The following is a 56,418-nucleotide window of genomic DNA, read 5'->3' as shown; positions in this document are numbered from 1 at the left end:
CAGGATAATGACATTGTGTTCAATAAGGGCTTCCCCATCCGGGTCAACCATGGCTACCGTTCAGCGGGGTATAGTGCCAGTGATGAAATATTGAAAGGTCTGGCTAATCAGGGGCTGCTTGATGTTTCTCAACAAGCTAATGGTTTCAGTAGTGTCGATGTTCTGGAAGTAACAGACAAAGGCCAAGCGGTTGAGTTTTGGGATCGTAAAGATGGTGCCTGTGTTGGTCATCGTGCGGTTGCTGAGATAAAGGAATGGACTGAACCGGGAAACGGTAATCAGAAAGTTGTTCGCGTGTCTTATACATGGAAGTTGGCGGATGTTCCTTCATGGGTAGACAAAAAAGTGTTCTCAAGTGTCAAGGGTATGAATGAACCTGAAGAGAGCATGATTAATCTTGTTAAAACCAGCAATGGCTGGAAAGCGATCTAAGGGGGCATCATGGAAAACAACACAATTAAATGCCCTTTCTGCCTGAAAGAAAGCCAAAGGGGTGTTCATGTCTGCACCGGCTGCATGGCGACGGTTCTGTATGGAACCTTCCCCGGCTGGTATGCTTTCGTGGTTATATTATTGACCTTCGGCCTGTCTATACTGATCGGAATGTCTACAGGTATGGCGGGAGCTACTATCAGCCTACCAATCATTGCTGCTGTTGGGTTTATAGCTGGTAAGGCGATATTCTCTGATAATGTTGTGTTCAGGCGAAGGATGTAGTGACAGTAGTTGGTTTGGGGCCAAAGGCCCCAAACTATAATAAGTTAAACTGAACTATTTTCAATTGCGGAGATAATATTATTTACAATTGAATTTGAGTTCCAGCCTACAATAACATCAGCATTCTCTTGAATTATTACAGGGATGCGTTCTGCCCCCCTAGGTTTCACAGCGATTACAGGAATGTTATTCTTTTTAGCTGTTTCAATTTCCCACTTCATCCAATCACTGTATGACGTATACATTCCAGCCATAACCAGAAAAACATCGGAAGAAATAATTCTTTTCTTCAGGACGCCTCGGATATAATCTCTTTGCTCTGAATTAATGCGATTATCTACGGTAACTTCAGAGTAATCGATAGTAATTGTACTATTTTTTTCAATGAGACTTTTCAAATTTTTCAATTGCTTATCATAATCCCATGAGTGACTAACAAATGCGGTGTAGTTTTTCGTTGTCATATTATTGTTTCCTTAATTTGTTTTTACAGAAGGTTTCAATATCCCATGAATTGTCACAGAATGCTTTAAATCTATCAAAGTAGGTTGAGGATTTATCTGAATCTCCAATATAGTTAGCGGCTTGACATGCTGATGCGAAGACCCATTTTTGGTCACTTCGCTCATCAAAATAATTGGAGTTAATTATTTCCTCTGTTATACCAAGCACTGAGTTGAAGATCATTTCAGCACTTACTTCGTGGTATGCAATTTCCTTGTTTAAATTAGCAGATGTTGCATTTAAGTTTTTGAGGTATTCCATCTTTTCATGATGGCAAATCGCAAGGTTCTCACCATTATAATAATCTTTTTTAATCGTATAACCACGTTCATATAAAAGAATGGCTTTATCTAAAAAAGAAATGTCTTTGATTTCTCGCCAAATATTTTTGCTAATAGCTCCAGCTAAACCAGTAGTTTCAGGATCGTTACTGGTATCAGGAGAAAGAGCAGAAAGAATGGACATAGCATCGAAGCAAGCCATAACGGGGCTGATATTATCCGATACGTCCTTATAAGTGCAAAGGGTCAGTCGTTGCAAGAGGTAATCATCATTTGGTCTTAATTCGATAGCCTGACTATAATATTTTTTTGCCTCAGTGAAATTACCTTCCTTTAAAAGTTTTTCTGCATTATTGAAAACATCAACCCACTCTTTTTCTGATTCATTCGATTCTTCAACAATTTCTTCTATTTCTTTTTCACTGAATGTTGGTGTTTTTAAATCAGGTAGAAATGTATAAATTGGGCTATCCGTTTTGCTTTCTTGTAAAGCAGTAGATATCAATTTTTGTAGCTCTGACCTTTTCTTTCTTGCCTCAGAACAACCAATATCATCGCCTAAATGTTCATATATTAGGGTTGCGGTATGATTGAGATCGAAATGAAGAACCCCACTTTTTTCTGACATTATAATGGTTGTTCCCTTCTTGAGGGCATGTCGTACGCCAAGTTCATAGAGTGCATTTGCATTGTTGGTAGATATGTCGGCAATTACAACATCTGCAAGAAGCAATTTCCTGTACATCTCCCTGTCAATAGAACCAGAATGACAAACCTCATCGGCTCTTATGCACTCTATACCACACTCTTCTGCAGCTGGCTTAATAATTTCATAATAAGTTGCGTCTAAATTTAAGGTTTTACCTGATTTGTAATCTGTTTTTTTTCCAAATCCCATAATGACGAAGCATAATTTCTTTTTGGCTGAGGAAGGGGACTTTTTCATTTAATATCCGTTTCATTAAACGTTAAAGCGATAAATTTATCATATAGTAAGTTATTTCACAATGTTTTTTATATGGATAATTGGAGTGTATCATTTTTTGGCAGTTTAGCGTGTTCATTGACAATAATTTGGTGTTTTAATTCGTTTACTTGATTTAACCAAATGTAATCAGGAACGGCCAGAGTCATAGTCAGCCTACCAAATATGATGGTTTGGTAAAAGATAATATTTTGCATGATTTCTCGTTTAGGTGAGTTACATAAGACGAATGTTATGCATTTGTCCTAACGCCATTGTTTGTAACTTTGCATTTATTTGACATTGAGTCTTATTTTGTTAATTAATGATAAAAAGGAGAAAATATGAAAGTATTAATTAAATTGAGTAATGACTGGCCTGAACATGTGAGTGGCAATCCAGTCCTTGATAAGTGGGTTCACAAGATTCCTTGGTCCGGCATCGAATGCTTTTTATTATGTGAAGATGGTAATGTTTATCAGTCATATATAAAAATGCCTTTTTCTGTAGAGATAAAAGAATTTCAACTTTTCAGGCATACACACATAGATGAAACTTCATTTATGATTGAAGAAATCAATGAATGGCCTGAAGGCGTTAACACAAGAAAAGGTTTTATATCAAAAATAGATAAAAGACATCCATATAATAAAAAAGAAAATGGCTGCTGGTATGTATCACCTGAAGGGAATGATGCAGTAATTATTTTTGATGCCCCTGAAATTCAGGAGCATAAAAATAGATATAAAGAGATGCCAATTATCTCATGCGAGGTCTTAAAGTAGACTTTAATTTTTCTTCAAGCTCGGCCTTTTTTAGCTGGGCTTCTTCTAAAGAACCATAAATCCCAACAATTTCCTGAGAAATAATATCGAACACGATATAAAGAGGGATTTCCTGAGTGATTTCCTCTCCTTCCCCGATTCTGTAAGTAAGTGTGGTGCTATGTGGAGTAATCAAGAAACGGTCTGTCATTTTTAAACCCTCTGATTTTATAAGACAAGGATTATGTCAGGGGGGCATCTGTTTTTCAAGTTCAATGAACGAGGTCAGTGCGGTAAAAACCATCTTATTTTGGGGGGAAACCCGGCGGTCTTAATTTTGGCCCATTGCGCTTACCAGATGAGAGTGTAGGTATGTAGTCTGGTGTGTTACTGGGTTGTTCAGATTTTTTCACACGACTTGGGAAACGATAAATTTCACCTGCCGCTGGTTTCGTGGCGCAGATCTCAGTTTGTTTTTGTTTTTCATCATTATTGAATTTAGCACGTTGTTCATATTCATTACGTGAAACATGACGGCCTAATACCTCATCAAAGACATAGTTTTCAGCAATACGTTTATCATGTTCTTCACTGATAAGATCATTTTGGGATTTGTTTGCTTTAGCCCATACAAACTTCTGCTTGAAAAAATCTATGACAAGAGTTGTGAAGCGTTTAAAAATATTATCCTGACGTGGAGTAGTCTGTTTCCTCTTAACACGTTCAGGGGCGCTTCTGGATGCCCTGTTTTGGTTTTGAGAGGAGGATATTTTCAGGATAGTATTTGTTCCAGAACCAGAAATACTGACTGATGGTTTCTTACCTGCAACGACCTTACTGACTTTTGTTTTATCACGGTAAGATTTGACTCCACGCATACGAGTATGAGGAGTTGGTGCTACCAGTAAAGGTTTTTGTTTTTCTGACGAAATCTCGGAGAGATTACGTTTTTCTTGATTTTGTTCTTCATTGGTGGAAGAGCTGGATCGCGTTTCTGGTAAAACAATTTCTTCTGGTTCAGCAAGAACAGACACGGTGAAGCTTCTGACATCAACAACAATTTCAAGGTCAAGTTCACTGAATGTTTTGTAGACTTCAACAGCTTCTTGTTTAGCAGCGTCACGAACAGCCTGTTCTGCGGCTCTTTGCTTCTGAGCAGCCTTACTACGCCATTTGGCACTGTGGATACGTTTCATCGCAGGGCGATTTGTTTCAGCGGCCTTGGCAAGCCATAACGCTTTTTCTTCATTATCTAAAGCTACTGCTGCATTTTCTAACGCTTCCTCATGCTGGGCCTGAAGAGAACGATGATCAATACGTTCTGATGAACCAGCAGCAGCAAGGTAGCTGTTAGCCATAGATGCCCATGACTCACGCCAAAGGACAGACATTTTTCTGTCGTTCCAGCTTCTTTCTTTTTTACCGAACCCATTTTTATCTATTGTCTTTAATGTCAACATAACGTGAGCATGAGGGTTATCGCTATCGAGATCGTGGAAAGCAATATCGGCAATCATGCCTTTATCAACGAAATTTTTCTGACAATATTCAAGAACAAGTTTTTTCTTGTCATCATTATTTAACTCAGCAGGAATAGCAACATCGAAATAACGGGCTGTTTGACCATTTTGCTGACGCTCGACCCGTTCTACTTCATTCCACAATGCTGTAGAGTCTTTTACGATATGTTCTGGAGCATTAACAGGTGCTAATATGAAATGCCCGCATAAATCAGTACGGCGGCTATAATCATAGGTATCACCTGTTCTTTCATCTGTGATTCTGCAACGAGCATGATAGGCAGCTTTCGCAACGGAAGATCTGCCCTCACTTCGTTTCACAATTTTAAAATCAAGATGAAAAATAGCCACTATATAATATAACCTCAATATAAATTTTAATATCAGACCAAAATATAAACCCTCAAATATAACTAAGCTGGTTTTAGTTTTTCGTAAGAAAAACTCTGGTGTTGACGTTGACCTTGTTTCCGAAGGAAACGGTGTTAGCCTGCGGCAGGCAACCGTCGGTAGACCCCACACGCTGCGTAGCAGTGTATAGGTGGGCATTGCTTTATTTTTATATCTCCTAAAGGAGCTAAAAATAACGACAATGTTTTAAGTTTTTCTGTAGTTAAATAATAACGCTAGTTTTAATGTCTGTGAAATTAACAGGGTAGGAATCGGATGAAAGGTTGAGGTAGGGGGATAATATTGAATATTTGGCTTTAGAGAACGCCCGCAAGGGCAAAAGTAGTATTTTTCCACCCGCCGTAAGGCGGGAAAGTGGAATTGAGATAAAATAGTGAAAATAACAGATGCTTTTATGTGTTGCACAATTCACAGGTTAAGGCCAAAAATTAGAGTTTAAAAACAACAGGTAAAATGTTTTTCATTGTTCTGATAAAATAAGTAACGGGGAGAGTATCAGGTATTTAACGTTAGTAGTTGCACTGGTCTGTGTTGCATAATTTATTTTGAGCTTACTGGCATCATATTTTTAAAACCACAACACCATTTTTTGTTGGGATAAATCCCATCATTAGCAGGGCAAGCCTGTCAGCAGGTTGATTGTTTGAAACAATCATACAGTGCTGCTTCAATATATATAACATAACGTTACCATATTATTTGACCTTTTCATTTTTTAATTGTATTGCAAGGAGTAATCATTAAATAACAAAAGGAAAAACAAATGACACATAAATACATTAACTTCATGGGGTTGGATTTCAATAAGGTAGCGGAGATGAAAAAATCGTTTACTGGGTTTGAGAAACGAATACAAATCAACAATGATAACTTTGACGATGAACTATTTTATTTTTGCTGTTTTATGGATTACTTTCTTGAGCGCCATGACAACGTATCTTTCCCTGCTTATTATAAATTTTGCGTTTCTCTGGATGCTTACCTGTATTCACTCATGTATCTCGAAGAAAACATCTCAATGACGAACTTAATCGGTTTCTTCCCCGGCAAACTGTTCTGGCATACTGTTGATAATGGAAATGATGATGTTTTTTATATACTTCTTTCATTTTATATGAATGAATGGAAAAAGGAGAAGAGTTCTGATGAGTAAACAGGGAGATGTTCATGAAGGTAATGATAAAAGCAGAAAGCCAAGATCAGAAAAAACCATTAAGCAAAAAATAGCATCAGCGCAGATGCGTTTGAATCGTCTCAAGACTAAAGAGAAATCTTTGTCCAAGAGTGCTGAGACACGCCTGAAGATCATTCTTGGGGCAGAGGTGGCTAAAGCTGTTGGCTGTAAAGTAGAAGATGTTGATAAGGAGTTTGTATTAGGCGTATTAATTCATTTTAAAAACCTTGGTGCTGATGATAAGGCAAGGCTCAAATTGCGAGGAAAAAGGTTTCTTGATGAATTGATTGGCAGGCAATAATAAATGCCTATATTCACAGTTATATCACCTTTATATATTCAATGGTGTTTAATTAATAAATTTATTTTGAATGTTTATTTGCGCCATGCTTAGTAGTCTCTTAAAGATTAATTCTGCCATATATTCTTTAAAAAAATAACTTGAAATGCCTATGTCACATAGGTAACATAGGTGTGAATGAATTTAAGAGATATATATATGGCTATCGGAAGATCTGGAAGGATCGTGTTACAAGTAGACCCTGAGTTAAAAAAGAAGCTTTACTCTATCTTAGCTATGGAGTCTATAACCCTTAAAGATTGGTTTACTTTAAAAGCGAAAGAGCAAATTGAAAATAAGAATAAAGAGAATGCGAAATGAAATTTAAAGCAGATCAGACAGCTCAAAAACTACGTGGTGGTTATTATACACCACAAAACATCGCTGACTTTACAACCAAATGGGTTCTTAATAACAAACCTAAAAGTATTCTAGAACCGAGTTGCGGTGATGGTGTATTCTTTCAGTCTCTATACAATAATAAATTTGACAAAAACACTAAAGTACAAGGTTATGAACTTTTCGATATAGAAGCTAAAAAATCTATGGAGTTGTGCAAATCCTTAGGTTTTTCAGACGTTGAAATCACAGAAGGTGATTTTCTGGAATGGGCAAAAGTTGCAATTCAGAAAAAAAATACTTCTTTCGATGCTATTATTGGCAACCCTCCCTTTATACGTTATCAATTCTTAGAGAAGGATTTCCAAGAAAATACTGAAGCAATTTTCAAATTGCTTGACTTAAAGTTTACTAAACATACAAATGCATGGGTGCCTTTTATTTTGTCTGGCGTTTCGCTCCTCAATCCCGGAGGACGTCTTGGCATGGTAATTCCATCAGAAATTATAAATGTAATGCATGCACAATCCTTGAGGACATTCTTGGGTGAGCATTGCTCTAAAATTGTAATTATTGATCCAAAAGAAATATGGTTCAGTGAAACCTTACAAGGCGCGGTCATTCTATTAGTTGAAAAGAAAATTAATCTGGATTGTGCATCACAAGGTGTCGGAATTAAAGGGGTCAGTGGCTTCGATTTTTTACAAAAAAATCCCGAAGATATATTCAACGAAACAAATACAATCAATGGTGATACCGTAAAAGGTAAGTGGACAAAAGCCGTCCTAGATAAAAATGAAGTTAACCTTCTTAATGAGATTATTAAACATCCAAACGTACACTCTTTTGATACTATAGCAAATGTTGAAGTGGGAATGGTCACAGGTGCCAATGAGTTTTTCCTCGTAAATAAAGATGTAGTTGACGCATTTGATTTAAGTGAGTTCACCCATCCAATGTTTGGAAGAAGTCAACATTGCCAAGGTGTTATATACGATGAGGTTCAACATTTAGCTAATATAGAGAATAAGCTTCCAGTTTATTTTTTATATTTTGATAAAGAATTTCATGAACTACCTAAAAAAACGCAAGAATACATTTTCAATGGTGAATTACAGGGCTTTCACAAGCGATATAAGTGCAGAATTCGAAAACCTTGGTATAAGGTTCCCTCTGTATTTAGCACAAAATTAGCTATGCTTAAACGATCTCATGATGCTCCAAGATTAATTTATAATCAATATCAAGCTTATACAACCGATACAGCCTATAGAATTAAACCTAAATCTAATATTAATGAGGAAAAATTGTCCTATTGTTTCCTCAATCCTTTAACTGCTATATTCGCAGAACTAGAGGGTCGTTCTTATGGTGGTGGCGTAATGGAGCTTGTCCCTTCTGAGATAAGGAAGCTGTTTATCCCTCTACCGGAAAAAATTGAGTTCGATTTATCTGAGTTAAATAACTCTATGATGAACAGATCCATGGAGCAAATTCTTGCAGAGCAAGGGAAGAAAATATTCTCTCACATGGGATATGATGACGAAGTAGTTGAAAAGTTAATACATGTTTGGAATAAGTTAAAAAATAGAAGGCAGCGAAGTTAGAAGTTTTAAAAGTGGCCCTATCATTAAATCAAAATTGATAGGGCTTCGATAATTACTCAACAGAAATTTGATATTTATTACCACCAATATGATATAAAATCATTGTTTTTCCTAGTAATTCTTCTCTTGAAATATAATTTTTAGCTTCTCCCCAATGGATCTGAGTAACACTATTATTTTGTTTATATGTTTTACTATCCGTTCTGCTGTCATGTGTTAACTTTAATTTAAAATCACCATAAGAAATCCCATTGACTATTATTTCAAAAATGGCTTCGGCTCTTTCCAAATGTTTTTTATTAGGATTGGTATCTATAACCCATGTTAGTTCGCTAAATAATTCATTTCTGAAATAATGTCGTTGGTCAATGTTGCTGAACAACCCTTTTTTGAAAAACATTGATCCTGTTGGATTTGTTTTTATAGCTGTCGGTATATTTAAATCTCTTCTTGTTAAAGGTTTACTTTTCCAGACCTCGCCCACATGATTTTCATTATGTGATATGTGGCTAGCAATGCTGGTTAATTGTTTTGTTTTAATAACCTTTGGGAATGCAGGAATAAATTTAGGGTTTTTAGTTTTTGTTTTACTTAGTATTAATGCTGAGTCTTTAATATCCTCATTTTCTAAAAAACCATCTTCATGTAAAAAATTTAATTCTTCCTTGCTATTAATTTTTTTTACATTGTTAGGATGGTTGTTTTTTAATAATTCAAAACTTGATTCAATCTTATCAGTTAAAATATCATAATTTGATGTTCCCTTTTCTAAAAAAACATGCGTGCTAATTTCTATATTTTCACTAAGCCCGGAATATGTTAAATTGGCACTGCCAGTGATAATATGTATGCCTTCGTTCTGAAAAGCGAGATATATTTTAGGGTGAAATATTCTCGATACTGTTCCCATATTTATTAAATATGGAGAAATACCACATCTAATGATCTCTTCTACCGCTTGCTTTGAGGTTACACCATTAGCAATACCAACGAATAGTTCAATTTTATCTTTGAACTTGGAGAGAGTCTCTTTGAGCAGATGCACTCCATTTTTTCTTGCAAATGCCACGCTAATTATAATCTTATTATTTTTTTCATCTGATAACACATTCTTTACTGAATGAATATGTTCATCTCCTAAAACCAAACCCTGTAGTAGTATATTTTTTAAAGTCATCTGCATTAACTCTATTTTATAATATGCTGTATCGTCCAACAGGGAAGAACTATAGAGTTCTCCCTGAAAACTCTAAGTGTCAATGTATTGAAATTAAAAAATCGAAGTTTTCATCGATGGCCTTGTATAGTTCGAGATCACACCCTACTAAATCACGACGCTGAATCAAATATTTGGCGTCATCCCAGTGCAATCCGGTTGTATAATTATTCTGGCCTGCTTCCCATGAAGGTTTATGACTTAATTTAAGCTTAAACGTACCTACCGATGTACCTTTTATTTGTAAATGGAAGGTTGCCTCAGCCATTTCCTTTCCATCAATTTCATACCATAGCAATCCAGAGAATACCTGATACCGGAAATATTCCGTTTGATCAATAACTTTACCATTGTCAGTATAGCCAGCCTGTGTAAGGCGTAACACGCCAGAAGCATGTCCTTGAACCAGCAGTTGCAGATCTCCCTCTGGGAGGTTTGGCTTTCTCCAGCATAAGTTGAATGACATTGTACGTATCTCCATGTAGTGTAGTCTACATATTTATATTAAAATTCCATCCGCTGCACAAGGTTTATTACATTTTTATTAGTGATTTTTTCTAAAGAAATTTCATTATTATCTATTCGCGAATTTTGAACATTAACTAGTTAATATACTAGTGCGCAAGTTCAAAAAATTTTTACATGAGGATTTTGTATCATTAAAAGGAGGCAAATATTTTTATCACAATAACAAGTATAAAAAACAACATAAATTATTGACGCTGATAAAAACATTTTTTTAAATAGAGCATTCTCAGCCGAATGCTGTTGACTAAAGTAATAAGGCCCAAGAATACGGGCCTCTAAGCAAGAAAAATAGGGATGAATCCTGATTTCTTCGTTTCACTTTTAAGCATTATTATGAGTTTATATTCTTCAAAATGCTTAAGTGATTGGCATTATCTTCTCAGCCAACTTTTTTATAACGTCCCTCAGTTTTTAAAATCGTATGGCCGTAATATCCCTTTACGGTTGGCATCAAGATAGTCAGCCCACCACTGAAGCATTAGCCTCCGCTCATCGAGATGTTCAGCAAGATGGATATAAGCAGCGCGAACGTTATTACGCTCCTGATGGCTCATCTGACGTTCAACAGCATCTTTTGACCATAAACCGGACTCGATCAAGGCACTGCAGGCCATAGAGCGGAAACCATGTCCACAAACTTCTGTTTTGGTGTCATAGCCCATTTTACGAAGCGCGTTGTTGATAGTGTTTTCACTCATGGGTTTATAGGCATAATGATCACCAATGAAGATGATTCCCTGATCGCCACTGAGCTTCTGAATTTCTCTCAGGGTTGCTATTGCCTGCTTGCTTAATGGGACAAGGTGAGGGGTTTTCATCTTAGAGCCACGGCTGGAGTGTTTCACCCCTTGAAGTTCGTCACGTTCTGCAGGTATCGTCCAGAGCGCATTTTTGAAATCAATTTCAGACCAACGGGCAAAACGCATCTCACTTGAACGGACAAAAGTCAGTAAAGTGAGTCGCACAGCAAGGCGGGTTAGCTGTCTTCCTCTATAGCTCTCAATACGGCTCAGAAGCTCTGTAATGCGTTCAAATGGAAGAGCGGGGCGATGGACTCGTTTCGCTGTTGCAATGGCTCCAGCTAAGTCCTGAGCAGGGTTACTATCGATAATACTGTTATGGACAGCATATCGCATGATAGCGGTGATACGTTGCTGGAGACGAGCAGCAATCTCAAGATGCCCGGACTTTTCAGCCGCCTTAATTGGTTGAAGTAGGTCACGGGTTTTGAGGTCGGTAATGTTTCGTTTACCAATAACAGGGAACACATGGTTGGTAAGGCTGTTCAGCACTCTCTCTGCGTGAGTTTCTGACCAGTTGATGTTGCTTGCATGCCAGTCTCTGGCAACGGACTCAAAAGCAAGAGCGCCGCTTTGCTCTACCTTTTCTGTTTTTTTCTTTTCGGAGGGGTCGATACCAGCAGCAATTAATCTTCTGGCATCATCTCTACGGTTACGGGCATCAGCAAGAGAGACCGCAGGGTAGACCCCAAGAGCCAGTAGCTTTTGTTTTCCTGCAAAGCGGTATTGTAGACGCCAGTATTTGGAGCCATTGGGATGAATAAGAAGATGCATGCCGTTGCCGTCAGTGAGCTTTACAGGCTTGTCGGCGGGCTTGGCATTTCTTACTTTAACATCAGTGAGAGCCATCGTTTACCCCTCCCTGTGATGGTACAAAATGTATCGAACTAACAATACCAACAGATATACCATCAAGGCAATGTGGATGTTGATGAATGTTAGTGAACGTCAGCGAGGGGGATAAAGTAGATAGTTTGTTGACTTTAAAAAGAAAAACGGACGTCAATGGACGTCCGTGTATGAATAAGTGGTGCCCGGACTCGGAATCGAACCAAGGACACGGGGATTTTCAATCCCCTGCTCTACCGACTGAGCTATCCGGGCAACGGGGCGCATTAAACCGTATTGGCCGGATGGCGTCAATCGCTTTCTGTCACAAAGCCGATCGGTTGCTCTATTTTCAGGCAGATAACCAAAAAGGGAGTGGCGCAGGGAGCCAACGCCACTCAATAAATATGCATATAAAACGTGTATTTATACCACTTTAAAATGCGTGATTTCTTGTTTTTAAATTAAATAACAATTAGTTATGCTTGGTTCAATAGGCGTTCAATCAAGACGATTCTTGCTTGAACCCCGCAACGAATCATGCAATCATTGCGCAAATTTTAGCACTCTCCGTTCCCTGACGGTGTTCCCGCTTCTTATAAGCCAGAGGGTTATTGGCATGACTGGTTTTGTTGCTCAAGCGCTGCTGCGCACCAGACATCTGACGCCGTCACCGTTCCGTCGTTGTTTCCTCCGCACGTCCTCCGCCCGAATACGCCTGCCGGCCATGCGGTAAGGCCGCCTGATGCTCGCTGTTAGGCATGCGTAAAGCCAGCGCTTCTGCCCTGATTTTACTGATGCCTGTCGGATGCTGCCAAGACCAGTTCCCCCGATAGCCGCCTGATGATCCCCCGATCATGAGCCGGTCACGCACGCCGCTTATGCTGCCGTGCCCGGGTATCGCTTTTACCGGGATAACCGCGTTATCTCATTACCGTGCCGGTGGCACACCCTCATCCTTCACCGTTTGAGAGTCAGCATGATGAAAGAATTGAAAATCGCGACCAGCGCCAGCCTGGTCGCCACCATTGAGACGCTGCGCCAGATCGTGCGCGTAGAGCAGACGGACTACACTGACGTGGCGGCGGTGGTGGTGTCGGTCGCCGACGTGGACGCCGGCATTCTGGCGCGCTTGCAGGCGACGGGGTTCGATATTCCGACCTTCGTGGCGGTGGAAGGGGACGAGCATCTTTCCCCGGATTATCTGCCGTTTGTCAGCGGGGTCTTCGCGCTGCTGGCCGGCGCCAGCAAGCCATTCTACATGGCGCAGCTGGAGGCCGCCGCCGACGCCTACGAGCAGGCGCTGCTGCCGCCGTTCTTCAAAACGCTGAAGACCTACGTCGAGATGGAAAACTCGACCTTTGCGTGCCCGGGGCATCAGGGCGGAGAGTTCTTCCGCAAACACCCGGCCGGCCGGCAGTTCTTCGATTTCTACGGTGAAACCCTGTTCCGTTCCGATATGTGCAACGCCGACGTCAAGCTGGGCGATCTGCTGATCCACGAAGGATCGGCCAAGGATGCGCAAAAGCACGCGGCGCGGGTGTTCAACGCCGATAAAACCTACTTCGTGCTCAACGGCACCTCGGCGGCCAACAAGGTGGTGACCAACGCGCTGCTGACCCGTGGCGATCTGGTGCTGTTCGATCGCAACAACCACAAATCCAACCACCACGGGGCGCTGATCCAGGCTGGGGCCACGCCGGTCTATCTGGAAACCGCCCGCAACCCGTTCGGTTTTATCGGCGGTATCGATGCGCACTGCTTCGACGAACGCTACCTGCGCGAGCAGATCCGCGAAGTGGCGCCGGAGAAAGCCGCAGCGGCACGGCCGTTCCGGCTGGCGATCATTCAGCTCGGTACCTATGACGGCACGATTTACAACGCTCGCCAGGTGATCGACACCATCGGCCACCTGTGCGATTACATCCTGTTCGACTCCGCCTGGGTGGGCTACGAAGGCTTTATTCCGATGCTGAAAGAGTGCTCGCCGCTGCTGCTGGAGCTGGACGAGCACGATCCGGGCATTTTTGTCACCCAGTCGGTGCATAAACAGCAGGCGGGGTTCTCGCAGACCTCGCAGATCCACAAGAAAGACGACCATATCAAAGGGCAGAAGCGCCACTGCAACCATAAGCATCTGAACAATGCGTTCATGCTGCATGCGTCGACCAGCCCGTTCTATCCGCTGTTCGCCGCGCTGGACGTCAACGCCAAGATGCATGCCGGCGCCGCCGGACGTCGCATGTGGATGGACTGCGTCAAGCTGGGCATCGAGACGCGTAAACAGCTGCTCACGCGCTGCTCGCAGCTGAAGCCGTTTATTCCGTTGCAGGTGGCGGGCAAGGACTGGCAGGATTACGATACCGATCTGATTGCCAACGACGCGCGTTTCTTCACCTTCGTACCGGGGGAAACGTGGCACGGCTTTGAAGGCTATGCCCAGGATCAGTATCTGGTGGATCCGTGCAAGTTGCTGCTGACCACGCCGGGGATTGACGCCGCGACTGGCCAATACACCGAGTTCGGCGTGCCGGCCACCATTCTGGCCAACTTCCTGCGCGAGAACGGCATCGTGCCGGAGAAGTGCGATCTCAACTCGATCCTGTTCCTGCTGACTCCGGCGGAAAACCCGGCCAAGATGGAACAGCTGGTGGAGATGCTGGCGCAGTTCGAGCGCTATGTTGCAGAAGACGCGCCGCTGAGCGTGGTGCTGCCAACGGTATACCGCAAGAACGAGCAGCGCTATCGTGGCTACAGCATTCGCCGGCTGTGCCAGGAGATGCACGATCTGTACGTCAGCTTCGACGTCAAGCAGCTGCAAAAAGAGATGTTCCGCCAGGATCATTTCCCGCCGGTGGTGATGAACCCGCAGGACGCCAACGTGGAGTTTATCCGCGACAACGTCGAGCTGGTGCCGATCGGCCAGGCGGAAGGGCGCATCGCGGCGGAGGGGGCCTTGCCGTACCCGCCGGGCGTGCTGTGCGTGGTGCCGGGCGAAGTGTGGGGCGGCGCGGTGCAGCGCTATTTCCTGGCGTTGGAAGAGGGCATCAACCGCCTGCCGGGCTTCTCGCCGGAGCTGCAGGGGGTCTACATCGAGAAAAAAGATCACGGCTGGAAGCGCATCTTCGGCTATATGATCAAGCCATAGAAAAAGGGCCGGTTCGCACCGGCCCTTCTCATTTATCCACGCGGGAAGCGTTACTTTCTGCGGTAGCTCTTCTGCGCGGTATTTACTTTCACCAGATAGCGGCGCGACTCGGCGGCCGGGTGCTTGGTGGTCAGCGTTTGGTACACGTCGCCCGGCTGCATGCCGTTGATGATGCCCACCGCGCGCGTTCTGTCGCTGGAGAACACCCGCAGCACGCTGCCGGCGCCGCCGTTGTAAGCGGTGATCACCGCATAGCGGCGCGAGGTCGGGTTCTGAATGCCGCCCAGGTAGTTGTTCTGCAGGATCGCCAGATAGGCGGTGCCGGTATCGATGTTGTTCTCCGGATCGAACAGGTAGCTGCGGCTCGGGGTGCCCCATTTGCCGCGCATCTGGAACACATCCTTACCGGCGGTGTGCTGCACCACCTGCATCAGGCCCAGCGCGTCCGAACCGCTCACCGCATACGGGTTGAAGCTCGATTCGGTCTGCATGATAGCCAGGATCAGCGACTCGTCCACGCCGTATTTTTCCGACGCCTTGCGCACCATCGGCAGATATTTATGCGCACGTTTGTCCAGGTGGTTCGGCACCAGCTGGATGGTGACCGAGTAGATGACGTGCAGGCCGGAGGTGCGTTTTTGCAGCTTGGTTTGCAGCAGGTAATCGGCGAAGTGCGCCGCGCGCCATTCCCAGCGGATCGGCGCCCCTTTGTTATCCAGCACCTGGCCGTACAGGAACGGCTCTTTGCTGATCTGGATATCGTTGGCGTCGGAATAGAGGTCGATCGAACCCGGATCGTCACCCATCAGCAGCGTGCTGATGATCGCCTGGCGCAGGTGCGCAGCCGGATCGGTGGTGGCGATGGTCTCGATGGTAATGGCGCCGGTGTCGAAGTTGATGTGGCTGCGGGTTTGGTATTGGTCGGTATATTTAACGTAGTCTTTCGGCCCGGCGATCAGAACTTCATTCAGACCCCAGATGTTCTCGATGTTGTGGGCAAATTGGCCCATCAGAATGTCGAAGCCGTTGGTATCTTTGATCCAGGCTTCGTTGATTTCTTCACTTTTTTTGCCGGAACAGGAGATCAGCAAAGGCGCTATTACGAGCAAAGCTAAAATTTTCTTCATCTTAAAGCCGTTTGGAAGAAGTATAAGAGGATTGAAGCGGGCCAGCGCCTGGCCCCAACAGCATTATTCGCTCGGCGGCGTATAGCCTTCGATGTGTACGTCGTGCCCTTCGAACAGGAACTTGATCATTTCCTCTTCCAGCAGCTTGCGGTCATCCACGTTCATCATGTTCAGCTTCTTCTCGTTGATCAGCATGGTCTGCTTCTTCATCCACTCGCCCCAGGCTTCCTTGGAGATCTCGTTGTAGATGCGCTTGCCGACGTCGCCGGGATAAAGCTGGAAGTCCTGGCCTTCGGCGTCGCGCTGCAGGAAAGTACAAAAAATGGTGCGGCTCATGCTAATTCCTCATCGATGGCGCTATCGCCATATAAGTTTTGTTGGATCGGGGGCTGCTTCGCCAGCTGTTGCAACAGGCGATCTACCGGCGCTGCCAGCCCGACCGACGGCGGCTGCGCTAAGTTATACCAGAGACCCGCGCCCTCATCCATGCCGCTGCCCGCCGCGTCGAGCGACAGCCACATCGGCACAATATCGAGATGGAAATGGCTGAACGTGTGGCGAAACGCGGTCAGCTGTTCCAGGCGCTTGCCTTTCAGACCGCGCTGCTGCAGCCAGAGTTCCAAATCCACGCGCGCGCTGAACTGCGGGAAGCAGAACAGGCCGCCCCACAGGCCCACCGCCGGGCGCTGCTCCAGCCACACGCGGTTGCCGTGCTGCAGCAATAAGAAGTAGGCGGTTTTTTCCGGCAGGGTCTGCTTGGGCTTCTTGCCGGGGTAGTTGGCCCAGCTGTGATTGGCGTAAGACAGGCAGCCGACGTTGAGCGGGCAGAGTTCACACTTGGGCTTGGAGCGGGTGCAGACCATGGCGCCCAGATCCATCATCGCCTGGTTGAACTGGCCGACGCCCTGGGCCGGGGTGACTTCTTCGCTGATTTTCCACAGCCGGTTTTCGACCTCTTTCTTGCCCGGCCAGCCTTCCACCGCGTAGCAGCGGGCCAGCACGCGCTTCACGTTGCCGTCGAGGATCGGATAGTGTTGGCCCAGCGCCAACGACAGCACCGCGCCGGCGGTAGAGCGGCCAACGCCCGGCAAATCGGCGATTTCTGCGAAGGTTGTCGGGAACTCGCCGCCGTGCTGTGAGACAATGGTCTGCGCCGCCTTGTGCAGGTTACGGGCGCGGGCGTAATAGCCGAGACCGGTCCACAGATGCAGCACTTCGTCCAGCGGGGCCTCTGCCAGCGCGCGCACGTTAGGAAAACGGGCCATAAAGCGCTGAAAATAAGGAATGACGGTGGCAACCTGGGTCTGTTGCAACATCACCTCGGAGAGCCATACTTGATAGGCGGTTTTCTCCAGCTGCCATGGCAGGGTCTTGCGGCCGTAGCGCTGGTACCAGTCAAGCACCACCTGTGCGAATTGTTGTGCTTGCATCATGAGCAGCGTCGTTATCCGGCAGAAAATGAAGCGAGATTGCAGCATAGAGTCATGATGCTGTAAACCGGAACTTTCCGACGCCGCACGGCGGGTACAGAAGATGAACACTTGCTAAACCAATGTATCTTTGCATAATGCGCGTTTCCCTAATTGGCAGCCAAACAGACAGAAAGCACTATGATTAATGACGTCATCTCCCCGGAATTTGATGAGAACGGCCGCGCGATGCGCCGTATCCGCAGTTTTGTTCGCCGCCAGGGGCGGCTGACCAAAGGCCAGCAGCACGCGCTGGAGAACTATTGGCCGGTGATGGGCGTGGAGTATCAGACTGACGCTGTCGATCTCACCGCGCTGTTTGGCCGCGAAGCGCCGACGGTGCTGGAGATCGGTTTTGGCATGGGCGCCTCGCTGGTGACCATGGCGGGCAACAACCCGCAGCAGAACTTTTTAGGGATCGAAGTACACTCGCCGGGCGTGGGCGCCTGCCTGGCCGACGCCCACGAGGCGAAGCTGAGCAACCTGCGCGTAATGTGCCACGATGCGGTTGAAGTGCTGGAAAACATGATCCCGGACGGCTCGCTGGACATGGTGCAGCTGTTCTTCCCCGATCCGTGGCACAAGGCGCGCCACAACAAGCGCCGCATCGTGCAAACGCCGTTTGTCGAACTGGTGCTGCGCAAGCTGAAGACCGGCGGCGTCTTCCACATGGCCACCGATTGGCAACCTTATGCGGAACATATGTTAGAGGTTATGAACGGGGTCGCAGGCTACCGTAATCTTTCCAGCGATAATGATTATGTGCCGCGTCCGGATTCGCGCCCACTGACGAAATTTGAATTACGCGGCCAGCGCCTGGGACATGGCGTTTGGGACTTGATGTTTGAGAGGAAAGAATAATGGCTAAGAACCGCAGTCGTCGTTTACGTAAAAAGTTGCACATTGAAGAATTTCAGGAGCTGGGTTTCTCCGTAGCCTGGCGCTTCGCCGAAGGCACGTCGGTGGAGGATATCGACAGCACGCTGGATACCTTCATCGATGAAGTGATCGAGCCGAACGGTCTGGCGTTTGACGGCAGCGGCTACCTGCAGTGGGAAGGTCTGATCTGCCTGCAGAAGATCGGCCACTGCACCGACGAGCATCGCGAACTGGTGAAAAACTGGCTGGAAGCGCGCAAACTGTCCGACGTTAAGGTCAGCGATCTGTTCGATATCTGGTGGGATTGATCGCGCTTGCCCGATGAGCGCGGCTTCGCGCCGCGCCGTTTTATTGATCTAAGGTGCCTTAACGGCGCCTTTGTTTTGCCCGGAGTGTGACCGAGGTGGTAACAACATTGGATAACGCGTTGCTGGAAGAGATCCTGCAACAGGTGCGCCCGCTGATTGGCCAGGGAAAAGTGGCCGACTACATCCCGGCGTTGGCGGAAGTGCCCGCCGATCGGCTGGCGATCGCCGTGTGTACGGTGGATGGCGAACTGTTCCAGGCCGGCGACGCCGCGGAGCGCTTCTCCATCCAGTCGATCTCGAAAGTACTGAGCCTGACGCTGGCGCTGACGCGCTATCAGGAGCCTGAGATCTGGCGGCGCGTCGGCAAAGAGCCTTCTGGCCTGCCGTTCAACTCGCTGCTGCAGCTGGAGATGGAGCAGGGCAAACCGCGCAATCCGTTTATCAACCCCGGCGCGCTGGTGGTGTGCGACATGCTGCAAACCCGGCTCAGCGCCCCCAAACAGCGCATGCTGGAGGTGGTGCGTCAGTTGGCCGGTGAAGACGACCTGGCCTATGACCTGCGGGTGGCGCGCTCCGAGTTCGAACACTCCGATCGCAATGCGGCCATCGCCTATCTGATGAAGTCGTTCGGCAACTTCGAGAACGATGTGATTACCGTGCTGCAAACCTATTTCCACTACTGCGCGTTGCGCATGAGCTGCGTGGAACTGGCGCGCAGCTTCGTCTATCTGGCCAATCACGGCCGCGATCTCAGCGGCGAGGCGGTGATCAGCCCGCTGCAGGCGCGGCAGATCAACGCCCTGATGATGACCAGTGGCATGTACGACGGCGCCGGCGAATTCGCCTATCGGGTGGGGATGCCGGGCAAGTCCGGCGTGGGCGGCGGCATCGTGGCCATCGTGCCGGACGAACTGTCGATCGTCGTTTGGTCGCCGGAACTGGATGCTTCCGGCAACTCGCTGGCGGGAACTGCGGCGCTGGAACTGTTGTCTCAACGTATCGGTCGTTCGATTTTTTAATCCCAGTCTGGATGGGAGTCAGGAGAAGCTATGTTGAAGAAAACCGGGTTAGCCTTACTGCTGCTGGCGGCGACTGCCGCACAGGCCCACGCCGAGTACCAATGCAGCGTTAAACCCCAGGATGATGTGATCATCAGCCCGCAGAGCGTGCAGGTGAAAGGCGCCAGCGGCGACCTGCAAATTTCGCCGGATGGCGACGTGATCCGCAACGGCCAGGCGCTGAGCCTGAGCGACAGCCAGCGGCAGAAAGCCTTCAGTTACCAGAGCGCCTTGCGCAAGCAGCTGCCGTGGATCGACGACGGCGCGCAGAAGCACCTGGAGAAAGCCCGCTCGGCGCTGGATAAGGTGATCGTCAAAGAACTGGGCAGCAACAGCAACGTGCGCAACCGGCTAACCACCCTGAACGGCCAACTGAAACAGCAGATGAACCGCATCATCGAGCACCGCAGCGACGGCCTGACCTTCCACCACCAGGCGATTGACCAGGTGGAACAGGACGGCCGCAACATCGTGCAGCAGAGCATGGGCGGGGTGCTGCAGGACAGCCTGAACGAGATGGGCGTCAAACAGGCCGCCAATAGCGGCGGCAACCCGCTGCAGGCGATCATGGGCAACCTGGGCGGCTTGCAGAAGGCGATCCAGAACGAATGGAACAACCAGGAGCAGGACTTCCAGAACTTCGGTCATGACGTGTGCAACCGCGTCACCGCACTGGAAACCCAGCGCAAGGATTTGCTGAAGGCGTTGAAGTAACGGATAGGCATAGCCGCCGTGCGTTCTTTGACCTCACGACGGCTATCTGAGAAACTGGCTAAACTATAATCAATCGGCAAAAGGATTTTGCATTGATGCCAGTGATATTCCGTTATAAAGGCTATAGGTTCTTTTTTTATTCAAATGAGGGTGACCCGCTTGAGCCGCCGCATGTTCATATCAGAGACGCTGAGGCTGAAGCGAAATTTTGGTTGGTTCCTGGCGTGCAGTTGGCGCGTAATGATGGCTTTAACGCCAGAACGCTAAAAGAGTTGGCTGGTCTGGTTGATACCTATCAGGCATTGTTTTTGGAGGCTTGGCATGAGTATTTCGGCTAAACGCGTCAGCTTTGACGATACGACGATGTGGGTCGAACTAAGTGACGCCAGAATTATTGGCGTGCCGCTGGCCTGGTTTCCCCGTTTGTTGAACGCGACGGAAGAACAGCGGGCGGGGTATGAGCTCAGCGCTCGCGGCATCCATTGGGACGCGTTGGACGAGGATGTTTCCGTTGAGGGATTGCTGAAGGGGCGTGGCGACGTGACGCACCGCCCTCATAATGCCGCCTGAACATGAAAAAAAGCGCTGATCATTCAGCGCTTTTTTTTACTCGTCGTCCGCCAGGAACAGTTCCAGCAGCGAGTTGAGGAACAGTTTGCCCTTCTCGGTGATCTGCCAGTGCTCTGCGGTTTCTTCCAGATAACCTTTGGCCAGCGCTTCGTCCAGCTGCGGGCGAATAACGCTTTCCGCCAGCCCGGTGTAGTTGACGAAGTCGGCGCGCGGCGCGGCTTCCAGCAGGCGGAAGCGGTTCATGAAGAACTCGAACGGCCGATCCGCCGCCGCCACCTCATGCTGCTTGTCCATGTAGTCGCCGCGCATAAAGCCGCGCGGGTGCTTGGTCTTGGCGGTGCGCAGGATGCGCCCGTCGTTGAAGGTCACTTTGCCGTGCGCGCCGCAGCCGATCCCCAGATAGTCGCCGAAGCGCCAGTAGTTGAGGTTGTGCTGGCATTGGAAGCCCGGCTTGGCGTAGGCCGAGGTTTCATACTGCTGGTATCCGGCGGCGCTCAGCAGCTGGTGGCCGCGCTCGAAGATGTCCCACAGCGCGTCGTCGTCCGGCAAGACCGGCGGGCGTGAGCTGAACAGGGTGTTCGGCTCGATGGTCAGCTGATACCACGATAGGTGCGGCGGATTGAGGGCGATCGCCTGGCGCAGATCGTCCAGCGCCTCTTCCAGCGACTGATCCGGCAGGCCGTGCATCAGATCGAGGTTGAAGCTGCGCAGGCCAAGGCCGGTCGCCAGCGTCGCCGCGCGTTTGGCTTCTTCCGGGCCGTGGATGCGCCCCAGGCGGGTCAGCTTCTCGGCGCTGAAGCTTTGCACCCCGATGGAGATGCGGTTGACGCCGGCGCGCTGGTAGCCGCTGAAGCGATCGGCTTCCACGGTGCCGGGGTTAGCCTCCATGGTGATTTCGGCGTCGTCGGCGACGCGAATGCGCGCCCGCACGCCGTCCAGCAAGGCCTGCATCGCCTCGGCGCTCAGCAGGCTGGGGGTGCCGCCGCCGATAAAGATAGTGCTGATTTCCCGGCCGCCGGCCAGCGGCAGGTCGGCATCCAGATCCGCCAACAGATGATCGACGTACTCCTGATGCGGTACGTCACCCTTCAGCGCATGGGAGTTGAAGTCGCAATACGGGCATTTCTGCACGCACCACGGGATGTGGATGTAGAGACTCAGCGGGGGCAGCTTAAGCATTGCGCATGGCTTCCAACATCAGCTTCAGCGCCTTGCCGCGGTGCGAAATCGCCCGCTTCTCGTCGCGGCTCAGCTCGGCGGCGGTGCGCCCCAGTTCCGGCACGTAGAAGACAGGGTCGTAACCGAAGCCGCCTTCACCGGCGGCCTGTTCGGTGATTTCGCCGGCCCAACTGCCGTGGAACACCAGCGGCGTCGGGTCTGCCGCATGGCGCAGATAGACCAGCACGCAGTGGAATTGCGCGCCGCGCTTGCCCAGCGCCACGTCTTTCATCGCCGCCAGCAGCTTGTCGAGGTTCTGCCGATCGTCGGCGTCTTCACCGGCGTAGCGTGCGGAGTAGATGCCCGGCGCGCCGCCCAGCGCGTCGACCGCCAGACCGGAGTCGTCGGCGATCGCTGGCAGGCCGGTGACCTGTGCCGCATGGCGCGCTTTCAGAATGGCGTTTTCGATAAACGTCAGGCCGGTCTCTTCGGCGGATTCCACGCCCAGATCGGTTTGCGCGACCACGTCCAGGCCGAAATCGGCCAACAGGTCGGCAAGTTCGCGCACTTTGCCCGGGTTACCGGTGGCAAGAACGACTTTTTGCATAATGACTACCTTGAAAATTATTCGATGAGCGCCGCGACCACGGCGGGGATCTGTTGCGGATTCACGATGCGTAACTGTTTATGCCGCCCCAGTTCGCCTTTCTCGATGGTGACGTTGCTTTTCGCCACTTTGAACTGCTTGGCGATAAACTTGATCAAATGGGCGTTGGCTTGGCCGTCGACCGGCGGGGCGGTGATGGCGACTTTTAGTTCGTCGCCATGCAAGCCGATAATTTGGTCGCGGCTGGCTTTCGGCTGAATATATAGCCTGATCGCCAGCCCGTCCAGCACCGGAGTGACGGCACTCACAGCAGGAACCAGATCTCGCCGAACAGATCCATGCCCAGGTAGTTGATCAGATAGAGGATCAGGATCACCACCATGGCGGAAAAGTCGATACCGCCCATCGCCGGAATGATGCGACGGATCGGCGCCATCAACGGTTCGGTCAGCTGGTACATCACGTAGTCGATCGGGCTGCGGCCCTGGCTTACCCAGCTCATCAGCGCACGAATGATCATCACCCAGAAGATCAGGTAGCCGGCGGACTTGACCAGCGAGATCAGGCCGAACAGCAGGTTATACGGGCTGAGCGATATCGCGCCGCCCTGGATCAGTAGCAGCAGCGGGTACTTGATGGTCATCAACAGGAACGCCAGCAGCAGAGAAGCGCTGTCGATAGGCCCCAGCGATGGGATGATGCGGCGCAGAGGGCCGACCACCGGTTGGGTGATCTTCACCACAAACTGCGAGAACGGGTTATAAAAATCGGTGCGCGTCCATTGCATCCAAATGCGCAGCAACAGCACCATCACGTACAGATCAATAACGGTCTTGACCAGGAAAGTCAGCGTTAGCATGAAGTGGTCCTTCTCCTTAACTCGGGGTTATTTAAAATAATTTTTCCATTTCTTGCGCACGGGAAACGGCGGCCTGCATCGCTTGCGCCACGGTTTCCGGCAGTTGGCGTTCGTTGAACACCCGCAGCGCTTCGGCGGTGGTGCCGCCTTTGGAGGTCACCTGCTCGCGCAGCGTGCCCAGCGGTGTATCCGGGTTGGCTTCCACCAGTGCGGCGGCGCCGGAAGCGGCCTGCTGCACCAGATCGCGCGCGGTCTGGCTGTCGAAGCCCATGCGTTCGGCCTCTTTTTGCATCGCTTCCATAAACAGGAAGAAATAAGCCGGGGCGCTGCCCGCGGCGGCGATCACGCCGTTGATGCCATTTTCGTCATCTACCCAGCAAACTTTACCGACCGACGCCATTAAATCGCCGGTGTAGTCGCGATCCTGTTGGCTGACCTGCACCGGCGCGTACAGCCCGCTCATGCCCTTGCCGACCAGCGACGGGGTGTTGGGCATGATGCGCACGATGTTCAGTTGGTCGCCGAGCAACTGATAGAAACGGCTGACCTGAATGCCGGCGGCGATCGACAGCACCAGTTTGCCGCCGAAATCGACCTGTTCGCGCAGCGGCTGACACACGTCGGCCATCATTTGCGGTTTGACCGCCAGCACCACGACGTCGGCTTCACGCGCGCAGGCGACGTTGTCGCCGCTGCTAACGATGCCGTAGTCCGCCGCCAGCGCGTCACGGTTTTTCGGCGAAGGGGCGCAGACGCTGATGGATTTGGCCGGATAGCCGCCCGCGACCAGGCCGGCGATGATTGCACGCGCCATGTTGCCGGCGCCGATAAAGGTAATCTTGCGATGTTGCATCAAATCCCTCGTCTGTTTGTCAGGCCTGCGAGTAGTCGCGGGCGCCAAAAATTGCGGTGCCGATGCGCACCAGGGTGCTGCCTGCGGCGATCGCCGCCGCCATGTCGTCCGTCATGCCCATCGACAGCGTATCGGCCTGCGGATAACGCTGACGCAGGGCGAGAAATGCGTCGTTCATCCGGCTGAATACCGCCAACTGCCGCTGATAATCCGTTTCCGGCGCCGGGATGGCCATCAGGCCGCGCAGCGCCAGATTCGGCAGCGCCGCGATTGCGTCGGCCAACGCCGGCAGTTCGTTCAACGCGATGCCGGATTTGCTCTGCTCATCGCTGATGTTGATTTGAATCAGCACGTTGAGCGGCGGCATGTCGGCCGGGCGCTGATCGCTCAGGCGCTGGGCGATGCGCAGCCGATCCACGGTATGACACCAGGCGAAATGTTCCGCCACCAGCCGACTCTTATTGGATTGCAGCGGGCCGATAAAGTGCCACACCAACTCACCGCCCTGCGGCGACTCGGCGAAATGCCGGATCTTGTCTACCCCTTCCTGCACGTAGTTCTCGCCGAAGGCGCGCTGGCCGGCGGCGATGGCTTCTTCGATCGCCGCCACAGGTTTGGTTTTGCTGACTGCAAGCAGAGCAACGTCTTCCGGCGCCCGCGCGCAGTTTTGCGCGGCGGCCGCGATGCGGTTTCTGACATCCTGCAGGTTCTGTTGGATAGTGCTCATTATTGACCCGGGAGAGTGATATGGATATCGATGAATTCGTGGCCCTTAGTGTAAAGCATAATGCTTCCGATCTGCACCTTTGTGCCGGTCATCCGCCGATGTTGCGCATCGACGGTGAACTGCAGCCGCTGGCGGCGGCGCCAACGCTGACGGCGCAAGGCGCGCAGGCCCTCTGCGATGGATTGCTGAATGCGCAGCAGCGCGAGAGCCTGCGGCGGCTGGGGCAGGTCGATCTGGCGCTGCACAGGCCGAGTGGAGAGCGGCTGCGTGCCAACGTTTTTCAGCAAAGCGCGGGGATGTCTCTCGCGTTGCGGCGCATCGCCGGGCAGTCGCCCTCGCTTGCCGAGCTGGCAGCGCCGGCCATCGTGCCGGCGCTGCTGCGGCGCGACGATGGGCTTCTCCTGGTCACCGGCGCCACCGGCAGCGGCAAGTCCACCACGCTCGCGGCGATGATCGACGAGATCAACCGGCACCAGCAGCGGCACATTTTGACGCTGGAGGATCCGATTGAATTCCTGCACCGCAGCCGGCGATCGCTGATCCAGCAGCGGGAGATCGGCCGCGACAGCCACAGCTTTGATGCGGCGTTGCGCGCCGCGCTGCGCGAAGATCCGGATGTGATCCTGCTGGGCGAGCTGCGCGATACCACCACCATCCGGCTGGCGCTCACCGCGGCGGAGACCGGCCACCTGGTGCTGGCGACGCTGCACACCCGCAGCGCGTCGCAGGCAGTGGAACGGTTAGTGGACGTGTTTCCGGCGGAAGAAAAACCCTATGTGCGCGCCCAGCTGGCCGGCAGTCTGCAGGCGGTGATCGCGCAAAAGCTGATGAGGCGGCCCGGCGGCGGACGCGTGGCGATCTTCGAAGTGCTGACGGCGACGGCGGCGGTCAGCAACCTGATCCGCGAAGGGAAAACGCATCAGTTGGCGAGCGTGTTGCAAACCGGCGCACAGTCCGGCATGCAAACCTTTGAGCAAGGTTTGCAGCAGCGGATTGACGCCGGTGTGTTGGGGGACTGTGCGGGGGAGGGAACGGGTGTTTAGCCCAGCTGCCGTTCGAACCAGCTCTCGAGGATCACTACCGCGGAGGCGGAATCCACGCTGCCTTTATCAAGGGCGCGGAAGCCGCCGCGGTCGAACAGGTTGGCGCGCGCTTCCACGGTGCTCAGGCGCTCGTCATGCAGATCGATCTGGATGCCGAAGCGGCCGTGCAGGCGGTTGGCGAACTTGCGCGCCTGGGCGGTAACGGGTTGTTCGGTTCCGTCCATGTTCAGCGGCAGGCCGACCACCACCAAATCCGGCTGCCACTCCTTCAGCAGTTTTTCAATTTTCAGCCAGTCCGGCGAGCCGTCCTGCGCTTTGAAGGCCGGCAGGGCGCGGGCGCTGCCGGTCAACTCCTGGCCGATGGCCGCGCCAATGCTTTTGGTGCCGAAGTCGAAGGCGATAATGGTGCGGTTGCTCATCAGGCGTGTCCTGCGTGGTTGGCGATGCTGCGAATGTCGATACCCAATAGGTTCCCCGCCTCGCGCCAGCGGCTGGCGATCGGCGTGCGGAACAAAATGTCGGTGTTGGCTTCGATGGTCAGCCAGGCGTTTTCCAATACTTCCTGCTCCAACTGGCCCTTTTCCCAGCCCGCATAACCCAGCGCCACCAGCACGTCGTCCGGTTGCTCTGGCGTGCCGAGCGTTTCCAGCACGTCTTTCGAGGTGGTGATCATGGTGTTGGGCGAAATTTGAATGCTGGCGCCGAAGCCGTGGCGCGGCGTATGCAGGATAAACCCGCGATCGTCCGCCAGCGGGCCGCCGGCGAACACCGGCTTGTCCAGGCTGATGGCCGGATCGCGCGCAGGCGGCATGATCTTCAGCTTGCTCAGCACCGTGGCTACCGTGAACTGCTCCACCGGTTTATTGATCACCAAACCCATGGCGCCTTCTTCATTGTGCTCGCAAATGTAAATCACCGAGCGCTTGAAGCGAGGATCCTGCAGCGTTGGCATGGCGATCAGAAAATGGTGCTGTAAATTCATGGCGTTAGTATAAGGTAATCAATGGGTGAGAAAATAAACAGCCGCCAGTATGCGGCTATACCCGCCGCCTTTCAAGCCGCTGCCGGAAAGGAGGGCTTTGGCGGGCGCGATACAGGATAGCGGGCGGCATGCCGCCCGCATGACGCATTACTTCGCCGCCAGGCGCTTTTCAATGGCGTCCATCAGCATGCCGGTAATCGAAATCGGGAATGCCGCCTCGATCTCGCGCGCGCAGGTTGGGCTGGTGACGTTGATTTCGGTCAGGCGATCGCCGATCACGTCCAGGCCGACGAAGATCAGCCCTTTCTCTTTCAGCGTCGGGGCGACGGCGCGGGCGATTTTCCAGTCGCTTTCGCTCAGCGGGCGCGCTTCGCCGCGGCCGCCGGCCGCCAGGTTGCCGCGGGTCTCACCCTGCGCCGGAATGCGCGCCAGGCAGTAAGGCACCGGCTCGCCGTCCACCACCAGGATGCGCTTGTCGCCGTCCTTGATCGCCGGCAGGAAGTTCTGCGCCATGCAGAAACGGCTGCCGTGTTCGGTCAGGGTTTCGATGATCACCGACAGGTTAGGATCGTCCTGCTTCACGCGGAAGATAGACGCGCCGCCCATGCCGTCCAGCGGTTTCAGGATGATGTCGCCGTGCTGCTGGTGGAATTTGCGGATGTGCGCGGCGCTGCGGCTGACCAGCGTATCCGGCGTCAGTTCCGAGAACCAGGCGGTGAACAGCTTCTCGTTGCAGTCGCGCAGGCTTTGCGGCTTGTTGACCACCAGCGTGCCTTTGACTTCGGCGCGTTCCAGAATGTAGGTCGCGTAGATGTATTCGGTATCGAACGGCGGATCCTTGCGCATCAGGATCACGTCCAGATCGTGCAGCGCCAGATCCTGCTCGGCGCCGAAGCTGAACCAGCTCTCCTTGTCTTCCTTCACGCTCAGCAGGCGGGTGCGGGCGCGCCCGTCACCGGCGTGCAGATAGAGATCGTTCATCTCCATGTAGTGCAATTCGTAACCGCGGCGCTGCGCTTCGAGCAGCATGGCGAAGCTGGTGTCTTTCTTGATGTTGATGGAATCGATAGGATCCATCACGATGCCGAGCTTAATCATCTTTTCTCCTTTAACCCAGGTCGCCGAAGCGGACCTGCAGAGCGGTAATGGCGGTGAGCGCTGTGGTTTCGGTACGCAGAACGCGTGGTCCCAGCAGAATATCAGTAAATCCGTGGTCGGTGGTCATGGCGATTTCGTCGGCGGACAAACCGCCTTCCGGGCCGATCAGCAGGCGGACGCGGTCTACCGGCTGCGGCAGCGTGTTGATGCTGTGGCTGGCGCGCGGGTGCAGGTTGAGTTTCAGGCTGCCGTCCTGCTCGGCGCACCAGGCCTCCAGCGACATCGCCTCGCGGATTTCGGGAATGCGGTTGCGGCCGCACTGTTCGCAGGCGGCGATGGCGATCTTCTGCCATTGTTGGATTTTCTTCGCCAGACGCTCGCCGTCCAACTTGACGCCGCAGCGCTCGGAAAACAGCGGGGTGATGACGTTGACGCCCAGCTCGATGGATTTCTGGATGGTGAACTCCATCTTCTCGCCGCGCGAGATCACCTGGCCCAGATGCAGGTTGAGCGGCGATTCGATGTCCTCCAAGCGGCCGTCGCCGAGGCGCACCAGCACGCTCTTTTTGTCCACCCGGACTATCTCGGCGTCGAACACCTGGTTGCTGCCGTCGAACAGCTGCAGCGCCTGGCCGGCGCTCATGCGCAGCACGCGCCCGACGTGGTTGGCGGCGTCCTCGCTGAGGGCGATCTCCGCCCGGTCGGTCAACGGCTGCGGATGGTAAATGCGGGGTATGCGCATGGGTAGTCTGATCCTGACGAAACGGCGCCGCGGGTTGGCGGCGCCATGAAAGATAAAGGCTATAGTAGGTTAGCTTTTCCGCTGCTGACAAGCCTGTTGAATATAGGGGTTGTGGTTGCCCTGCACCTTGGCGATACGTGCTTCACGCTGACATTCCCATTGGCTCACCGGATATTGCCGGTTCCACACCTCGAACAGCTGGGTTTGCTGGCGTGACAGCCGCAGCTGGTAGCGATCGCGCATGTAGAAGTAGGTGCGGGCAATGGCGCCGCGGGCGCGGGCGGGCGGCTCCGCCTGTTTATTCTTGAAGTCCACCTTCATTGGGCATTGCCCGTACTGGCCTGCACCGCCGTTCCATTGGCTGTACATGAAGTTGTTGCGGTCGCCGTTCACTTCGCCGATCGCCGGCTGCAGGTTGTGCAGATCGGTTTCTATCTGGCGATAGGTGGCGTCCTTGTTGCAATTTTTGCGCCCGCCGTCCTGCCAACACTGCAGCTGGTGACCGAACTGCCAGGCCGGCACTACGTGTTCCCATTCGATGCGCTGTGCGCGCTGGGCGTTTTTACGCACCTGATAGCCGCAGCCGGCGAGATCCGGGATGCCCTTCTTGCCCTGCCAGTCGATCCGGCAGCCACAGTAAAAACTGCCCGGCGCATCCTGGTTAATCTTGGCCGCCGCCGCTTTGGCCTGAGAGAAGTTATTGATGCCGTGCGCCTGTACGGCGCCTGCGGCGAAAACCGCCATAAACAAAATTCTGCGAAGCATATTCCAAAACAGCTCAAAATTGGAAAAGCAGGCAGGGTAACGGAACTTGCCGGCAGTGGCAAATGGCGATATTTGCTTGTTTTAACGTATAAATCGTTTAACTAAAGGTTCTCGCTAGCAAGAAATTTCAGTTTTTCGCCGCACTGGCGGCAGCGATATTCGCTTTCGCCGCGCAGCACGCGGTTATGGCGGCGGATGGTGAGCTGGTGCTGCCCGCAGCCGCAGCGGTAGGGGAAGGTCTTGCTTTGCACCGAGGCGGTTTCGAAACGGTGAGTGCGGCTGGCGGGCGTCAGCAGCACGCTTTCCATCATCCAGCGCCATTCGCGGCCGTGCGGCGCCACACGGCCGAATTGGCGAAACACCAGCAGGTGCGCCAACTCATGCGGCACCACCTCATCGATAAACGGCTGTTGGTTTTCCAGCAGCAGCACCGGGTTCAGACGGATTTCCCAGCTTTGCAGCCAGGCGGTGCCCGCGCTGGTGCCGCGTTGCTGATAGACGATGCTGGGTTCGGGGAACTCGACGGCAAAATGCTGGCGTGCCAACTGCAGCTTTTCTCGCAGGCAGCGCATCACCGCTTGTTGCAGCGCGATGGGGATTCTTGGTTTGTTCATTGCGGCTAGCTTAAGCAATGGCACGGCGGCTGACAATATGCTCCGACGCAAATCCGCATCCGCGTTTTTTCGCCACATTGATAAAGCGATCGCCGTCGATGGATTGTAATCAATGTGTTAACTGCGGGATAATAAAGCGTGCATGATGAGCCTGTACCCGCAGTTCTCACCGAGCAAGGTTGAAACGCCGCCTGTGGTAATCCCTTACGCAAAGAGCGGTTATTTTGCGATTTGGCGCAATAACTGACTGATTAAAAATACGTAAGGTGGAGGCAGTTTTTTGACAAGGCGCCGCCTCGCGCGCCACAAGTGTGAATTTAACGCAGCTGATGTTGCAAGTGAGAGATCAATGTCGAATAAACCGTTCCACTATCAAGATCCGTTCCCGCTGAAGAAAGACGATACCGAATATTATCTGCTGAGCCGCGACCACGTTTCCGTGAGCGAGTTTGAAGGCCAGGAAATACTGAAAGTTGCCCCTGAAGCGTTAACCCTGCTTGCCCAGCATGCGTTCCACGACGCCTCGTTCATGCTGCGCCCGGCGCATCAACAGCAGGTGGCCGATATCCTCGACGATCCGGACGCCAGCGAAAACGACAAGTACGTTGCGCTGCAATTTCTGCGTAACTCAGAAATCGCCGCCAAGGGTATTTTACCGACCTGCCAGGATACCGGCACGGCGATCATCGTCGGCAAAAAGGGCCAGCGCGTCTGGACCGGCGGCGGCGATGAAGAAGCGCTGTCGCGCGGGGTGTACAACACCTACATCGAAGAGAACCTGCGCTATTCGCAGAACGCCGCGCTGGATATGTACAAAGAGGTCAATACCGGCAGCAACCTGCCGGCGCAGATCGATCTCTACAGCGTGGACGGCGAAGAATACAAATTCCTGTGCATCGCCAAGGGCGGTGGTTCTGCCAACAAAACCTATCTGTATCAGGAAACCAAGGCGCTGCTGTCGCCGGGCAAGCTGAAAAACTACCTGGTCGACAAGATGCGCACGCTGGGCACTGCGGCCTGCCCGCCGTACCACGTGGCGTTCGTCATCGGCGGCACCTCGGCGGAAGCGACGCTGAAAACCGTCAAACTGGCCTCGACCAAGTATTACGATGGCCTGCCGACCGAAGGCAACGAGCATGGCCAGGCGTTCCGCGATCTGGAACTCGAAGCGGAACTGCTACAAGAAGCGCAAAACCTGGGGCTGGGCGCGCAGTTCGGCGGCAAATACTTCGCGCACGATATCCGCGTGGTGCGCCTGCCGCGCCACGGCGCCTCCTGCCCGGTCGGCATGGGCGTTTCCTGTTCGGCGGACCGCAACATCAAAGGCAAGATTAACCGCGATGGCATCTGGCTGGAAAAACTGGAGCACAATCCGGGTAAATTCATTCCTCAGGAGCTGCGCCAGGCCGGGGAAGGCGAGGCGATCAAAGTCGATCTCAACCGTCCAATGGCCGAGATCCTCAAACAGCTGTCGCAGTACCCGGTTTCCACCCGTCTGTCGTTGAGCGGCACCATCATCGTCGGCCGCGATATCGCGCACGCCAAGCTGAAAGAGCGCCTGGATCGCGGGGAAGGCCTGCCGCAGTACGTCAAGGATCACCCGATCTACTACGCCGGCCCGGCTAAAACGCCGGAAGGCTATGCGTCCGGTTCCTTGGGGCCGACCACCGCCGGGCGTATGGACTCCTACGTCGATCTGCTGCAATCCCACGGCGGCAGCATGATCATGCTGGCGAAAGGCAACCGCAGCCAGCAGGTGACGGATGCCTGCCACAAGCACGGCGGCTTTTACCTCGGCAGCATCGGCGGCCCGGCGGCGGTGCTGGCGCAGCAGAGCATCAAGAGCCTGGAGTGCGTGGAGTACCCTGAGCTGGGCATGGAAGCGATCTGGAAAATCGAAGTGGAAGATTTCCCGGCGTTTATCCTGGTGGATGACAAAGGCAATGACTTCTTCCAGAAGATTCAGGCCGGTCAGTGCTCCAGCTGTCTGAAATAATCGCTGCCCCCTTCGCCGCCCGCGGGCGGTGAAGGGGAGTGTGTAAAGTCCTGTAGCTTGCTGGACGTCGAGTTTTAACCTGTATACCCTACGCGGGTAGCACTAAAATTCGACTAATGGAATATCGGCAACAGAAGGTTCGGCAAGCACATGGGAACGCAGGAAAGTCACATCAAGGAATTGCTGGTCTGGATTGAAGATAACCTGACCAATCCGCTGTCGTTGGATATCGTTTCTGCCAAGTCAGGCTACACGAAATGGTACCTGCAGCGCATGTTCAAAAAGCAGACCGGATTATCGTTAGCCTCGTATATCCGCGCTCGCCGCCTCTACCTCGCCGCCTTCGCCTTGCGTTTCACGCAGAAGAGCATTCTAGACATTTCGGTTGAATATCAATTCGATAATCAGCAGACATTCTCGCGCTGTTTCAAAAAGCACTTCGCCGAATCGCCCAGCGTGTATCGCCATGCCCGCAAGCAGGACTTCAGCAATCTGGTGCGTTCGCTGGCGGCCAGCCAGCCCGGCGATATTCAGGTCGAACGCGTCAGCATCGCCAGAGGGCAATATGCCTTTCACGGCAAACATTACGCGTACCATCTGGATATCGAGAAGCTGGACAAGTCGCACCTGCCGCAGCGCAGCGCGCTTCGGGCGCAGTTCTATACCTTGCTGGGCGAGCGCCCGGCACAAACCTATTCGTTTACCCAGCTGGTGCCGGACGGCGAGCGGGTCAGGGTCGATTATACCCTGGGCGTGACGACGGACTACCCGCTACGCGAAGGCGTGGCGCTGGAGCCGCTGCCGGAGATCCACGGCGAGTTTTGCCGTTTTCGCTATTCCGGCAAGCCGGTGGCGCTCAATGATCACATCATTAAAATTTACACGCAGGTACTGCCCGAAATGGGGCTGGCCCGCGGTGACGGGCCGGACATGACGGTATTCAGCTATTCGCTGAGCGGGAAAGAGGAGCTGCATCTGGAGCTGCAACATCTGGTGCCGGTGGTGCCGCTGCACTGATCCCGTCGGCGGCCGGCAGCCGGTTTTTTTGCTGCACGATCGCCGCCATCACCGCCAGAGCGATCTCCGCCGGGGTTTTGCTGCCCAGCGGCAGGCCGATCGGCGCATGAATGCGTTCCAGCTCCTGCGGCGTGAATTCGGCAATCTGCTGCAAACGCTGGCGCCGCCGCGCGCTGTTTCTCAGCGAGCCCATGGCGCCGATGTAAAACGCCGGGGTGTGGATCGCTTCCATCAGCGTCAGGTCGTCCATGCGCGGATCGTGGGTCAGCGCCACGACGGCGGTATTGGCGTGGCAACCGCCGTCCTCAATGAACTTGGCCGGAAACTGGCGCAGCAGCGTCACGCCCGGTTTCAGCTCGGCGGCGAAGTTATCCAGCGCCTCCGGGCGGCTCTCGCACACCAGCACCTCAAACCCCAGTGCCACGGCGAAGTCGGCGCAGTACAGCGCCACGCTGGACAACCCGGCGATCAGCAGGCGCGGCGCGGCCGCGATGTGCAGGGTGATCTGCTCGAGCCGGCGTTCGACCTGGGTGGCGCTGGTGAAGTGGCTCTGCTCAAGGCTGTGGCAGGCGTGGGGCAGCGTCAGGCGTTTGATCAACGCGTGATGCCCTTCCAGCGCGCCGGCGATGCGTTGCAGATAAGCGACGCTGGCTTCTCCCGCCGGCAGATACTCGATCAGCACGTCCAGCACGCCGCCGCAGGGCAGCGCCACGTTGGGCGTCATGCCGCCTTCGCCATAACGGATCACCTGGCTGGGCGCCTGATACTCCCCGGCGGCTACGCGCCGTAGAAAGTCCTCCTCCACGCACCCGCCCGACAATGAACCGCTGTAGCGGCCGTCTCGGGTCGCGGCCATCAACGCGCCCGGCGACCGCGGCGAAGAGCCGTAGGTACTGAGCACGGTGCATAACCAGACCGGCTGTTGCTGCAGCCAGCTTATCGCCTGGCTGACCACGGTGACATCAAGATGTTGCATAGGTGAATTTACTCGCTGGCCGGGAGTTGCGATGGAAGATCAATATCCTGCACGACGCCGGGGTACTCAAGCGGCAGCAGGTGCACTGCCGCGCCTTGCAGCAGTTCACGCGCGCCATTATCGCCGCGCAGTTGGCAAAGCGGTTTGCGCAATCGGGCGGAAAAGCCGACCGGGTGACCGGGCTGTTGCGCATAGCAGGGGCGCACGATCGCGTGTTGCCGTAAGGCATCCGCCACCTGTCGGAAAACGTCGGCGCCGACGAACGGCATATCGGCCAGGTGGATCAGCCAGCCCTGCCAGTGCGGCGTGGCCGCAACGCCCGCGGCGATCGAGTCGCCGAGGCCCCCGCTGGCGAGCAGGGTGACCGGCACTTGCTTGGCGGCGCAGGCTGCCAGCACCGGCAGATTATCCGGCCGGGTTACCACCTGTACCGGCAGGCCGGAAGCCAGCGCCTGGCGCAGAGTGTGTTCGAACAGCGATCGCTGCTCGCCCGCTGCATCGGCGTATCCGGCGTTCAATTTGTTGCCCTGGCCGCCGGCCTGGATAAAGCGCTCCCCGCGTCCGGCGGCGGTAATGACAATGCCCGTGGTCATGCTTGAAGTCCGCGTTTGCGCAAATTATTTATTAGCCTACAAACTACCTGTGTTTTGCAAATGTTTTTTTGTTGAAAACAGCCTGTTAATCATCACATAATTTTAGTTATAAGCATATGCTTATGACGTCTACGGCAAGGTCGTCAGCGTTTGCGCAACAACACCGCGAACAAAAACCAATTACAAGAAAGACGTGAAGGACTTATTTATGAGCAATTTCAACCCGTCGCGGCGCCGCTTTATCAAAAGCGCCGTGATTGCGGGGGTGTCTGTGTATCTCGCGCCCCTGTACAGCCGCGCCTACGCCGCGCTGTTCGAGCAAAAAATCCTCCAGTCGCCTAACTGGGATCCGCAGACCAAACGCGTCCGTTTCCGCATCGATGGCCGCGCCAAGGTCATGGGGCAGAAGGTGTTCGCGCGCGATATCCGCGCGGTGGACATGCCGCACTGGCCGCAGAAACAGGCGCACGCCTTCATTCTGCGCGTCACCAAAGCCGACCGGCTGTTCGAAGGGGTCGATCTGTCGCTGTTGGGGGACGACCTGCAGCCGGATCGCCTGGTGACGGCGGAAGATCTGGCGCGCGATGGCCTGGCCTTCCCGGCGTTCTACGGTGACGACATGCTGCTGCCGAGCGGCAAAACCCCGGCCTACCTCGGTCAGGCGGTGGCGATCCTGATCTATCACGACTTCGCCCGATTCCGCTTTGCCAAGGACAAGCTGAAATTCCGTGAAGAGACCATCAAATTCGGCGCGGTCACCGGCCCGCTGGAGCGCGATCCCTGGGGCAGCTTCCGCTATGTGCGGGTGGGGGGCGATCAACCGTTCGACGACGATCGCTTCTCCAGCCTGAAGGACACGCCAATCTTCCCGGTATCGATGAAAAAGCACCTGCCGGTGTGGCCGGAAGGGCGCGAGGGCGGCAAGCTGGATCAGGAAGGCATGCGCTATGCGGGCCAGATCGCCGACGAGATGGCCAACCCGCCGGCCGACTGGCTGGTGATGTCACGCCGCTACACCACGCAGTCGATCGATACCTCGGCGCTGGAGCCGGACAACGCCAACGGCTGGTTCGACGCGCAGACGCAAACCCTGCATCTGGTGGTGCCGACCCAGTCGCCGCAGGAAGTGGCCGACGAGATGCCGCGCATGCTGGCCAAGCGCAACCCGCCGGTGAAACAGCTAATCCTGCACCCGTGCTACACCGTGGGCTACGGCTCGAAAGATCACTACAACTTCCCCTATTACGGCGCAGTGGCGGCGATGTACGGCGACGGCCACCCGGTGCGCCTGGCCAATGACCGCTTCGAGCAGTTCCAGACGGCGCTGAAGCGCCACGCGTTCGACATGAACTATCGCATCGCGGTGAATCGCCAGACCGGCGTTATGCAGTCGTTCCTCGGTGACATGACGGCGGACGGCGGCGGCCGCAGCAACTTTACCCCTTCGGTGGTGATGGTCGGCGCGACCGCCGCCCAGTCGATTTACTACTTCCCAAAAAGCGATCTGTCGTCGGTCGGGCTGGCCTCACGCGCCATCGACGCCGGTTCGGCGCGCGGTTACGGCACGCTGCAGAGCATGGCCGCCACCGAGATGATGGTGGATGAGCTGGCCGCCGAGCTGAAGATCGACCCGATCGAGTTCCGCCTGCGCAACGTGCTGAAATCCGGCATGAAAAACACCCAAGGGGCGATCCCGGCCGGTGCGATCCGCGCCGATGAAGTGCTGGAGAAGGCGGCGAAGCATGAGATGTGGCTCAAGCGCGCCGAACGCAAGGCCGAGTTTGAGAGCCGCTATCCCGGCAAGCGCTATGGCGTTGGCTTCAGCTGCGTGCAGAAAGACTTCGGCACCGGGGCGGAAACCTCGTTCGCCCGGGTGGAGCTGAGCGAGGACGGGCGCATCACCCTGCATCACAGCGGCGCGGAGATGGGCACCGGCATGTCGACCTCGCAGTCGGTACTGTGCGCGCAGTGGCTGGGCAAACCGGCCGACGAAGCGCACTTCTCGGTCACCGACTGGTCGGTACTGCCGATGGTCACCAGCGGCGATCCTTACCTGATGTCGCAAGAAGAGCAGGACAAGCTGCAAACCAACCCCAACTGGACGCCGAGCTACTGTTCGCCGTCGAGCGCCAGCAATTCGGCCTATTACTTCTCGCACAGCACCCGCGAAGCGGCGCGCCTGATCTTCGATCACGGCCTGTGGCCGGCGGCGATGGCGCTGTGGCAGGCCGGTATCGGCGGCGGCCAGGCGGCGCCGCTGGTGGTGCGGCGCGAAGATGCGCGTTGGGTCGAAGGCGGCCTGACGGCGGCGGGCATGTCGGTGCTGAGCCTCGAGCTGCTGGCCAAGACGGCTTATCAGATGGGCGGCGTCACCGGCGCGGCGGTGCACGTGTTCAACCGCTGGCAGTGGGCGGAGGCCGATTTCACGTTGAACGGCAAAAGCGAGCGCCTGCCGGTCGACGGCATGGCGCTGCGCAACGCCGGCGGCGAATTCAAACCGCTGGCGCGCGGGCAGGTCTATTATCCGCCGACCCAGCGCAACAATGCGGCGGTGACCTACTACAGCGCCGTTGGCACGCTGGCGGAAGTGGCGGTGGATATCGCCACCGGCCAGGTGGAATTGCTGAATCACCACTCGATCATGGAGTGTGGCAACCTGATCGTGCCGGAACTGGTTTCCGGCCAACTGCAGGGCGGGCTGGCGATGGGGATCGGCCATGCGCTGCACGAATATTTACCACTGTACGAAGACGGCCCGGGCAACGGCACCTGGAACTTCAACCGTTACCACCTGCCGCGCGCTAGTGACGTGGCGGTGTGGAAGCAGAGCGGCGACATCCTGCCGGCGCTGTCGGAAACCGATCCGCCGAAAGGCATGGCGGAGGTGGTGATGATCCCGATCGTGGCCGCGCTGGTCAACGCCATCGCCGACGCCACCGGCCACCGTTTCCGTGATTTGCCCGTTCGTGCAGAAAATATTCGTGAGGTATTACAATGAGCATTAAAACCCAGCCGATTTCCCTGACCATCAACGAAAAGCAGTACGGCCCGATCGAGGTGCCGGAAGGCTTGATGATGATCGATTTCCTGCACGAGTACCTTGACCTGACCGGTTCGCGCCTCGGCTGCGGGCAGGGCATTTGCCACGCGTGCGTGGCGATCGTCGATCACCCGAGCGGCACTAGCGAAGAGGTGCGCACCTGCATCACCGGCGCGCATTTCTTCAACGGCAAGAAAGTGCGTACCGTCGAAGGCCATGCCAAGGTGGACGAGCAGGGCGAGGTGGTTGAACTGTCGCCGATCCAGCAGGCGTTTCTGGAGCACTACAGCTTCCAGTGCGGCTACTGCACGCCGGGCTTCGTCAACGCCGCCACCATTTTCGTGGAAAAGCTCAAGCGTGAGCCGATCGCCCGCGAACAGCTGGAAAACGCCATCGAGCAGGCGCTGGACAGCCACATCTGCCGCTGCACCGGCTACGTGCGCTACTACGAAGCGGTGCGCGACGTGGTGCTGAAAACGCCGGGCCTGCTGAAGGAGACGGCGCAATGAAAAAACGTCTCGCAGTGTTGATTGTGCTGGTGGCGATCGTGGTGATTGCGCTGCTGTGGTGGCGGGAAAACCGGCGTTACGACGGCCCGGTGCAGCAGGTAACCGCCAGCGCCGAACAGATCGCGCGCGGCCGCTATCTGGCGCAGGCCGCCGACTGCGCCGCCTGTCATACCGCCAGCGGCGGGGCGCCGTTGGCCGGCGGCTATCCGCTGGACACGCCGTTCGGCACGATTTACGGCAGCAACCTGACGCCATCGGGCGACCACGGCATCGGGCGCTGGAGCAAGGACGACTTCTTCCTGGCGCTGACGCAGGGCGTGGCGCCGGGCGGGCGGCACCTGTACCCGGCGATGCCTTACACCTCGTACAAGGGCATGTCGCGTCAGGACGCCGATGACATCTACGCTTACCTGATGACGCGCCCGGCGGTGGACGTGGCCATTCCGGCCAACGAGATGCCGTTCCCGTTCAACCAGCGCATGGCGCTGATCGGCTGGAACCTGCTGTTCCGCAGCCAGGATCCGCTGCCGGCCAGCTCGCAGGGCAGCTCGTCGCAATGGCAGCGCGGCCGCTATCTAGCCGACGTGCTGGGCCACTGTGGCGAATGCCACACGCCGCGCGGCGCGCTGGGGCAGATGGATCTCGGCAAGCCGATGCAGGGCGGCGATCTCGGCCGCTTCATGGCGCCGGACATTACGCCGCACGGCCTGGCGCAGCGCGGCTGGACACCGCAGGACGTCAGCCGCTTCCTTGGCACCGGCCTCGCGCCGCAGGGTTCGGCCTTCAGTGAGATGCATATGGTGGTGGATCTCAGCACCCGTCATTTGACGCCAGAAGACCATCAGGCGCTGGCGCTCTATCTGATGGGCGAGCAGCCGCCAGCGGCGGTGCCGGTGAAAATGGGGCAGGGCAGCGATGCCGGGCGCATGACCTATCTGGATCAGTGTGCCGGCTGTCATGCGCGCGAAGGCGAAGGCAAACCGCACGTCGCACCGGCGATGCGCGATAACGCCACGCTGCGCCAGGCGGACGGCCAGAACCTGATCGTGTCGGTGCTGGACGGCTTGCCGGCCCAGCAGTTCCCGAACGGTGAAAGCATGCAGAGCATGCCGGGCTTCGGCGAGCGTCTGAGCGATGCCGACGTGGCGGAACTGGTAAATTACCTGCGGGTGACCTGGGGCGGTTTGCCGGCGGACGTCACCGCCGAGCAGGTGAAAGCGCTGCGCAAGTAAGCGGCGTTCAGACGAAAAAAATGGCCCGCATCTGCGGGCCATTTTATTGCGCGGTCACGGGATTCAACGGCTGGTGACGCCGTCGACGCGTTGGCTGCGCTGTTTGATGGCGTAACCGACGGCCAGGATCGCCACCCATACCGGGATCAGCAGCACCGAGATTTGAATGCCCGGCGTCAGGTACATGATCACCAGGATGCCGGCCATGAACAGCAGGCACAGGTAGTTGCTGAACGGGTACCAGAACGCTTTGAACTTCGGCACCACGCCTTCGCGGTTTTTAGCGGCGCGGAACTTCAGGTGCGCCAGGCTGATCATCGCCCAGTTGATCACCAGCGCCGACACCACCAACGCCATCAGCAGTTCGAAGGCACGGCCCGGGATCAGGTAGTTAATCAGCACGCACAGCGCGGTGGCGAGGGCGGAGATGCCGATGGCCACCACCGGCACGCCGCGGCCGTCGACCTTCAGCAGGCTTTTCGGGCCGTTGCCCTGCTGCGCCAGACCGTACAGCATGCGGCTGTTGCAGTAGACGCAGCTGTTGTACACCGACAGCGCGGCGGTGAGCACCACGACGTTTAGCACGGTCGCCACCAGGTTGCTGTTCAGCGCGTGGAAGATCAGTACGAACGGGCTGCCGCCTTCGACCACTTTGCCCCACGGGTACAGCGACAGCAGAATAGCCAGCGAACCGATATAGAAGATCAGGATGCGGTAGATCACCTGATTGGTGGCTTTCGGAATGCTCTTTTGCGGGTTGTCGGCTTCGGCGGCGGTGATGCCAACCAGTTCGAGGCCGCCGAAGGAGAACATGATCACCGCCATCGCCATCACCAGGCCCATGACGCCGTTCGGGAAGAACCCGCCCTGCGCCCACAGGTTGGTGACGGTGGCTTCCGGGCCGCCCATGCCGCTGAACAGCAGGTAGGCGCCGAACACGATCATGCCGATAATCGCCACCACCTTGATGATGGCGAACCAGAACTCCATCTCGCCGTAAACTTTAACGTTGGCGAGGTTGATGGCGTTGATCGCCAGGAAGAATACCGCGGCGGAGACCCAGGTCGGGATCTCCGGCCACCAGTACTGCACGTAGATGCCGACCGCGGTCAGCTCCGCCATCGCCACCAGGACATACAGCACCCAGTAGTTCCAGCCGGAGGCGAAGCCGGCGAAGTTGCCCCAGTATTTGTAGGCGAAGTGGCTGAAGGAACCGGCGACCGGCTCTTCCACCACCATTTCCCCCAGCTGGCGCATGATCAGAAACGCGATGAAGCCGCCGATGGCGTAGCCGAGAAGCACTGACGGGCCGGCCATTTTTATTGTTTGAGCGATACCGAGAAATAACCCGGTACCGATTGCGCCACCTAAGGCGATGAGCTGAATATGGCGGTTTTTCAGGCCGCGTTTCAGCTGGTCACCCTGCTGTTGACCATCCATCAATCTAACCCTCTGTCGTTGTGAATGCCCACCTGCCTGTAAAGCAGTGGTTACGATGTGTGTTTTGTTTTATTTACAGCGTTATAGCTATTAATTCCACGGCGCCGCTACCGTTTGGCAGAGAATAATGTTATGCGCGTCGGTTTGCACCTGCTTTGTCGTGTGAGTGATTAAGATTGCAGCAGTTTAGGAAACAAAATGCGGGTTGTGTGACGGCGGGGGGGATTCAGTGCATGAAATAAGCAACAAATCACATAATGCGCAAAAATAACGTAGATCTGAACGGTGGGGTGCGTTCAAATAATGAACGAACCGCCGTTGCGCTGCTCGCCAAATAGCCATTCATTAAAGCGTCATAACCATGCAATAAAACTCGGGCAAAAAGTTTGCACTCTGCCTTGCGTAAGGTTTGGTAAAAGTTAAATCCCCAACCCGCCGCGTAAATGGTAATACCATCACGGCGTTACCGGTTTGCAGCGGGGTTTTCAGCGGGGTGTTAAAATGTGCGGGTAACCTGATTTCGATCAAGGCCCGTATGGACAGGAGGTGAATACTTTGTTACTTTACCGTCACGTTTTTGAAATTGGTATTACCAATTGACTCCGCGCCATTCGCAGAGAAGAATTCACTCATGGCCTACAGCAAAATCCGCCAACCCAAGTTGTCAGATGTTATCGAGCAACAGCTCGAATACCTGATCCTCGAGGGGACACTGCGCCCAGGCGAAAAACTGCCTCCGGAGCGCGAGCTGGCGAAACAATTTGATGTCTCCCGTCCTTCTCTGAGAGAGGCCATTCAGCGCCTTGAAGCGAAAGGGCTGCTCCTGCGCCGTCAGGGCGGCGGCACCTTCGTGCAAACTAATCTGTGGCAGAGCTTCAGCGATCCGCTGGCCGAGCTGCTGGCCGACCATCCCGAATCACAGTTCGATCTGCTGGAAACCCGTCACGCGCTGGAAGGCATTGCCGCCTATTACGCGGCGCTGCGCGGCACCGATGAAGATCTGGCGCGCATCCGCGATTGCCACATCGTGATTCAACAGGCTCAAGACAGCGGCGATCTCGACGCCGAGGCCGATGCGGTCATGCAGTATCAAATCGCCGTGACTGAAGCCGCTCACAACGTTGTGTTACTTCACCTGCTACGCTGCATGGGGCCGATGCTGGAACAGAACGTGCGTCAGAACTTTGAATTGCTCTACTCGCGCCGTGAGATGTTGGCAAAAGTGAGCAGCCACCGCGCCGGAATTTTTGAGGCGATTGTGGCACGCGAGCCGGAAAAGGCCCGTGAAGCCTCGCATCGCCACTTGGCGTTTATCGAGGAAATCTTGCTGGATCTCAGCCGGGAGCATACTCGGCGCGAGAGATCGCTACGGCGTCTCCAGCAACGCAAGGATTAAGAGCTGTCCTCTTCAGGGTACACCAGCCTGCGGGGATTAAGTTCGAGGTACTTAGTTAAGTACTTAAGCGGCAACTAAACTGATGGGCCTGTCTTCGTGTGTTTTTGCACAGAGCACAGGAAGACAGGCTCCAAACAAACCATTAGACAGATAAGGAATACCACCATGTCAGAACGTTTAAACAATGACGTGGATCCGATCGAAACCCGCGACTGGCTGCAGGCGATCGAATCGGTCATCCGTGAAGAGGGTGTTGAGCGAGCTCAGTTTCTGATTGATCAGGTATTGGGAGAAGCCCGCAAAGGCGGCGTTAACGTTGCGGCCGGTGCTGCAGCGCACAACTACGTCAACACCATCGCGGTAGAAGACGAACCGGCCTACCCAGGCAACCTGGATCTGGAACGCCGCATTCGCTCTGCGATCCGTTGGAACGCGATCATGACCGTTCTGCGCGCATCCAAAAAAGACCTGGAGCTGGGCGGCCACATGGCTTCCTTCCAGTCTTCCGCGACCTTCTATGAAGTCTGCTTTAACCACTTCTTCCGCGCACGCAACGAGAAAGACGGCGGCGACCTGGTGTACTTCCAGGGCCACATCTCTCCAGGCGTTTACGCGCGTGCCTTCCTTGAAGGCCGCCTGACCGAAGAACAAATGAACAACTTCCGTCAGGAAGTGCACGGCAATGGCCTGTCCTCTTATCCGCATCCTAAGCTGATGCCGGAATTCTGGCAGTTCCCGACCGTTTCCATGGGCCTGGGCCCAATCAGCGCCATCTATCAGGCGAAGTTCCTGAAATACCTGGAACACCGTGGCCTGAAAGATACCTCTGAGCAGACCGTTTACGCCTTCCTGGGCGACGGTGAAATGGATGAGCCGGAATCCAAAGGCGCCATCACCATCGCGACCCGCGAGAAGCTGGACAACCTGGTGTTCGTCATCAACTGCAACCTGCAGCGCCTGGACGGCCCGGTTACCGGCAACGGCAAGATCATCAACGAACTGGAAGGCATCTTCTCCGGCGCAGGCTGGCAGGTGCTGAAAGTGATCTGGGGCGGCCGTTGGGACGAACTGCTGCGTAAAGACACCAGCGGTAAACTGGTTCAGCTGATGAACGAGACCCTGGACGGCGACTACCAGACCTTCAAATCCAAAGACGGCGCTTACGTGCGTGAGCACTTCTTTGGCCGTTACCCGGAAACCGCGGCGCTGGTCAAAGACATGACCGACGACGAAATCTGGGCGCTGAACCGTGGTGGTCACGATCCGAAGAAAATCTTCGCTGCACTGAAAAAAGCGCAGGACACCAAAGGCAAACCGACCGTTATCCTGGCCCACACCATCAAAGGTTACGGCATGGGTGAAACCGCGGAAGGTAAAAACATCGCTCACCAGGTGAAGAAAATGAACATGGAAGGGGTTCACCACTTCCGCGATCGTTTCAACGTGCCGGTTGCCGATGCTGACATCGAAAAACTGCCGTACATCACCTTCGACAAAGAGTCCGAAGAGTACAAATACCTGCACGAACGTCGCCAGGCGCTGAAAGGCTACGTGCCGACGCGTCTGCCTGAGTTCACCCAGAAGCTGGAAATGCCGGCGCTGGAAGATTTCAGCTCGCTGCTGGAAGAGCAGAACAAAGAGATCTCCACCACTATCGCCTTCGTGCGTGCCCTGAACGTGATGCTGAAGAACAAGTCGATCAAAGATCGCCTGGTACCAATCATCGCCGACGAAGCGCGTACCTTCGGTATGGAAGGTCTGTTCCGTCAGATCGGTATCTACAGCCCGAACGGCCAGCAGTACACTCCGCAGGACCGTGAGCAGGTTGCTTACTACAAAGAAGACGAGAAAGGCCAAATCCTGCAGGAAGGCATCAACGAACTGGGTGCAGCCTCTTCCTGGCTGGCCGCAGCGACTTCCTACAGCACCAACGATCTGCCGATGATTCCGTTCTACATCTACTACTCGATGTTCGGTTTCCAGCGTATCGGCGACCTGTGCTGGGCAGCGGGCGACCAACAGGCGCGCGGCTTCCTGATCGGCGGGACCTCGGGCCGTACTACCCTGAACGGCGAAGGTCTGCAGCACGAAGATGGCCACAGCCACATTCAGTCTCTGACCATCCCTAACTGCATCTCTTACGATCCGGCTTACGCGTACGAAGTGGCGGTGATCATGCACGACGGTCTGGTGCGCATGTATGGCGACAACCCGGAAAACGTGTACTACTACCTGACCACGCTGAACGAAAACTACCACATGCCTGCGATGCCGCAGGGTGCGGAAGAAGGTATCCGCAAGGGTATCTACAAGCTGGAAACGCTGGAAGGCAGCAAAGGCAAGGTACAGCTGCTGGGCTCCGGTGCCATCCTGCGCCACGTGCGCGAAGCTGCGCAGATCCTGGCGAAGGACTACGGCGTGGGTTCCGACACCTACAGCGTGACCTCGTTCACCGAACTGGCGCGCGACGGCCAGGACTGCGAGCGCTGGAACATGCTGCACCCAACCGAAACGCCACGCGTACCTTACATCGCTCAGGTGATGAGCGACGCGCCGGCGGTAGCGTCTACCGACTACATGAAACTGTTCGCCGAACAGGTTCGTACTTATGTGCCGGCCAGCGATTATCGCGTACTGGGCACCGACGGCTTCGGTCGTTCGGACAGCCGCGAAAACCTGCGTCACCACTTCGAAGTCGATGCATCTTACGTGGTGGTTGCTGCTCTGGGTGAACTGGCTAAACGCGGTGAGATCGAAGCTTCTGTGGTTGCTGATGCAATCAAGAAATTCGACATCAACCCGGAAAAAGTTAACCCGCGTCTGGCCTAAGAGGTACTGAATAATGTCTATCGAAATCAACGTACCGGACATCGGTGCAGATGAAGTCGAAATCACCGAGATTCTGGTGAAGGTCGGCGATAAAGTTGAAGCGGAACAATCGCTGATCACCGTGGAAGGCGACAAGGCTTCCATGGAAGTGCCCTCCCCTCAGGCGGGCGTGGTGAAAGAGATTAAAGTGGCGGTCGGCGATAAAACCGAAACCGGCAAACTGATCATGATCTTCGAAGCGGCAGGCGCAGCGGAAGCTGCACCGGCGGCGAAAGCGGAAGAAAAACCGGCGGCAGCAGCAGCTGCCCCGGCTGCCGCTGCGGCCAAAGACGTTGCTGTGCCGGACATCGGCGCCGACGAAGTCGAAGTGACCGAGATCCTGGTGAAAGTGGGCGACAAGGTGGAAGCCGAGCAGTCCCTGATCACTGTGGAAGGCGACAAGGCTTCCATGGAAGTCCCTGCGCCGTTCGCAGGCACCGTGAAAGAGATCAAGATCGCGACCGGCGACAAAGTGAAAACCGGTTCCCTGATCATGGTGTTCGAAGTGGCTGGCGCCGCTTCTGCTGCGGCCCCGGCTGCGGCTGAAGCTCCTGCCGCCGCTGCAGCGCCTGCGGCCTCTGCGGCCAAAGACGTCGCCGTGCCGGATATCGGCGGTGACGAAGTCGAAGTGACCGAGGTGATGGTTAAGGTGGGCGACAAGGTTGCCGCCGAGCAGTCTCTGATCACCGTGGAAGGCGACAAGGCCTCCATGGAAGTGCCTGCTCCGTTCGCGGGTACCGTGAAAGAGATCAAGATCGCGACCGGCGACAAAGTGAAAACCGGCTCCCTGATCATGGTGTTCGAAGTGGAAGGCGCTGCGCCTGCCGCTGCCGCCGCTCCAGCCGCTAAAGCGGACGCTGCGCCGGCGCCGGCCGCCGCTAAAGCCGCCGCTCCGGCTGCGAAAGCTGACGACAAAGGCGAGTTCGCCGAGAACGCGGCATACGTGCACGCGACCCCGGTCATTCGTCGTCTGGCGCGTGAATTCGGCGTTAACCTGGCGAAAGTGAAAGGTACCGGTCGTAAAGGCCGCATCCTGCGCGAAGACGTTCAGACTTACGTGAAAGACGCGGTGAAACGCGCTGAAGCAGCTCCGGCTGCTGCCGGCGGCGGTCTGCCAGGCATGTTGCCATGGCCGAAAGTGGACTTCAGCAAGTTCGGCGAGATCGAAGAAGTCGAAATGGGCCGCATCCAGAAGATCTCTGGCGCGAACCTGAGCCGCAACTGGGTGATGATCCCGCACGTGACTCACTTCGACAAAACCGACATCACCGATCTGGAAGCGTTCCGCAAGCAACAGAACGAAGAAGCGGCCAAGCGCAAGCTGGACGTGAAGTTCACGCCTGTCGTGTTCATCATGAAAGCCGTTGCTGCCGCTCTGGAGCAGATGCCGCGCTTCAACAGCTCGCTGTCCGAAGATGGCCAGAAGCTGACGCTGAAGAAATACATCAACATCGGCGTGGCGGTAGATACCCCGAACGGCCTGGTGGTTCCGGTGTTCAAGGACGTGAACAAGAAGAGCATCACCGAGCTGTCTCGCGAACTGATGGCCATCTCCAAGAAAGCGCGCGACGGCAAGTTGACCGCGGGCGAGATGCAGGGCGGCTGCTTCACCATCTCCAGCCTGGGTGGCATCGGGACGACTCACTTCGCGCCGATCGTCAACGCGCCGGAAGTGGCTATCCTGGGCGTCTCCAAGTCTGCGATGGAGCCGGTCTGGAACGGTAAAGAGTTCATGCCGCGCCTGATGATGCCGATGTCGCTGTCCTTCGACCACCGCGTTATCGACGGTGCCGATGGTGCGCGCTTCATCACCATCATCAACAACATGTTGTCCGACATTCGCCGTCTGGTGATGTAATGCAAAAGGGGCGCAGCATGCTGCGCCCCTGATGATTCTGTAGCAGTTTTGTCGGATTTTGCACAACTCGACAAAATTGTTGAGACACGGGTCACTCGAACACGCTTTGCAGATTATTAACAATTCTGTAAACTGCTCGCGGTGTAAGCGTCCCGGTGGATGAAGGGCGTTATGAGATCGATTAGCAATAAAAATGACGTCTGACCCGCCGGACAATCAATTAAGAGGTCATGATGAGTACTGAAATTAAAACTCAGGTCGTGGTACTTGGGGCGGGCCCGGCAGGTTACTCTGCAGCCTTTCGTTGCGCTGACTTAGGTCTTGAAACCGTTCTGGTTGAACGTTATTCCACTCTGGGCGGGGTTTGCCTGAACGTGGGATGTATCCCTTCCAAAGCACTGCTGCACGTTGCCAAAGTGATCGAAGAAGCCAAAGCGCTGGCCGAACACGGCATCGTTTTCGGCGAGCCGAAAACCGACATCGACAAAGTGCGCGTCTGGAAAGAAAAAGTCATCACTCAGCTGACCGGCGGTCTGGCTGGCATGGCGAAAGGCCGTAAAGTGAAAGTGGTCAACGGCCTGGGCAAGTTCACCGGCGCTAACACCCTGGTTGTGGAAGGCGAAAACGGCCCAACCACCATCAACTTCGACAACGCCATCATCGCTGCAGGTTCTCGTCCGATCCAACTGCCATTCATTCCTCATGAAGATCCACGCGTGTGGGATTCCACCGATGCGCTGGAACTGAAAACCGTCCCAGAGCGTCTGCTGGTTATGGGCGGCGGCATCATCGGCCTGGAAATGGGCACCGTATACCATGCACTGGGTTCACAGATCGACGTCGTTGAAATGTTCGATCAGGTTATCCCGGCGGCAGATAAAGACGTGGTGAAAGTCTTCACCAAGCGTATCAGCAAGCAGTTCAACCTGATGCTGGAAACCAAAGTGACCGCGGTAGAAGCCAAAGAAGACGGCATCTACGTCACGATGGAAGGTAAAAAAGCGCCAGCAGAACCACAGCGTTACGACGCGGTGCTGGTGGCGATCGGCCGCGTGCCGAACGGCAAACTGCTGGATGCTGGCAAAGCCGGTGTTGAAGTTGACGAGCGTGGCTTCATCAACGTCGACAAACAGCTGCGTACCAACGTGCCGCACATCTTCGCTATCGGCGACATCGTCGGTCAGCCGATGCTGGCGCACAAAGGCGTGCACGAAGGCCACGTTGCCGCAGAAGTTATCGCCGGCATGAAGCACTACTTCGATCCGAAAGTGATCCCATCCATCGCTTACACCGAGCCGGAAGTGGCATGGGTGGGTCTGACCGAGAAAGAAGCGAAAGAGAAAGGCATCAGCTACGAAACCTCCACCTTCCCGTGGGCGGCTTCCGGCCGTGCGATCGCTTCCGACTGTGCAGACGGCATGACCAAACTGATCTTCGACAAAGAAACTCACCGCATCATCGGTGGCGCGATTGTCGGCACCAACGGCGGTGAACTGCTGGGTGAAATCGGTCTGGCTATCGAGATGGGCTGCGACGCGGAAGACATCGCGCTGACCATCCACGCTCACCCGACCCTGCACGAATCCGTGGGCCTGGCGGCGGAAATCTACGAAGGCAGCATCACCGACCTGCCTAACCCGAAAGCCAAGAAGAAGTAATTCTGCTGGTTTGACCGGTAAACAAGCGGCTCCTGAGAAGGGGCCGTTTTTTTTTGCTCAGATGCACCAAGCGGTATTTTTGTGGCCGCTGCGCCAAATTCCGATCCTTATGCTTATATCCATTTTAATTATGTGGATATAATGCTCTGCTAGTCCGGCAGCCGATTACGCTGCGCTCAACGATTCAGCAAAGATTTAATGTTGCTTTTATGTGAACGAATTAACAACCGTTTCAAATCCTGATATGCTGGCTGAGCGGAACCGGGCACTGTACCTTACAGTCCAGGACATCGACAGCAGTGCCCCGTCAGGATAGATGGCATCAATATCGCCGTGCGCTCTACCCATCAGTCTTTCATGCTGTAACGCTGTTTGACCGTGCTTGTTTGCCCCAATCACCGTTTCGGGGCCTTTACGGGCCGATCGCCTAGCCACAGAGTGAAACCCCAAGGGTATAAACCCGGTTTGCATATACGCCAGGCACAATAAATGACAATGAGAGCGAGGAGAACGTCGTGCTAGAAGAATACCGTAAGCACGTAGCCGAGCGTGCTGCTGAGGGCATCGCCCCTAAGCCGCTAGACGCCACCCAAATGGCCGCGCTGGTCGAACTACTGAAGAATCCGCCAAAAGGCGAAGAAGAATTCCTGTTAGACCTGCTGATTAACCGTGTTCCACCGGGCGTCGACGAAGCCGCCTACGTCAAAGCAGGTTTCCTGGCGGCCATCGCCAAAGGTGAAGCGACATCCCCCCTGGTTACCCCCGAGAAAGCCATTGAACTGTTAGGCACCATGCAGGGCGGCTATAACATTCATCCGCTGATCGAAGCCCTGGACAACGAAAAGCTGGCGCCGATCGCCGCTAAAGCGCTGTCCCACACGCTGCTGATGTTCGACAACTTCTACGATGTGGAAGAGAAGGCGAAAGCCGGCAACGCGCACGCCAAGCAGATCATGCAGTCCTGGGCCGATGCCGAATGGTACCTGTCGCGCCCTGAGCTGGCGGAAAAGATCACCGTCACCGTGTTCAAAGTCACCGGCGAAACCAACACCGATGACCTGTCTCCGGCGCCGGACGCCTGGTCGCGTCCTGACATCCCGCTGCACGCGCTGGCGATGTTGAAAAACGAACGTGAAGGCATCGTGCCGGATCAGCCGGGCAGCGTCGGCCCGATCAAACAGATCGAGCTGCTGAACAAGAAAGGCTTCCCGCTGGCCTACGTCGGCGACGTGGTCGGCACCGGTTCCTCCCGTAAATCCGCCACCAACTCGGTGCTGTGGTTCATGGGCGACGACATCCCGCATGTGCCGAACAAGCGCGGCGGCGGCGTGGTGCTGGGCGGCAAGATTGCGCCTATCTTCTTCAACACCATGGAAGATGCCGGCGCCTTGCCGATCGAAGTGGACGTGTCCGAGCTGAACATGGGCGACGTGATCGACGTTTACCCGTACAAAGGTGAAGTGCGCAACCACGAAACCGGCGCGCTGATCGCCAACTTCGAGCTGAAAACCGACGTGCTGCTGGATGAAGTGCGCGCCGGCGGCCGTATCCCGCTGATCATCGGCCGCGGCCTGACCACCAAGGCGCGCGAAGCGCTCGGCCTGCCGCACAGCGACGTGTTCCGCATCGCCAAACCGGTTGCCGCGAGCAGCAAAGGCTTCTCGCTGGCGCAGAAAATGGTCGGCCGCGCCTGCGGCGTCGCCGGTATTCGCCCTGGCGAATACTGCGAACCGAAGATGACCTCCGTCGGTTCTCAGGACACCACCGGCCCGATGACCCGTGATGAGCTGAAAGACCTGGCCTGCCTCGGCTTCTCCGCCGACCTGGTCATGCAGTCGTTCTGCCACACCGCCGCGTACCCGAAACCGGTCGACGTGACCACGCACCACACGCTGCCTGACTTCATCATGAACCGCGGCGGCGTCTCGCTGCGTCCGGGCGACGGCGTGATCCACTCCTGGCTGAACCGTATGCTGCTGCCTGACACCGTCGGCACCGGCGGCGATTCCCACACCCGCTTCCCGATCGGCATCTCCTTCCCGGCCGGTTCCGGCCTGGTGGCGTTTGCCGCCGCGACCGGCGTGATGCCGCTGGATATGCCTGAGTCGGTGCTGGTGCGCTTCAAAGGCAAAATGCAGCCGGGCATCACCCTGCGCGATCTGGTGCACGCCATCCCTTACTACGCGATCCAGCAGGGTCTGCTGACCGTCGAGAAGAAGGGCAAGAAAAACATCTTCTCCGGCCGCATTCTGGAGATCGAAGGCCTGCCGGATCTGAAGGTCGAGCAGGCGTTTGAGCTGACCGATGCGTCCGCCGAACGTTCCGCCGCCGGTTGTACCATCAAGCTGGATAAGGCGCCGATTGAAGAGTACCTGAACTCCAACATCGTGCTGCTGAAGTGGATGATCTCCGAAGGCTACGGCGATCGCCGTACGCTGGAGCGCCGTATTCAGGGCATGGAAAAATGGCTGGCGGATCCGCAACTGCTGGAAGGCGATGCGGATGCGGAATACGCAGCGGTGATCGACATCGATCTGAACGAGATCAAAGAGCCGATCCTGTGCGCGCCGAACGATCCTGACGACGCACGCCTGCTGTCCGACGTGGCCAACAGCAAAATCGATGAAGTGTTCATCGGTTCTTGCATGACCAACATCGGCCACTTCCGCGCGGCCGGCAAGCTGCTGGATCAGCACAAGGGCCAGCTGCCGACCCGTCTGTGGGTGGCGCCGCCAACCAAGATGGATGCGGCTCAGCTGACCGAAGAAGGCTACTACAGCGTCTTCGGCAAGAGCGGTGCGCGTATCGAGATCCCGGGCTGCTCGCTGTGCATGGGCAACCAGGCGCGCGTGGCGGACGGCGCGACGGTGGTCTCCACCTCGACCCGTAACTTCCCGAACCGTCTGGGCACCGGTGCCAACGTCTATCTGGCGTCTGCCGAACTGGCCGCGGTAGCGTCCCTGTTGGGTCGCCTGCCGACGCCGGACGAGTACCAGACCTATATGGCGCAGGTCGACAAGACGGCGGCGGATACCTACCGCTACCTGAACTTTGACCAGCTGGGGCAGTACACCGAAAAAGCCGACGGCGTGATCTTCCAAACCGCCGTGTAAGCCGCTATATTGCGCAACTGTTTAACGGGAGGCCTTGGCCTCCCGTTTTATTTTGCTCAGTTGCCAACTTTGCGAGCGCTCACTGAGTTAGTCCGCCATTTATGTTTACACTAAGAAAAAGGGCTCAGGAGGGCATGCTATGGATTACGAATTTCTGCGTGACGTCACCGGTCAGGTGATCGTCAGATTTTCGATGGGGCATGAAGCGATTGGCCACTGGATCAACGAAGAAGTTAAAGGCGATTTCAACCTGCTGGACCGGATTGAAGCCGGTGCGGCCGAGGTCAAAGGCAGCGAGCGTCAATGGCAGCTGGAAGGCCATGAATATACGCTGCTGATGGATGGTGAAGAAGTGATGATCCGCGCCAATCAGCTGGAGTTTGAGGGCGATGAAATGGAAGAGGGGATGAACTACTACGACGAAGAAAGCCTCTCATTCTGCGGCGTTGAGGACTTCCTGCTGGTGTTGAAGGCCTATCGTTCTTTCATGCTGAAGTACTAAGCATCAGGGCGCGGCGTGCCGCGCCCTTTCCATCACAGATGCGGAATATTGCGGCCGTAATAGATTTCCTGCATCTCTTTCCATAACAGATCGGTGATCTGCTTGCGTTCGGCTGCGCTCAACGCCTCCGGCTCCGCGTTAAACAGGTAGTGTTTCAGATCGAAATCTTTCAGCAACATCTTGGTATGGAAGATATTTTCCTGGTAAACGTTCACGTCCATCATGTGGTACAGCGCCTTGATGTCTTCCGACATAAAGTTCTGGATCGAATTGATCTCGTGATCGATGTAATGTTTCACGCCGTTCACGTCGCGGGTAAAACCGCGCACGCGATAGTCCATGGTGACGATGTCGGATTCCAGCTGGTGAATTAAGTAGTTCAGCGCCTTGAGGGGCGAAATGACGCCGCAGGTCGAGACCTCGATATCGGCGCGAAAGGTGCATAGCCCGCCTTCCGGATGGCTTTCCGGGTAGGTATGTACGCAGATATGGCTTTTGTCCAGGTGCGCGACGACCGTATTCGGCAACGGGCCTGGGTGTTCCGACGTATCGACGTCTTTCGGATCGATGGGCTCTTCGCTGACCAGGATGGTGACGCTGGCGCCCTGCGGCTCGTAGTCCTGACGCGCGATGTTCAGAATATTGGCGCCGATGATCGAGCAGGTCTCGCTCAGGATCTCGGTCAGCCGGTTGGCGTTATATTGTTCGTCTATGTAGGCGATATAGCCGTCGCGATCGTCCGCGGTTTTGGCATAACAAATATCGTAAATACAAAAACTCAGGCTCTTGGTCAGGTTGTTGAAGCCGTGCAGTTTTAGCTTATGCAATTTAGGCCACCTCCTTTATCTTCTCGCTTAACGTGTTACGTTCAGGGCATTGAGCAAATATTGCGGCAGGGCAAAGCTGCCGACGTGAATTGCCGGGTTGTAATAACGGCAGTGTAGGCCGCTTTGGTTAAAGCGTTGTTGCAGAGTCGGCAGATCGATCTGGCGCAGCGCCGGGTTCTGGCTCGCCCAGGCAAAGGTCATGATGCCGCCGTAATAGGTCGGGATCGCTGCCTGATAGAAGCTGACGTCGGTAAAGTAGCGGTTCAGTTTGGCGTGGCTGTTGACCGCCTCATCCTGTTGCAGGAAGCAGACGCCGTTCTGCGCAACGAAAATGCCGCCCTCATTCAGGCAGCGGGCGCAGCCTTCATAAAACGCCGAGGTGAACAGGCTTTCGCCGGGGCCGATCGGATCGGTGCAGTCGGAGATGATCACATCGAACGTTTCGTCGGTTTGATTCACGAAGTTGACGCCGTCGTCGATCACCAACTTGAAGCGCGGATCGTCATAGGCGCCGGCGCTGTGGTTGGGCAGGTATTGGCGGCAGAACTCGACGACACCGGCGTCGATCTCGACCATGGTGATCTGCTCCACGCCAGGATGCCGGCTGACTTCGCGCAGCATGCCGCCGTCGCCGCCGCCGATGATCAGCACTTTCTTCGCCTGGCCATGCGCCAGCAGCGGCACGTGGGTCAGCATTTCGTGATAGATGAACTCGTCACGCTCGGTGGTTTGCACCACGCCGTCGAGCGCCATCACGCGCCCCAGGACCGGGTTCTCGAAGATCACCAGATCCTGATGATCGGTCTTCTCGCGGTACAGCACCTTCTCTACCGAGAAATACTGGCCGAAGCCCGTATGCAGCGTTTCGTACCAAATTTCTTTCTGGGTCATGTGCGGGAAACTCCGTAATAACAGCCATGAAAAATCGGCGCAACATCATAGCTAACTCTGTCTGGCGATGCACGGTTGAATTTCAGACAGAGAGAGCGAAAGGCGGGTGGGGGAGAGGGGCGGAATTAGTTGGCGTAGGCCAGCAGGCTCAAAGAGTCGCGCGCCAGCGATTTGCACTTCTTAGGCGTTGGAATGGCGATGCCGCTGAGATCGCGATAGCTGTCTTCGCCCAGCGCCTTCATGTTAAAGCTGTTGTAGTTGCTCAAATCCCAGCGGTTTTGTTGCGCGAAATAGACAATGGCGCGTTTGATTTGCGCATTTGGCAAATCGTTGTAGCCGCAATCATTTTTCAAATAAATAAATACCGCCGTCAGATCGGCCAGATCTTCCGCCTCGGATTCATTCAGCGCCAGACTGGCGTTGGAGAAGCCCAGCATCGCCAGCAACAGCATCGATAACGTTGTTTTTTTCATCATGAAATAGGCCTGTTTGTCGTCTGCTGACGTTACCACACTTGCCTGTAAAGGCACCAAATTTTATTGCTGCCGGGCCGGCGTCGCGCGTGCCGGTCATACTCTCTTGATTGTGAGGCATAGCTTAAAATACCGCCAGGAAAGGCTTGACCTTCCGCCTGGGGGAAGGTTTAGGCTGACGGCATTGAGTTATGTCACTGAGAAAAGGGAGTCAGCGATGTTACGCCGTGATTTTATTAAATTAACCGCTGCGCTGGGCGCGGCGAGCGCATTGCCGTTATGGAGCCGGGCCGCTTGGGCGGCCGATCGGCCGGCCTTGCCGGTACCGCCGCTGTTGATGCCGGACGCGCAGGGAAAGATTGCGCTGGCGCTGCAGGCGGGTGAAACCCGCTGGTTGCCCGGTGCCGCCACCAAAACCTGGGGATTCAACGGCGCGCTGCTCGGGCCGGCGGTGAAGCTGCAGCGTGGCCAGCCGGTGACGGTCGATATCAAAAACAGCCTGGCGGAGGCCAGTACCGTCCACTGGCATGGGCTGGAAATTCCCGGCGACGTCGATGGCGGCCCGCAGGCGCTGATCCACCCCGGTGCGACGCGCACGGTGAATTTCACCGTCGAACAACCGGCCGCTACCTGCTGGTTCCACCCGCACACGCACGGTAAAACCGGCAGCCAGGTGATGATGGGGCTGGCGGGGTTGGTGCTGCTGGAAGACGATGAAAGCGCCAAACTGCCGCTGCCGAAAACCTGGGGGCAGGATGATATTCCGGTGATCCTGCAGGATAAGCGGCTGGGCAAAGACGCGCAGATCGAATACCGCCTGGACGTGATGAGCGCGGCGGTGGGCTGGTTTGGCGATCGCATGTTCACCAACGGCGCGCAGTATCCGCAACATCTGGCGCCGCGCGGCTGGCTGCGTCTGCGTTTTCTCAACGGTTGCAACGCCCGCTCGTTGAATCTGGCGGCCAGTGACAACCGTCCGCTGTATGTTATCGCCAGCGACGGCGGTTTCCTGGCTGAGCCGGTGAAGCTGACCGAGCTGCCGATGCTGATGGGCGAACGCTTTGAAGTGCTGGTGGATGCCTCCGACGGGAAAGCGTTCGATATCGTGACGCTGCCGGTGAAACAGATGGGCATGACGCTGGCTCCGTTCGATCAGCCGCTGCCGGTGTTGCGCATTCAGCCGTCGTTGGCACAGGGTATCAAAACCATGCCGGACAGCCTGGTGAAGCTGCCGACATTGCCTGCCACCACTGGTATCCAGGAGCGTTGGCTGCAGCTGATGATGGATCCGCAGCTGGATATGCTCGGCATGCAG

54 protein-coding genes, 1 tRNA gene and 1 pseudogene (2 of these 56 running past the window's edge) are annotated in these 56,418 nt (G+C 54.8%); 27 read left to right on the top strand and 29 right to left on the bottom strand.

Annotation, left to right across the window (positions count from 1 at the left end; genetic code table 11):
- Positions 1-432, top strand: partial view of a hypothetical protein gene (locus BVU99_RS00550; RefSeq protein ID WP_064185466.1) — the 3' portion only. Its footprint begins 120 nt before the window's first position; the window shows 432 of its 552 coding nt (coding positions 121-552); its start codon lies off the left edge, out of view; its stop codon occupies positions 430-432.
- A gap of 9 nt (positions 433-441) precedes the next feature.
- A complete protein-coding gene (locus tag BVU99_RS00545; RefSeq protein WP_004151481.1) occupies positions 442-717 on the top strand; it encodes a hypothetical protein in 276 nt (91 codons plus the stop codon).
- Positions 718-761: 44 nt separating this feature from the next.
- Here BVU99_RS00545 and BVU99_RS00540 read toward each other — a convergent pair whose 3' ends face one another.
- Both BVU99_RS00540 and BVU99_RS00535 read right to left on the bottom strand, forming a co-directional pair.
- Positions 762-1,181, bottom strand: a complete 420-nt coding sequence (locus tag BVU99_RS00540) for a TIR domain-containing protein (RefSeq protein ID WP_000208713.1) — start codon at positions 1,179-1,181, stop codon at positions 762-764.
- A 1-nt stretch (position 1,182) separates the two neighbouring features.
- Positions 1,183-2,448, bottom strand: a complete 1,266-nt coding sequence (locus BVU99_RS00535; protein WP_000749528.1) for a tetratricopeptide repeat protein — start codon at positions 2,446-2,448, stop codon at positions 1,183-1,185.
- A 362-nt stretch (positions 2,449-2,810) separates the two neighbouring features.
- On the opposite strand from BVU99_RS00535, the pseudogene BVU99_RS25250 reads away from it, so the two are divergent.
- Positions 2,811-3,050, top strand: a pseudogene (locus BVU99_RS25250) (hypothetical protein); the annotation flags it as partial.
- A gap of 175 nt (positions 3,051-3,225) precedes the next feature.
- Here BVU99_RS25250 and BVU99_RS00525 read toward each other — a convergent pair.
- Positions 3,226-3,441 carry a hypothetical protein gene (locus BVU99_RS00525; RefSeq protein ID WP_000132147.1) on the bottom strand — a complete coding sequence of 72 codons (216 nt, stop codon included), beginning with the start codon at positions 3,439-3,441 and terminating at the stop codon, positions 3,226-3,228.
- A gap of 94 nt (positions 3,442-3,535) precedes the next feature.
- Positions 3,536-5,101 carry a MobQ family relaxase gene (mobQ, locus tag BVU99_RS00520; RefSeq protein WP_074196319.1) on the bottom strand — a complete coding sequence of 522 codons (1,566 nt, stop codon included), beginning with the start codon at positions 5,099-5,101 and terminating at the stop codon, positions 3,536-3,538.
- Positions 5,102-5,924: 823 nt separating this feature from the next.
- Between mobQ and BVU99_RS00515 the strand changes: the two genes are divergently transcribed.
- The 4 genes from BVU99_RS00515 to BVU99_RS00505 all read left to right on the top strand — a co-directional run bounded on the left by BVU99_RS00515 (position 5,925) and on the right by BVU99_RS00505 (position 8,621).
- Complete coding sequence (locus BVU99_RS00515) at positions 5,925-6,314, top strand: hypothetical protein (RefSeq protein ID WP_000149058.1); 390 nt, start codon at positions 5,925-5,927, stop codon at positions 6,312-6,314.
- Complete coding sequence (locus BVU99_RS00510; RefSeq protein ID WP_064185468.1) at positions 6,307-6,636, top strand: conjugal transfer protein TraD; 330 nt, start codon at positions 6,307-6,309, stop codon at positions 6,634-6,636. Before BVU99_RS00515 ends, BVU99_RS00510 begins: the two co-directional genes overlap by 8 nt.
- Positions 6,637-6,861: 225 nt before the next feature.
- Positions 6,862-6,996, top strand: a complete 135-nt coding sequence (locus BVU99_RS25340; RefSeq protein ID WP_001440510.1) for a hypothetical protein — start codon at positions 6,862-6,864, stop codon at positions 6,994-6,996.
- Entirely contained in the window at positions 6,993-8,621 is a 1,629-nt protein-coding gene (locus BVU99_RS00505) for an N-6 DNA methylase (protein ID WP_000668949.1), read from the top strand. The genes BVU99_RS25340 and BVU99_RS00505 overlap by 4 nt, the downstream gene beginning before the upstream one ends.
- Before the next feature lie 52 nt (positions 8,622-8,673).
- Here BVU99_RS00505 and BVU99_RS25245 read toward each other — a convergent pair whose 3' ends face one another.
- The 4 genes from BVU99_RS25245 to BVU99_RS00480 all read right to left on the bottom strand — a co-directional run bounded on the left by BVU99_RS25245 (position 8,674) and on the right by BVU99_RS00480 (position 12,269).
- A complete protein-coding gene (locus tag BVU99_RS25245) occupies positions 8,674-9,798 on the bottom strand; it encodes a hypothetical protein (RefSeq protein WP_225322361.1) in 1,125 nt (374 codons plus the stop codon).
- A 79-nt stretch (positions 9,799-9,877) separates the two neighbouring features.
- Positions 9,878-10,303, bottom strand: coding sequence for a hypothetical protein (locus BVU99_RS00490; RefSeq protein WP_242628040.1), 426 nt, complete (start codon positions 10,301-10,303; stop codon positions 9,878-9,880).
- A gap of 466 nt (positions 10,304-10,769) precedes the next feature.
- Positions 10,770-12,014 (bottom strand): integrase arm-type DNA-binding domain-containing protein, encoded by a 1,245-nt coding sequence (locus BVU99_RS00485; RefSeq protein WP_064185469.1) that lies wholly within the window; start codon positions 12,012-12,014, stop codon positions 10,770-10,772.
- A 179-nt stretch (positions 12,015-12,193) separates the two neighbouring features.
- Positions 12,194-12,269 (bottom strand) — tRNA-Phe (locus BVU99_RS00480).
- A gap of 706 nt (positions 12,270-12,975) precedes the next feature.
- Here BVU99_RS00480 and speF point away from each other — a divergent pair.
- On the top strand, positions 12,976-15,141 hold the full coding sequence (gene speF / locus BVU99_RS00475; protein WP_049208424.1) for an ornithine decarboxylase SpeF: 2,166 nt from the start codon (positions 12,976-12,978) through the stop codon (positions 15,139-15,141).
- A 50-nt stretch (positions 15,142-15,191) separates the two neighbouring features.
- Here the strand turns inward: speF and mltC are convergent, their stop codons facing one another.
- From mltC to mutY, 3 genes are all read right to left on the bottom strand, one after another.
- Positions 15,192-16,268 carry a membrane-bound lytic murein transglycosylase MltC gene (mltC, locus tag BVU99_RS00470; RefSeq protein WP_004937402.1) on the bottom strand — a complete coding sequence of 359 codons (1,077 nt, stop codon included), beginning with the start codon at positions 16,266-16,268 and terminating at the stop codon, positions 15,192-15,194.
- A gap of 63 nt (positions 16,269-16,331) precedes the next feature.
- Positions 16,332-16,604, bottom strand: coding sequence for an oxidative damage protection protein (locus BVU99_RS00465; RefSeq protein ID WP_004937404.1), 273 nt, complete (start codon positions 16,602-16,604; stop codon positions 16,332-16,334).
- Positions 16,601-17,701 carry an A/G-specific adenine glycosylase gene (gene mutY / locus BVU99_RS00460; protein WP_170311447.1) on the bottom strand — a complete coding sequence of 367 codons (1,101 nt, stop codon included), beginning with the start codon at positions 17,699-17,701 and terminating at the stop codon, positions 16,601-16,603. Before mutY ends, BVU99_RS00465 begins: the two co-directional genes overlap by 4 nt.
- Positions 17,702-17,878: 177 nt before the next feature.
- On the opposite strand from mutY, the gene trmB reads away from it, so the two are divergent.
- The 6 genes from trmB (at position 17,879) to BVU99_RS00430 (ending at position 21,266) form a co-directional block, all read left to right on the top strand.
- Positions 17,879-18,598: a tRNA (guanosine(46)-N7)-methyltransferase TrmB gene (gene trmB / locus BVU99_RS00455; protein WP_043141355.1), complete on the top strand. Its 720-nt coding sequence runs from the start codon at positions 17,879-17,881 to the stop codon at positions 18,596-18,598.
- Entirely contained in the window at positions 18,598-18,924 is a 327-nt protein-coding gene (locus tag BVU99_RS00450) for a YggL family protein (RefSeq protein ID WP_025304256.1), read from the top strand. The genes trmB and BVU99_RS00450 overlap by 1 nt, the downstream gene beginning before the upstream one ends.
- 95 nt (positions 18,925-19,019) lie before the next feature.
- Entirely contained in the window at positions 19,020-19,943 is a 924-nt protein-coding gene (gene glsB / locus BVU99_RS00445) for a glutaminase B (protein ID WP_004937414.1), read from the top strand.
- Between the two features lie 30 nt (positions 19,944-19,973).
- Complete coding sequence (locus tag BVU99_RS00440) at positions 19,974-20,696, top strand: DUF2884 domain-containing protein (protein WP_025304254.1); 723 nt, start codon at positions 19,974-19,976, stop codon at positions 20,694-20,696.
- A 95-nt stretch (positions 20,697-20,791) separates the two neighbouring features.
- A complete protein-coding gene (locus BVU99_RS00435) occupies positions 20,792-21,034 on the top strand; it encodes a DUF4160 domain-containing protein (protein ID WP_004937418.1) in 243 nt (80 codons plus the stop codon).
- Positions 21,018-21,266: a DUF2442 domain-containing protein gene (locus tag BVU99_RS00430; RefSeq protein ID WP_025304253.1), complete on the top strand. Its 249-nt coding sequence runs from the start codon at positions 21,018-21,020 to the stop codon at positions 21,264-21,266. Before BVU99_RS00435 ends, BVU99_RS00430 begins: the two co-directional genes overlap by 17 nt.
- A gap of 36 nt (positions 21,267-21,302) precedes the next feature.
- Here the strand turns inward: BVU99_RS00430 and hemW are convergent, their stop codons facing one another.
- The 6 genes from hemW to BVU99_RS00400 are packed head-to-tail and all read right to left on the bottom strand — an operon-like array spanning position 21,303 to position 25,470.
- Positions 21,303-22,445: a radical SAM family heme chaperone HemW gene (gene hemW / locus BVU99_RS00425; RefSeq protein WP_049204214.1), complete on the bottom strand. Its 1,143-nt coding sequence runs from the start codon at positions 22,443-22,445 to the stop codon at positions 21,303-21,305.
- Positions 22,438-23,031, bottom strand: coding sequence for an XTP/dITP diphosphatase (locus BVU99_RS00420; RefSeq protein WP_043141349.1), 594 nt, complete (start codon positions 23,029-23,031; stop codon positions 22,438-22,440). The genes hemW and BVU99_RS00420 overlap by 8 nt, the downstream gene beginning before the upstream one ends.
- 17 nt (positions 23,032-23,048) lie before the next feature.
- Positions 23,049-23,339, bottom strand: coding sequence for a DUF167 family protein YggU (yggU, locus tag BVU99_RS00415; RefSeq protein ID WP_004948014.1), 291 nt, complete (start codon positions 23,337-23,339; stop codon positions 23,049-23,051).
- Positions 23,336-23,890, bottom strand: a complete 555-nt coding sequence (locus BVU99_RS00410; RefSeq protein ID WP_025304250.1) for a YggT family protein — start codon at positions 23,888-23,890, stop codon at positions 23,336-23,338. Before BVU99_RS00410 ends, yggU begins: the two co-directional genes overlap by 4 nt.
- 31 nt (positions 23,891-23,921) lie before the next feature.
- Entirely contained in the window at positions 23,922-24,743 is an 822-nt protein-coding gene (proC, locus tag BVU99_RS00405; protein ID WP_099817520.1) for a pyrroline-5-carboxylate reductase, read from the bottom strand.
- A gap of 19 nt (positions 24,744-24,762) precedes the next feature.
- On the bottom strand, positions 24,763-25,470 hold the full coding sequence (locus BVU99_RS00400) for a YggS family pyridoxal phosphate-dependent enzyme (RefSeq protein WP_042785369.1): 708 nt from the start codon (positions 25,468-25,470) through the stop codon (positions 24,763-24,765).
- Between the two features lie 20 nt (positions 25,471-25,490).
- Here BVU99_RS00400 and BVU99_RS00395 point away from each other — a divergent pair, with 20 nt between their 5' ends.
- Positions 25,491-26,513, top strand: a complete 1,023-nt coding sequence (locus tag BVU99_RS00395; protein ID WP_049208392.1) for a type IV pilus twitching motility protein PilT — start codon at positions 25,491-25,493, stop codon at positions 26,511-26,513.
- On the opposite strand, the gene ruvX is transcribed toward BVU99_RS00395, so the two are convergent.
- From ruvX to BVU99_RS00365, 6 genes are all read right to left on the bottom strand, one after another.
- Positions 26,510-26,932 (bottom strand): Holliday junction resolvase RuvX, encoded by a 423-nt coding sequence (gene ruvX / locus BVU99_RS00390; protein ID WP_025304246.1) that lies wholly within the window; start codon positions 26,930-26,932, stop codon positions 26,510-26,512. The two genes, BVU99_RS00395 and ruvX, sit on opposite strands and share 4 nt — an antisense overlap.
- Positions 26,932-27,495 carry a YqgE/AlgH family protein gene (locus tag BVU99_RS00385; RefSeq protein ID WP_004937452.1) on the bottom strand — a complete coding sequence of 188 codons (564 nt, stop codon included), beginning with the start codon at positions 27,493-27,495 and terminating at the stop codon, positions 26,932-26,934. Before BVU99_RS00385 ends, ruvX begins: the two co-directional genes overlap by 1 nt.
- A 147-nt stretch (positions 27,496-27,642) precedes the next feature.
- Complete coding sequence (gshB, locus tag BVU99_RS00380) at positions 27,643-28,593, bottom strand: glutathione synthase (RefSeq protein WP_033651325.1); 951 nt, start codon at positions 28,591-28,593, stop codon at positions 27,643-27,645.
- A 10-nt stretch (positions 28,594-28,603) separates the two neighbouring features.
- Positions 28,604-29,335: a 16S rRNA (uracil(1498)-N(3))-methyltransferase gene (gene rsmE / locus BVU99_RS00375; RefSeq protein ID WP_049204216.1), complete on the bottom strand. Its 732-nt coding sequence runs from the start codon at positions 29,333-29,335 to the stop codon at positions 28,604-28,606.
- Positions 29,336-29,404: 69 nt separating this feature from the next.
- On the bottom strand, positions 29,405-30,100 hold the full coding sequence (gene endA, locus BVU99_RS00370; protein ID WP_025304243.1) for a deoxyribonuclease I: 696 nt from the start codon (positions 30,098-30,100) through the stop codon (positions 29,405-29,407).
- Positions 30,101-30,201: 101 nt separating this feature from the next.
- Positions 30,202-30,714, bottom strand: coding sequence for a SprT family zinc-dependent metalloprotease (locus tag BVU99_RS00365; RefSeq protein WP_049204217.1), 513 nt, complete (start codon positions 30,712-30,714; stop codon positions 30,202-30,204).
- Positions 30,715-31,063: 349 nt separating this feature from the next.
- Here BVU99_RS00365 and fumA point away from each other — a divergent pair, with 349 nt between their 5' ends.
- Both fumA and BVU99_RS00355 read left to right on the top strand, forming a co-directional pair.
- Complete coding sequence (gene fumA, locus BVU99_RS00360) at positions 31,064-32,710, top strand: class I fumarate hydratase FumA (protein ID WP_025304241.1); 1,647 nt, start codon at positions 31,064-31,066, stop codon at positions 32,708-32,710.
- Between the two features lie 150 nt (positions 32,711-32,860).
- Positions 32,861-33,727, top strand: coding sequence for a helix-turn-helix domain-containing protein (locus BVU99_RS00355; RefSeq protein WP_049296235.1), 867 nt, complete (start codon positions 32,861-32,863; stop codon positions 33,725-33,727).
- On the opposite strand, the gene BVU99_RS00350 is transcribed toward BVU99_RS00355, so the two are convergent.
- Together BVU99_RS00350 and BVU99_RS00345 are read right to left on the bottom strand one after the other, a co-directional pair.
- The gene (locus BVU99_RS00350) at positions 33,651-34,703 is read right to left on the bottom strand and encodes an XdhC family protein (protein WP_099817519.1); all 1,053 of its coding nucleotides are present in this window, start codon (positions 34,701-34,703) and stop codon (positions 33,651-33,653) included. The two genes, BVU99_RS00355 and BVU99_RS00350, sit on opposite strands and share 77 nt — an antisense overlap.
- Positions 34,704-34,711: 8 nt before the next feature.
- Positions 34,712-35,296 carry a nucleotidyltransferase family protein gene (locus tag BVU99_RS00345; protein WP_099817518.1) on the bottom strand — a complete coding sequence of 195 codons (585 nt, stop codon included), beginning with the start codon at positions 35,294-35,296 and terminating at the stop codon, positions 34,712-34,714.
- Between the two features lie 208 nt (positions 35,297-35,504).
- Between BVU99_RS00345 and BVU99_RS00340 the strand changes: the two genes are divergently transcribed.
- The 3 genes from BVU99_RS00340 to BVU99_RS00330 are packed head-to-tail and all read left to right on the top strand — an operon-like array spanning position 35,505 to position 40,077.
- Entirely contained in the window at positions 35,505-38,294 is a 2,790-nt protein-coding gene (locus BVU99_RS00340; RefSeq protein WP_099817517.1) for a molybdopterin cofactor-binding domain-containing protein, read from the top strand.
- Positions 38,291-38,845: a (2Fe-2S)-binding protein gene (locus BVU99_RS00335; RefSeq protein ID WP_025304236.1), complete on the top strand. Its 555-nt coding sequence runs from the start codon at positions 38,291-38,293 to the stop codon at positions 38,843-38,845. Before BVU99_RS00340 ends, BVU99_RS00335 begins: the two co-directional genes overlap by 4 nt.
- On the top strand, positions 38,842-40,077 hold the full coding sequence (locus tag BVU99_RS00330) for a cytochrome c (protein ID WP_099817516.1): 1,236 nt from the start codon (positions 38,842-38,844) through the stop codon (positions 40,075-40,077). Before BVU99_RS00335 ends, BVU99_RS00330 begins: the two co-directional genes overlap by 4 nt.
- A 63-nt stretch (positions 40,078-40,140) precedes the next feature.
- Here the strand turns inward: BVU99_RS00330 and BVU99_RS00325 are convergent, their stop codons facing one another.
- Complete coding sequence (locus BVU99_RS00325) at positions 40,141-41,517, bottom strand: amino acid permease (RefSeq protein WP_025304234.1); 1,377 nt, start codon at positions 41,515-41,517, stop codon at positions 40,141-40,143.
- A gap of 631 nt (positions 41,518-42,148) precedes the next feature.
- Between BVU99_RS00325 and pdhR the strand changes: the two genes are divergently transcribed.
- The 6 genes from pdhR (at position 42,149) to yacL (ending at position 52,912) form a co-directional block, all read left to right on the top strand.
- The gene (gene pdhR / locus BVU99_RS00320) at positions 42,149-42,913 is read left to right on the top strand and encodes a pyruvate dehydrogenase complex transcriptional repressor PdhR (RefSeq protein ID WP_004937490.1); all 765 of its coding nucleotides are present in this window, start codon (positions 42,149-42,151) and stop codon (positions 42,911-42,913) included.
- 165 nt (positions 42,914-43,078) lie between these two features.
- Positions 43,079-45,742 (top strand): pyruvate dehydrogenase (acetyl-transferring), homodimeric type, encoded by a 2,664-nt coding sequence (aceE, locus tag BVU99_RS00315; protein ID WP_047729862.1) that lies wholly within the window; start codon positions 43,079-43,081, stop codon positions 45,740-45,742.
- 13 nt (positions 45,743-45,755) lie between these two features.
- A complete protein-coding gene (gene aceF, locus BVU99_RS00310) occupies positions 45,756-47,639 on the top strand; it encodes a pyruvate dehydrogenase complex dihydrolipoyllysine-residue acetyltransferase (RefSeq protein ID WP_043141312.1) in 1,884 nt (627 codons plus the stop codon).
- Between the two features lie 233 nt (positions 47,640-47,872).
- Positions 47,873-49,297, top strand: a complete 1,425-nt coding sequence (lpdA, locus tag BVU99_RS00305; protein WP_004937500.1) for a dihydrolipoyl dehydrogenase — start codon at positions 47,873-47,875, stop codon at positions 49,295-49,297.
- A gap of 515 nt (positions 49,298-49,812) precedes the next feature.
- A complete protein-coding gene (acnB, locus tag BVU99_RS00300) occupies positions 49,813-52,410 on the top strand; it encodes a bifunctional aconitate hydratase 2/2-methylisocitrate dehydratase (RefSeq protein WP_043141310.1) in 2,598 nt (865 codons plus the stop codon).
- Between the two features lie 139 nt (positions 52,411-52,549).
- Entirely contained in the window at positions 52,550-52,912 is a 363-nt protein-coding gene (gene yacL / locus BVU99_RS00295; protein ID WP_004937507.1) for a protein YacL, read from the top strand.
- A 32-nt stretch (positions 52,913-52,944) separates the two neighbouring features.
- Here yacL and speD read toward each other — a convergent pair whose 3' ends face one another.
- The 3 genes from speD to BVU99_RS00280 form a co-directional block, all read right to left on the bottom strand.
- Positions 52,945-53,739 carry an adenosylmethionine decarboxylase gene (gene speD / locus BVU99_RS00290; RefSeq protein ID WP_004937510.1) on the bottom strand — a complete coding sequence of 265 codons (795 nt, stop codon included), beginning with the start codon at positions 53,737-53,739 and terminating at the stop codon, positions 52,945-52,947.
- A 27-nt stretch (positions 53,740-53,766) separates the two neighbouring features.
- On the bottom strand, positions 53,767-54,630 hold the full coding sequence (gene speE / locus BVU99_RS00285) for a polyamine aminopropyltransferase (protein ID WP_089181282.1): 864 nt from the start codon (positions 54,628-54,630) through the stop codon (positions 53,767-53,769).
- Between the two features lie 125 nt (positions 54,631-54,755).
- Positions 54,756-55,103, bottom strand: coding sequence for a YacC family pilotin-like protein (locus BVU99_RS00280; protein ID WP_004937515.1), 348 nt, complete (start codon positions 55,101-55,103; stop codon positions 54,756-54,758).
- A gap of 217 nt (positions 55,104-55,320) precedes the next feature.
- Between BVU99_RS00280 and cueO the strand changes: the two genes are divergently transcribed.
- Positions 55,321-56,418, top strand: partial view of a multicopper oxidase CueO gene (cueO, locus tag BVU99_RS00275; RefSeq protein WP_025304229.1) — the 5' portion only. Its footprint extends 546 nt past the window's final position; only the first 1,098 of its 1,644 coding nucleotides appear in the window; its start codon is at positions 55,321-55,323; its stop codon lies off the right edge, out of view.

This window comes from Serratia sp. OLAL2, from assembly GCF_002752475.1.
In the GTDB taxonomy this organism is placed as follows: Bacteria; Pseudomonadota; Gammaproteobacteria; order Enterobacterales; family Enterobacteriaceae; genus Serratia; species Serratia bockelmannii.
This window is presented reverse-complemented; position numbering and strand designations above follow the sequence as displayed.

What these genes read in the sequence shown, in the direction of transcription:
- lpdA (WP_004937500.1), top strand. Translation starts at nt 47,873, where the DNA reads ATGAGTACTGAAATTAAAACTCAGGTCGTGGTACTTGGGGCGGGCCCG.
- aceE (WP_047729862.1), top strand. Translation starts at nt 43,079, where the DNA reads ATGTCAGAACGTTTAAACAATGACGTGGATCCGATCGAAACCCGCGAC.
- BVU99_RS00385 (WP_004937452.1), bottom strand. Translation starts at nt 27,495, where the DNA reads ATGAATTTACAGCACCATTTTCTGATCGCCATGCCAACGCTGCAGGAT.
- BVU99_RS00535 (WP_000749528.1), bottom strand. Translation starts at nt 2,448, where the DNA reads ATGAAAAAGTCCCCTTCCTCAGCCAAAAAGAAATTATGCTTCGTCATT.
- BVU99_RS00540 (WP_000208713.1), bottom strand. Translation starts at nt 1,181, where the DNA reads ATGACAACGAAAAACTACACCGCATTTGTTAGTCACTCATGGGATTAT.
- gshB (WP_033651325.1), bottom strand. Translation starts at nt 28,593, where the DNA reads ATGATTAAGCTCGGCATCGTGATGGATCCTATCGATTCCATCAACATC.
- BVU99_RS00430 (WP_025304253.1), top strand. Translation starts at nt 21,018, where the DNA reads ATGAGTATTTCGGCTAAACGCGTCAGCTTTGACGATACGACGATGTGG.
- BVU99_RS00485 (WP_064185469.1), bottom strand. Translation starts at nt 12,014, where the DNA reads ATGGCTCTCACTGATGTTAAAGTAAGAAATGCCAAGCCCGCCGACAAG.
- yacL (WP_004937507.1), top strand. Translation starts at nt 52,550, where the DNA reads ATGGATTACGAATTTCTGCGTGACGTCACCGGTCAGGTGATCGTCAGA.
- BVU99_RS00490 (WP_242628040.1), bottom strand. Translation starts at nt 10,303, where the DNA reads ATGTCATTCAACTTATGCTGGAGAAAGCCAAACCTCCCAGAGGGAGAT.
- mltC (WP_004937402.1), bottom strand. Translation starts at nt 16,268, where the DNA reads ATGAAGAAAATTTTAGCTTTGCTCGTAATAGCGCCTTTGCTGATCTCC.
- BVU99_RS00340 (WP_099817517.1), top strand. Translation starts at nt 35,505, where the DNA reads ATGAGCAATTTCAACCCGTCGCGGCGCCGCTTTATCAAAAGCGCCGTG.
- BVU99_RS00345 (WP_099817518.1), bottom strand. Translation starts at nt 35,296, where the DNA reads ATGACCACGGGCATTGTCATTACCGCCGCCGGACGCGGGGAGCGCTTT.
- BVU99_RS00435 (WP_004937418.1), top strand. Translation starts at nt 20,792, where the DNA reads ATGCCAGTGATATTCCGTTATAAAGGCTATAGGTTCTTTTTTTATTCA.
- BVU99_RS00395 (WP_049208392.1), top strand. Translation starts at nt 25,491, where the DNA reads ATGGATATCGATGAATTCGTGGCCCTTAGTGTAAAGCATAATGCTTCC.
- BVU99_RS00525 (WP_000132147.1), bottom strand. Translation starts at nt 3,441, where the DNA reads ATGACAGACCGTTTCTTGATTACTCCACATAGCACCACACTTACTTAC.
- BVU99_RS00355 (WP_049296235.1), top strand. Translation starts at nt 32,861, where the DNA reads ATGGGAACGCAGGAAAGTCACATCAAGGAATTGCTGGTCTGGATTGAA.
- BVU99_RS00410 (WP_025304250.1), bottom strand. Translation starts at nt 23,890, where the DNA reads ATGCTAACGCTGACTTTCCTGGTCAAGACCGTTATTGATCTGTACGTG.
- proC (WP_099817520.1), bottom strand. Translation starts at nt 24,743, where the DNA reads ATGCAACATCGCAAGATTACCTTTATCGGCGCCGGCAACATGGCGCGT.
- BVU99_RS00280 (WP_004937515.1), bottom strand. Translation starts at nt 55,103, where the DNA reads ATGAAAAAAACAACGTTATCGATGCTGTTGCTGGCGATGCTGGGCTTC.
- BVU99_RS00440 (WP_025304254.1), top strand. Translation starts at nt 19,974, where the DNA reads ATGTTGAAGAAAACCGGGTTAGCCTTACTGCTGCTGGCGGCGACTGCC.
- pdhR (WP_004937490.1), top strand. Translation starts at nt 42,149, where the DNA reads ATGGCCTACAGCAAAATCCGCCAACCCAAGTTGTCAGATGTTATCGAG.
- ruvX (WP_025304246.1), bottom strand. Translation starts at nt 26,932, where the DNA reads ATGAGCAACCGCACCATTATCGCCTTCGACTTCGGCACCAAAAGCATT.
- BVU99_RS00505 (WP_000668949.1), top strand. Translation starts at nt 6,993, where the DNA reads ATGAAATTTAAAGCAGATCAGACAGCTCAAAAACTACGTGGTGGTTAT.
- hemW (WP_049204214.1), bottom strand. Translation starts at nt 22,445, where the DNA reads ATGCTTAAGCTGCCCCCGCTGAGTCTCTACATCCACATCCCGTGGTGC.
- endA (WP_025304243.1), bottom strand. Translation starts at nt 30,100, where the DNA reads ATGCTTCGCAGAATTTTGTTTATGGCGGTTTTCGCCGCAGGCGCCGTA.
- BVU99_RS00450 (WP_025304256.1), top strand. Translation starts at nt 18,598, where the DNA reads ATGGCTAAGAACCGCAGTCGTCGTTTACGTAAAAAGTTGCACATTGAA.
- BVU99_RS00510 (WP_064185468.1), top strand. Translation starts at nt 6,307, where the DNA reads ATGAGTAAACAGGGAGATGTTCATGAAGGTAATGATAAAAGCAGAAAG.
- fumA (WP_025304241.1), top strand. Translation starts at nt 31,064, where the DNA reads ATGTCGAATAAACCGTTCCACTATCAAGATCCGTTCCCGCTGAAGAAA.
- BVU99_RS00365 (WP_049204217.1), bottom strand. Translation starts at nt 30,714, where the DNA reads ATGAACAAACCAAGAATCCCCATCGCGCTGCAACAAGCGGTGATGCGC.
- BVU99_RS00330 (WP_099817516.1), top strand. Translation starts at nt 38,842, where the DNA reads ATGAAAAAACGTCTCGCAGTGTTGATTGTGCTGGTGGCGATCGTGGTG.
- BVU99_RS00545 (WP_004151481.1), top strand. Translation starts at nt 442, where the DNA reads ATGGAAAACAACACAATTAAATGCCCTTTCTGCCTGAAAGAAAGCCAA.
- BVU99_RS00515 (WP_000149058.1), top strand. Translation starts at nt 5,925, where the DNA reads ATGACACATAAATACATTAACTTCATGGGGTTGGATTTCAATAAGGTA.
- BVU99_RS25245 (WP_225322361.1), bottom strand. Translation starts at nt 9,798, where the DNA reads ATGACTTTAAAAAATATACTACTACAGGGTTTGGTTTTAGGAGATGAA.
- speE (WP_089181282.1), bottom strand. Translation starts at nt 54,630, where the DNA reads ATGACCCAGAAAGAAATTTGGTACGAAACGCTGCATACGGGCTTCGGC.
- BVU99_RS00335 (WP_025304236.1), top strand. Translation starts at nt 38,291, where the DNA reads ATGAGCATTAAAACCCAGCCGATTTCCCTGACCATCAACGAAAAGCAG.
- trmB (WP_043141355.1), top strand. Translation starts at nt 17,879, where the DNA reads ATGATTAATGACGTCATCTCCCCGGAATTTGATGAGAACGGCCGCGCG.
- BVU99_RS00400 (WP_042785369.1), bottom strand. Translation starts at nt 25,470, where the DNA reads ATGAGCACTATCCAACAGAACCTGCAGGATGTCAGAAACCGCATCGCG.
- speF (WP_049208424.1), top strand. Translation starts at nt 12,976, where the DNA reads ATGAAAGAATTGAAAATCGCGACCAGCGCCAGCCTGGTCGCCACCATT.
- BVU99_RS00465 (WP_004937404.1), bottom strand. Translation starts at nt 16,604, where the DNA reads ATGAGCCGCACCATTTTTTGTACTTTCCTGCAGCGCGACGCCGAAGGC.
- BVU99_RS00350 (WP_099817519.1), bottom strand. Translation starts at nt 34,703, where the DNA reads ATGCAACATCTTGATGTCACCGTGGTCAGCCAGGCGATAAGCTGGCTG.
- BVU99_RS00325 (WP_025304234.1), bottom strand. Translation starts at nt 41,517, where the DNA reads ATGGATGGTCAACAGCAGGGTGACCAGCTGAAACGCGGCCTGAAAAAC.
- aceF (WP_043141312.1), top strand. Translation starts at nt 45,756, where the DNA reads ATGTCTATCGAAATCAACGTACCGGACATCGGTGCAGATGAAGTCGAA.
- mutY (WP_170311447.1), bottom strand. Translation starts at nt 17,701, where the DNA reads ATGATGCAAGCACAACAATTCGCACAGGTGGTGCTTGACTGGTACCAG.
- rsmE (WP_049204216.1), bottom strand. Translation starts at nt 29,335, where the DNA reads ATGCGCATACCCCGCATTTACCATCCGCAGCCGTTGACCGACCGGGCG.
- BVU99_RS00420 (WP_043141349.1), bottom strand. Translation starts at nt 23,031, where the DNA reads ATGCAAAAAGTCGTTCTTGCCACCGGTAACCCGGGCAAAGTGCGCGAA.